The following is a 55,576-nucleotide window of genomic DNA, read 5'->3' as shown; positions in this document are numbered from 1 at the left end:
CGGAGAGCCGGCGGGGCTTGGCGGACGCGTGCCGCGTCAGACCCATGCGTTCCAGCCATACGGCCGCCTCGGCGCGGGCCTCCGCCTTGCTCGCCCCGTGGCAGCGCGGCCCGAAGGCCACGTTGTCCAGCGCGGACAGGTGCGGGAAGAGCAGATAGTCCTGGAACACGACCCCGACGGGCCGTTTCTCGGGCGGCGTACGGTCCAACTCGACGCCGTCCAGGAGCAGATGGCCGTCGCTGAGCGGGGCGAGTCCGGCGAGGGCGCGCAGCGCCGTCGTCTTTCCCGCGCCGTTGGGGCCGAGCAGCGCGACCACGTCACCGGGTGCCGCCGTGAGAGCCACATCGAGCCGGAAGGCGCCGCGCTCGACCACGAGCCGGGCGTCCAGTCCTCCGTCCACGGAGGGGCCGCCACTGGCCGTACCGGAACCCATGTCGGCGCTCACATCCGGAGCCCCGCCCGGAGACCCGCCCCGAGTCCCGTCGGGGTTCATGAGGCGGTCATCCAGCGGTCGCGCAACCCCGCCAGCACCGCGACCGACACGGCGAGCAGGACCAGGCTGAGGGCGATGGCGGTCTCCGGGTCGTTCTGGAGGGCGAGGTAGACGGCGAGAGGCATGGTCTGGGTGCGGCCGGGGAAGTTGCCGGCGAAGGTGATGGTCGCGCCGAACTCGCCCAGCGCGCGGGCCCAGGCCAGGACGGCGCCCGCCGCGACACCGGGGGCGATCAGCGGCAGCGTGACCCGGCGGAACGCGGTGAAGCGGGATGCGCCGAGCGTGGTGGCCGCCTCCTCGTAGCGCGGGTCGGCGGCCCGCAGGGTGCCCTCCACGCTGATCACCAGGAACGGCATCGCCACGAACGCCTCGGCGACCACGACTCCCGTGGTGGTGAAGGGAAGCGTGACCCCGAACCAGGCGTCCAGCCACTTGCCGACGACCCCGTTGCGGCCCAGCGCCATCAGCAGCGCCACACCGCCGACCACCGGAGGCAGGACCAGGGGGAGGGTGACCAGGGCGCGGACCAGGCCCCGCCCCGGGAACTCGACCCTCGCCAGCAGCCACGCCAGCGGCACCCCGAGCACCAGGCTCACCGCGGTCGCCGCCGTCGCGCAGAGCAGCGACAGCTGGAGCGCCTGCCACACCTCGGGGCTGGTCAGCAGATCCGGCATGCTCCGCCAGGGCGCCCTGACCAGCAGGGCGATCAGCGGCAGGACCAGGAACGCCAGGCCGACGAGGGCGGGAAGGAGCAGCGGCAGCGGGGCGCCGCCCCGGACGCGACGGCTGCCACGACCACCCCGGTCGCCACGGCCGCTCGTGCGGACGCGGCGGCGCCGCGGCCCACCGGTCAGGGTGTCCGCGGCGTCGGCCCTGCCCGGGGAGAGGGGGGTCACGGGTTGAGGAACCCTGCCTCGGTCAGCACCTTCTGGCCCTCGGCGGACCGCACCAGCGCGATGAACGCCTCGGCGGCCGCGGTGTTGCTCGACTCCTTCAGAAGGGTGATCGGGTAGTCGTTGACGGCGTCGGCGGACTCGGGGAACTCCACGCCTTCCACCTTGTCACCGGCCGCCCGCACATCGGTCTTGTACACGACGGCGGCGTCGGCCTCCTTCAGGACGACCTTGTTGAGGGCGGACTTGACGTCCTCCTCGTAGGAGACCGGGGTGAGCTTCAGCCCGCTCGCCGTCAGGGCCTTCTCCGCGGCGGCGCCGCAGGGCACCGTCCTGTCGCACAGCACGACCTTCAGGTCCGGGTTCGTCAGGTCCTCGAGGGAGTCGACCTCGTCGGGGTTGCCCGGCAGGGTGGCGATCTCCAGCTGATTGCGGACGAAGGTCGCGGGCGTGCCGGAGCCGTCCCCCGCGTCCGTCACGATCTTCATCGTCTTCGGGCTGGCCGAGGCGAACACGTCCGCCGGAGCCCCGCCGGTGATGCTCGCGGCGAGCGCGTCGCTGCCGCCGAAGCTGAAGGTCACCTTCGTGCCCGGGTGGGCCTCCTCGAACCGCTTGCCCAGCGTCTCGAAGCTCTCCTTGAGGGAGGCCGCGGCGAACACGGTGATGTCACCGGAGATCCCGGCCGAGGCGGAGGCCGACGCCGGGGAGTCCGACTTCGGGGAGTCCGACTTCGGGGAGCCGGAGTCGTCGGAGGACGAGCAGGCGCTCAGGGCCAGCAGCGCGGCGGCTCCCAGGGCGGCCACCCGCACAGGCCGACGGGTGCGCACAGAAGGGCTCATCACGGGTCCACTCTCTCAAGGTCCTGGACGGACTCGACCACGGCTCTCGACGACCACGTCGGTCGGCGCGAGCGTTCCCGATCCGGTGGGCGGGCACACGCCGATCATACTTGCGCAGATGCGAGGTGAAAGCCCCCCGTGACACCGCATGAGCCGGATCTTCCGTCCAGTGGCCTGGTAGGTGCGTTTGCACGGGGCGACGGGCGGACGGGGGCGCGCCGTGGTCAGCCGGTGTGGACGCGGGGGCGGCGGCTGCGGTCCGGCTCCGCTTCGCGCAGGACCTCCCTCGTGACCGGGGCGACCTCGCCCTGGCCGAAGAGGAGGAAGCGGAGGAAGTTGGCGAAGGGGCTGCCCTCGGTCCACTCGAAGTAGATGTGCGGGGTGCGGCCCGTGAGGTCGCGGACGTGCAGGAGGAGGGCGGCGAGCGAGTTGGGGACGGAGGAGGACTCCAGGGTCAGGACCCGGTAGCGGTCGTGCAGCACCTCGCCGCGTACGGTCAGGCCCGCCTCGAACTCGGAGGGGTCGGTGACCGTCACCTCGACGAAGACGAAGTCCTCGTGCTCGGGCAGGTCGTTGTCCTGCCGGATCTGTTCGATCTTGTCGCGGTACTCGGCCTTGTCGCGCCGGTCGGGCTCGTTGGCGATGAAGCGGATCCGGCGGTGGGCCATGTCCCGGACGAATCTTTCCGCCGTGGTGTCGAGTTCGACGCCGGTCACACGGAGCTCGAAGGCGCGGGCGAGGCGGGAGAGCAGGGACACCAGGATGATCGCGGCGATGAAGCAGGCACCGATCTTCACGCCGTCGGGGCGCTCGATGACGTTCAGGACGGTGGTGTAGAGGAAGACCACCGAGATGAAGCCGAAGGCGATCGTCCAGTTGCGCTGGCCCGCTTCGCGGGCGGCGATGGTGACCGCGATCGCCGCCGAGGAGATGAGGACCAGGACGCCGGTCGCGTAGGCGCCGCCCTGGGCGTCCACGTCGGCGTCGAAGATCCAGGTGACGAGGAAGCCGACGAGGGTGAAGACGATGACCATGGGGCGTACGGCGCGGGCCCAGTGCGGGGCCATGCCGTAGCGGGGGAGGTAGCGCGGCATCAGGTTCAGCAGACCTGCCATGGCGGAGGCGCCCGCGAACCACAGGATGGCGATCGTGGAGACGTCGTAGACGGTGCCGAAGGTGTTGCCCAGGTAGTCGTGCGCCAGGTAGGCGAGGGCGCGGCCGTTGGCGTCGCCGCCCGCCTCGAACTCCTTCTCCGGGATGAGGAGGGTGGTGATGAAGCTGGTGGCGATCAGGAAGACGCTCATGATGATCGCCGCGGTGGTCAGCAGCTTCTTCGTGTCCCGGATGCGGCCCTCGGGGTGCTCCTCGGTGTCACCCGGGTCACCGGCCACGTGCGGCATCACCGCCACTCCGGTCTCGAAGCCGGAGAGGCCGAGCGCGAGCTTGGGGAAGACGATCAGGGCCACGCCGATCATGACGAAGACGTTGCCGTGTTCTGCGGTCAGCGCGCCGGCCCAGTCGGTGACGACGTGGCCCTCGGTGATGACGTGCCACAGACCCACGGCCACCACGACGGTGTTGAGTGCGAGGTAGGCGCCCACCAGCGCCACCGCGACGCCGATCGCTTCCAGGAAGCCCTTGAGGAACACCGCGCCGAGCAGGGCGATCAGGATCAGGGTGATCAGGAGCTGCTTGTCGTGCAGGGCGTCGGTGAGGTGGGGGTTCTCCACCAGGTGGGTGGAGGCGTCCGCCGCGGAGAGGGTGATGGTGATCAGGAAGTCGGTGGCGGCGAAGCCCAGCAGCGTGAGGACGAAGAGCTTGCCCTTCCAGAAGGTCAGCAGGCGTTCCAGCATGGCGATCGAGCCCTGGCCGTGCGGGCTCTCCTCGGCGACGCGGCGGTAGACGGGCAGGGCGCCCGCGAGCGTGACGACGACGAGCACGATGGTCGCGACGGGCGACAGGAGACCGGCGGCGAGGGCCGCGATGCCCGGCTGGTAGCCGAGGGTGGAGAAGTAGTCGACGCCGGTCAGGCACATCACCCGCCACCAGCGCTGCCCCTGGTGCGGGGGCTCCGGTTCGGCGTGCGGTCCCGTGAGGCCACGGCTTCTGCCCATGTCGGAGAGGCCTTGCAGCATCCAGGTCCGCAGTCGGCCCGGCGGCGGGTGCTCGGTGGTGGACATGGGTGCGCTCTCCTGCGTCCGGCTCAGCGGTGGTTTCGAGCCATCACTCGGACGGCCGCCTCAGCGTAAGCAGAGCGTGACGCCAGGGCCCGTGGTGTGAGTCATCTGAGGCGTCAATCTTCCGTTAAAACCTCCCGCGAGAACGTCGGCGATCCGTCATGACGAGGCTGTTCGCGGGGTGCGGACGAGACTGCGCCGCACGGGAGACGCTCCCCGGCGAGCCGTCGGCGGACACCCAGCGTCACGCCGTACGCGGCCTCGCGGCTCCTTCTCCCCACCCCTCCGCGCCCTTGGCGAGGCGCTCGACCGGGGCCGGGCCGTATGGATCCCGTCAAGGCCGGGGGCGCGGCCGTATGGGAGGCGTCAGTGGGTGACCGGGTGCGGCCGGAGAGGGGTTCTCCTCAAGAGGTCCGTTGTTCCCGATCCTCATCCAGGAGCTCGCGATGGCCGATATGGCCTTCGTCCTCACCACGGTCGCGGTGTTCGCGCTGGTGGCCCTCGTCGCCAAGGGGGTGACGAAGCTGTGACCGCCGAGAACGTCGTCGGCCTGGTCGTGGCCGTCGCCCTGCTGGGCTATCTCGTCCTCGCCCTGCTCTTCCCGGAGAGGTTCTGAGCCACACCATGGGTCCCGTACTCGCCGGCGTGCTCCAACTGCTGGCCCTCATAGCGGCGTTGGCGCTCGCCTACGTCCCCCTGGGCACCTACATGGCCCGGGTCTACTCCTCCGACCGGCACTGGCGGGTCGAGAAGTGGATCTACAGAAGCATCGGTGCCCACCCCGACACGGAGATGCGCTGGCCCGCCTACCTGCGGGGCGTCCTCGCCTTCTCGGTCGTCGGAGTCCTGTTCCTGTATCTGCTTCAGCGGCTCCAGGGCGTCCTGCCCGGCTCGCTGGGCTTCGCCTCCATCGACGCCGACCAGGCGTTCAACACGGCCGCGTCGTTCGTGACCAACACCAACTGGCAGTCGTACTACGGCGAACAGGCCATGGGGCATGTGGTGCAGGTCGGCGGGCTGGCCGTGCAGAACTTCGTCTCGGCGGCGGTGGGCATGGCCGTGGCGGTGGCGCTGGTACGGGGTTTCGCGCGCTCCCGCTCCGGTGAGCTGGGCAACTTCTGGTCGGACATGGTGCGCGGGGTCACCCGCGTCCTGCTGCCGCTCGCCCTCGTCGCGGCGATCGTGCTGGTGGCCTGCGGGGCGATCCAGAACTTCTCCGGCATCCACGAGGTGGGGCAGTTCATGGGTGGCTCGCAGCAGTGGAACGGCGGGGCTGTCGCGTCGACGGAGGCCATCAAGGAGATCGGCACCAACGGCGGTGGCATCTTCAACGCCAACTCCGCACACCCCTTCGAGAACCCGACCCCGTTCACCAACCTCTTCGAGATCTTCCTGCTGCTGGTGATCCCGTTCGCCCTCACCCGCACCTTCGGAGTGATGGTCGGCAGCGTGAGGCAGGGTCACGCGATCCTCGCCACCATGGCGTCGATCTGGGTCGGCTTCGTCGCGTTGATGATGTGGACCGAGTTCGCCCACCACGGCCCGGCGCTCCAGATCGCGGGCGGCGCGATGGAGGGCAAGGAGGTCCGCTTCGGAGTCGGCGCCTCGTCGATCTTCGCGGTGTCCACCACGCTCACCTCGACCGGCGCGGTGGACTCCTTCCACTCCTCCTTCACCGGTCTCGGCGGCGGGATCACGATGCTCGGCATGATGCTGGGCGAGATCGCGCCCGGCGGTGTCGGTTCCGGCCTCTACGGCATGCTGATCATGGCCGTCATCGCGGTGTTCATCGCCGGGCTGATGGTCGGCCGTACGCCCGAGTACCTGGGCAAGAAGATCGGCACCCGCGAGATCAAGCTGGCGGCCTGCTACCTCCTGGTCACGCCCGCGCTGGTGCTCGTGTTCACGGCCGCCGCGATGGCGCTGCCCACGCCCGGCGCCTCCATGACGAACAGCGGCGCGCACGGCTTCTCCGAGGTCCTCTACGCCTATACGTCCGCCTCCAACAACAACGGCTCGGCCTTCGCGGGCCTGAACGCCGACACCCAGTGGTTCAACAGCACGCTCGGCATCGCGATGCTGCTGGGGCGGTTCGTGCCGATGGTGTTCGTGCTGGCGCTCGCGGGTTCGCTCGCCGAGCAGCGGCCGGTGCCGGTCACGGCGGGCACCCTGCGCACCGAGAAGCCCCTGTTTTCCGGGCTGTTGGTGGGCGCGATCCTGATCATCACCGGGCTGACCTACTTCCCCGCCCTGGCACTGGGCCCGTTGGCCGAGGGGCTGGCGTCATGACCACCGACACCACGAAGCACGAGGACACGATGTCCACGACGACTCCGACCCGGGCACCGCACAGCGACGTGTCCACCGGGCACAAGCCCGCCGATGGCCGCGTGGGAGCGGGCCTGTTCGATCCGGCGCTTCTGCTCACCTCGCTGCCGGACGCCTTCCGGAAGCTCGACCCCCGGGTGATGGTCAAGTCGCCCGTGATGTTCGTGGTGCTGGTCGGGTCGGCGCTGACGACCGTCTTCTCCTGCACGGACCCGACCGACTGGTTCGGCTGGACCATCAGCGCCTGGCTCTGGCTGACGGTGATCTTCGCCAACCTGGCGGAGGCGGTGGCCGAGGGCCGGGGCAGGGCGCAGGCCGACACCTTGCGCCGGGCCAGGACCGGCGCCGTGGCGCGACGGCTCCTCGGGGACGCGGAGGAACGTGTCCCCGGTACCGAGCTGCGGATCGGTGACCTCGTCGTCTGCGAGGCCGGCGACATCGTCCCCGGTGACGGTGACGTCGTCGAGGGGGTGGCCTCCGTGGACGAGTCGGCGATCACCGGTGAATCGGCGCCGGTCATCCGGGAGTCGGGGGGCGACCGTTCGGCGGTCACCGGCGGTACGAAGGTGCTGTCCGACCGGATCGTCGTCAAGATCACGACGAAGCCCGGCGAGACCTTCATCGACCGCATGATCAGCCTCGTCGAGGGAGCGGCCCGGCAGAAGACGCCGAACGAGATCGCGCTCGACATCCTGCTCGCGTCCCTGACCGTCGTGTTCCTGCTCGCGGTGGCCACGCTCCCGCCCTTCGCGGACTACGCGGGCACCCACCTCACGATGGTCGTGCTGGTGGCGCTGCTGGTCTGCCTCATCCCGACCACGATCGGGGCGCTGCTGTCGGCCATCGGCATCGCGGGCATGGACCGTCTGGTCCAGCGCAATGTCCTCGCCATGTCGGGGCGTGCCGTCGAGGCCGCCGGTGACGTCTCGACCCTGCTGCTCGACAAGACCGGGACGATCACCTTCGGCAACCGGCAGGCGGCGGAGTTCGTGCCGGTGAGCGGGACGACGGAGGCCGAGCTGGCGGACGCCGCCCAACTGTCGTCGCTGGCCGACGAGACGCCCGAGGGCCGTTCCGTCGTCGTACTGGCGAAGGAGAGGTACGGGCTGCGCGAGCGCCACCAGGGTGAGTTCGTGGGCGCAGAGTGGATCGCGTTCACCGCCCGGACCCGGATGTCGGGTGTGGACGTGGACGGGCGCGGCATCCGCAAGGGCGCGGCCGGTTCCGTCCTCGCCTGGGTGCGGGAGCGGGGCGGAACGATCGACGAGGACGCGGGCGCGACGGCCGACCGGATCTCCGAAGCCGGCGGCACCCCGCTGCTCGTCGCCGTCGAGGACGACCGGGGCGCCCGGGTCCTCGGGGTGATCCACCTCAAGGACGTCGTCAAGGACGGGATGCGCGAGCGGTTCGAGGAACTGCGCCGGATGGGGATCAGGACCATCATGATCACCGGTGACAACCCTTTGACCGCACGGGCCATCGCCGAGGAGGCGGGTGTCGACGACTTCCTCGCCGAGGCCACCCCCGAGGACAAGATGGCCCTCATCAAGCGGGAACAGGCCGGCGGCAAGCTCGTCGCGATGACCGGTGACGGCACCAACGACGCCCCCGCCCTCGCCCAGGCGGACGTCGGCGTGGCCATGAACACCGGCACCTCGGCCGCCAAGGAGGCCGGGAACATGGTCGACCTGGACTCCGACCCGACCAAGCTCATCGAGATCGTCGGGATCGGCAAGCAACTGCTCATCACGCGGGGCGCGTTGACGACGTTCTCCATCGCCAACGACGTGGCGAAGTACTTCGCGATCATCCCGGCGCTGTTCGCGGCCGTGCATCCGGGCCTGGACAAGCTCAACATCATGGGCCTGTCCTCGCCGGACTCCGCGATCCTCTCCGCCGTCGTCTTCAACGCCCTGATCATCGTCGCCCTCGTACCGCTCTCGCTGAAGGGCGTGCGGTACCGGCCGGTCAGCGCCGACAGGATGCTCCGCCGCAACCTGACCGTCTACGGCCTCGGCGGCCTGATCGCCCCCTTCATCGGCATCAAGCTCATCGACCTGCTCGTCTCCCTCATCCCCGGGATCGGCTGAAGACCATGAACAACACGGTGACCAACACCGCCCGGTTGCTCGGAGCAGGCCTGCGCGCCCTCCTCGTCCTCACGCTGGTGACGGGCGTCCTCTACCCGCTGGCCGTCACCGGCTTCGCCCAGGCTCTGTTCGACGACGGGGCGAACGGCTCCGAGATCAGGGACGGCAGGGGCGACGTCGTCGGCTCGTCGCTGATCGGCCAGGCGTACGACCTGCCGCCGAAGGGGCAGGAGAGCCCGGAGCCCGACCTGAAGTGGTTCCAGGGCCGGCCCCAGAACGGTCTCGGCACCAACACCGTCAACACCCGGTACAGGCTGATCCTCTCCGGCGCCACCAACCGCTCCGCCGACAACGAGGACCTCGTCGACTGGGTGAAAGCCGCCAAGGCCTCGGTCGTCAAGGACAACTCGACCGCCGACCACAAGGTCGAGGAGTCCGAGGTCCCCGCCGACGCGGTGACGTCCTCCGGCTCGGGCCTGGACCCGGACATCTCCCCGGCCTATGCCGAACTCCAGGTCCACCGGGTCGCCGAACGGAACGGCCTCCCCGTCGCCCAGGTGGAGCGGCTCGTCGAGGACCACACGAAGAGCCGCACCCTCGGCTTCATCGGCGAGCCCCGCGTGAACGTCCTCGAACTCAACATCGCGCTCAAGGAACTCGTGACGAGGAGCTGACGGCATCACCCGCCCCCTTCGGAGGAGCCGGCGGCCCCGAGGGACTGTGTGTCCGGCAACTCGGGGCCGGCCGTCGTGCGGGCGCGGCTCAGCGGGCGGACGCCGCCGCGTAGCCCGGGAGCACCACGTTCTCGATGAGGGCGTTGCGCTCGTCGAACGGGATGAAGGCGCTCTTGAGGGCGTTGACGGTGACCGTGCGCAGGTCGGCGAGGGTCCAGTCGGCCTCGTCGACGAGCAGGGACATCTCGCGGGTCATGGTGGTGCCCGAGACGAGGCGGTTGTCGGTGTTCAGGGTGACGCGGAAGCCGAGGTCCCGCAGGGCCGTGATCGGGTGGTCCGCGATGGACGTCGCCGCGCCGGTCTGGAGGTTGGAGGTCGGGCACATCTCCAGCGCGATCCTGCGGTCGCGCACCCAGGCGGCGAGGCGGCCCAGCTTGCCGTCCACGATGTCCTCGGTGATGCGTACGCCGTGACCGATGCGCTGGGCACCGCAGACCTGGAGGGCCTGGTGGATGCTGGGCAGGCCGTGGGCCTCGCCGGCGTGGATGGTGAAGGGGACGCTCTCCCGGCGCAGGTGCTCGAAGGCGGCCAGGTGGTCGGCGGGCGGGAAGCCGTCCTCGGCGCCCGCGATGTCGAAGCCGACGACACCGGCGTCCCGGAAGGCCACGGCCAGGTCGGCGGCCTCACCGACGCGGTCGAACATGCGCATCCCGCACAGCAGCGTGCCGACGCGGACCGGGGTGCCCTGGGCCGCGGCCTTGGCCATACCGGCGGCCAGGCCCTCCTGCACGGTCTCCACGACCTCCGGCAGGGTCAGCCCCCCGTTGACGTTCAGCTCGGGGGCGTAGCGGACCTCGCCGTAGACGACACCGTCCGCGGCCAGGTCGAGCACGTACTCCTCGGCCGCGCGCAGCAGGCCCTCGCGGGTCTGGAGCACCGCGAGGGTGTGCTCGAACGTGGCTATGTACCGCACCAGGTCACCGGAGTTGGCCGCCTCGTAGAACCATGCGGCGAGGCCCTCCGGGTCGGTCTCCGGGAGGGTGTGGCCGACCTCCGCCGCGAGCTCCACGAGGGTGGCGGGGCGCAGGCCGCCGTCGAGGTGGTCGTGCAGGACGGCCTTGGGCAGGCGGCGGATCACTTCTGCATCTATGCGCGTAGCACTCATGGCGTTCGTTCCTCGGCAGGTGGTGCGGTGTGGTGGGTCGAGAGGGGACGGCGGTTCAGCCGGTGGCGGGCTGGAGGAGGTCCCAGCGGTTGCCGTACAGGTCCTCGAAGACGGCGACCGAGCCGTACGGCTCGTGGCGCGGCTCCTCCAGGAACCTGACGCCCGCGGCCCGCATGCGGGCGTGGTCGCGGGTGAAGTCGTCGGTGTGCAGGAAGAACCCCACGCGTCCGCCGGTCTGGTCGCCGACGCGGCCCCTCTGTGCCTCGTCCTTGGCGCGCGCCAGCAGCAGTCCGCCGCCCCGTCCCCCGCTCCCGGGCTCGACGACGACCCAGCGGCTGCCGCCGGACCTCGGCTCGTCCTCGACGAGCGTGAAGCCGAGCGCCTCGGTGTAGAAGCGGATCGCCTCGTCGTAGTCGTCGACCACGAGGGTGACCAGGGCTATGCGTCTCATCGGGGCCTCTCGGAGGGGTGCGCGGGTCGCGCGGGAAGGGTGCGGTGTCCGTCCGAGGGTCGCTCGGGGTTCCCGGGAGGTTATACGTAACACTCAGCGGACGCAACTGGCATTCCTCCCTTACACCCGCGAGACCCCCGGGACGGCCGGGACCCCCTGCACGGCAGGGGGTCCCGGGAGTCGAAAAGGGGGTCAGCCGGTGATCACTCGCCCGGCGACGCCTTGCGCAGGGTGGCGATGCAGGTGCTCAGGGCCTGCTGGAGTTCCTCCAGGCGCTCCAGCATGTCGTCCTCGTAGATGGCGTCGAGGTCGACGGCGTCGTCGAGGGTCAGCTCCTCGAAGACCTTCGTGGCCTTCTGGAGGCTGCTGTAGAACTTGGTCCGCCGCTCCTGGACCCGCAGCTCGGGGTCGGACTGGACGGTCTGGACGACGAGCTCCTTGACGGTGTCGTAGGCCTCCGTCGCCCACTCGCCGGTGTCCTCGTCGTCGTCGAGCTCGTCGATGAGGGACAGGTGTCGCTCGGCCTCGGCGCGCAGTTCGGCGGTGGCGTCGATCACCTGGCCGGCCGGGGTCTTGACCTGCCCGTTCTCGACGATCTGCCGGACGTACCCGATACGGCTGGCCGCCTGGGTCTCGTTGGCGACGGCCTTCTTCAACTCGTCGGTGCGGGCGATGTCGCGGGCCAGCTCGGTCTGGAGGGTGGGGTCCTCCTTCAGGCGGTCCAGCAGCGCCGCGCGGGCCGCCTGCGCGGTGGAGGGGTCGGCCAGGATCGCGGCGCGCAGCGCGGTGGGGTTCTCGGCGACCTCCAGCGCCTTGGTCGGGCGGATGCCCTCGGCCTCGGCCGCCGCCGAGATGGCGGTGCCCCGGTCGGAGGTCGCGCTGGACCGGGAGCTGTAGTACGACAGCCACACGTCCGAGTCCGGGAGGTCGATCTCCTCGCCGGGGGCCAGGGCCTCGAAGTGCGGGACCATGCCGTCGTCGGCCGCCTTGTCCCAGGCCTTGTAGTACCGCATGACCCGCTCCGGGGAGCATTCGGCCAGCCCGGCGAAGCGCTTCGCCGACACCTTCGCCGTCTCGCCCGGTGTCTCGCCGCCGGGCCGCACACTGCGCGCCACCTTCAGTGCGAAGGCCCAGCCGCCGGTGCGCGCGTAGACCCCGAACTCCCTTGCGTCCCGCGCGACCTGCTCGTCCACCGCGTCGCCCGGGGTGTCGTCCTCGTGGGCCTGCGCGGGGGTGTCGAGGCCGGACGGCTCCGGGGCGGCCCCGTCGGTCGTCGGCTGCTCGGGAGCCGGCTCACCGGACGACTGTGCCGGCACCTCGGCCGCGGGCACGACCTCGGTCACGGCCTCGGGGGCCTGCGCCTCGGCCGCTCCGGGCTCGACCCAGAACCCCTCGTCCCGCGTCGGCGCTCCGCTGGTCGCGGGCGTCCCGTCGGCGGGCGGTACGGCCGATGCGGAGTGGGCGGTGGCTACGCTCACGGGTGACTCTCCCGGGTGGTGGCGAACGGCAGGGACAGAACCGGCAGCCTATATGAACCCGTTGGTGCCGCTTTGCGGGGACGCCTCGCCTCGGTGGATCGCGTCCAGCCGGGCCAGTTCCTCCCCCGTGAGCCGGAGGGCGCCGGCGGCGACGTTCTCGGCCAGGTGGTCCGGATTCCCCGTGCCGGGGATGGCGAGGACGTGCTGTCCCTGGTGGAGGGTCCAGGCGAGCCGGATCTGGGCGGGGGTGGCGTCGTGGGCGCGGGCGACGGCGTGCAGGGCGTCGTGGTGCGCGGCGCTCGCGCCCTCGGGTCCGGCTTCGCCGGCGATCGCGTAGAACGGCACGAACGCGAGGCCCTGCTCGCCACAGACCCGGAGCATCTCGTCGGCGGACGGGTCGGGGCCGTCGAGTCCGTACCGGTTCTGCACACAGACCACGGGGGCGATCGCGCGGGCCTCCTCCAGGTGCCGGGGTTCGACGGCGGAGACGCCGAGATGACGGACCAGCCCGGCCTCGCGCAGTTCGGCCAGGGCCCCGAAGTGCTCGGCGATGGAGTCCTGCCGCATCCGGCGGAGGTTGACGACGTCGAGGTGGTCGCGGCCCAACTGCCGCAGGTTCTCCTCGACCTGGCCGCGCAGCTGGTCGGGGCGGGCGGCCGTCCCCCACTCCCCCGAGTGCTCCCGGTGCGGTCCGACCTTGGTGACGATGACCAGGTCGTCCGGGTAGGGCCCGCCCAACGCGCTGTTGATCAGCTCGTTGGCGGACCGCAGGGAGGAGAAGTAGAAGGCCGCCGTGTCGATGTGGTTGACGCCCAGCTCGACCGCGCGCCGCAGCACGGCGATCGATTCGTCGCGGTTCCTCGGCGTCCCGAGGTGGAAGGCGGCGCTGCCCGTCAGCCGCATCGCGCCGAGGCCGACGCGGCGGACGGGCAGGTCGCCGAGCGTCCAACTGCCCGCGGCGGCCGCGTCGATCGTCCCGGAGGTCATCGACCGAGTCTCCCATGCCGCCGGGCGAAGGTGCCCCGTCCGCCCCCGTCAGCAGTACAGATTGCCGCCCGCCGACGTGCCGAGTATCTGGACGAACCGCTGGTACGCGCTGACCCGGCTCTGCACCTGCGCGGGGTTCTTGCCGTCGCACTCCAGGGAGCCGTTGATGCTGCGGACGGTGTGGCCGAATCCGGCGCCGTTGACCATGGCGTTGTGGCCGGTCATGGAGCCGGGCCCGGTCTGGGTGTTCCAGTACCACAGGGCGGTCTTCCAGGCGACGGCCGCGTCGTTCTGGACCAGCCAGGGGTTGCCCAGGAGGTTCAGGCCGAGCGCGTCGCCCGCCGCCTTGTAGTTGAAGTTCCAGCTCAGCTGGATGGGGCCGCGCCCGTAGTAGGCCGACTGACCGGCCGGGCAGCCGTACGGTCGGCCCCAGTCGCAGTAGGTGGGGTAGTTGGCGGTGTTCTGCTCGACGATGTGGACGAGGCCGCCGGTCTCGTGGTTGACGTTGGCGAGGAACGCCGCCGCCTCCTGCTTCCTGACGGTGTCGCTGCCGGTGGTGGCGAAGGCCGGGTAGGCGCTCATGGCCGCCCGCAGACCGCTGTACGTGTAGAACGAGTTCCGGTTCGGGAACATCTGGTTGAACTGCGCTTCGCTCACCACGAATCCGGAGGGGTTGGTGGGGCCGTTCTCGCAGGCGTACGGCTCCCAGTACCAGGTGCTGATGGTGGGGTCGTACCCCGGGTTGTCGTGCTCGGCGATGTACGCCCTGCCGTCGGTGTAACGCACGATGTCGCCGGTGACGTAGGACCGGCCGGCCACCCAGCTCGCGTAGCTCGAACAGGGAGCGGCGGACGCGCTCTGGGCGGGCAGCAGCAGGGGTGTGGAACCACCGATGAGCAGGGCGGTCAGCAGAGCGGATGTACGACGCCTCGACACGGGACCAACTCCTTCGTGGAGCACGGCCGCACCCGGGCGAGGGGCCCGAGGGCATGGCTGGGACGTACCTCGCGCGCACGCGCCGGCGGGGCCGGCCACGGCGTGGGGGCGGCCGTGGTGGGGGTGTGGGGCACACTCAACCGCGTTGGTCTGTACCAGTCAAGGGTGTAGACCAGTCGGCTCCCATGACGGGAGGTCAGGCCGCCCCCCGGGTCCACTCGGCCGTGCGGTCAGTCGTCGGGACAGCCAAGCCAGTAGCCGAAGCCGCGCCGGGTGTGGATCAGCGCGGGTTCCTCGCGGTCGGTCTTGCGTCGGAGCCGGGCCACGAGCTTCTCGATCGCGCCGTGCGCGCGGTACTCGCCCCAGACGTGCCGGCTGATCTGCTCCTTGGACAGCACATGCTCCGCGTTCGCCAGCAGATGGCGCAGCAGCCGGTACTCGGCGGGCGTGAGGCCGAGCGGTCTGGATCCGCGCCGCGCCTCGCAGGCGGCGTCGTCCAGGACCAGGTCGCCGTAGCAGGGCACCCCCTCCGTCCGCTCGGGACCGCCGCGTCCGTGCAGCAACGCCCGTGCACGGTGCAGGACTTCGGCAACCCTGAGGGGCTTGACGACGTAGTCCTCGTCGCCGGGGCGCAGGCCGGGCACCAGGTCGTACAGGGTGTCGCAGGCGGCCAGGAAGAGCAGCGGGGGCCGGCCCACAGGCGCGCCGTGCCGGGCCCGCCCGAGGCGCTCGGGGTCCGGCACGGCGGCGTCCCAGACGACGAGGTCGTACCCGCCCCGGGCGATCCGTGCCGTTCCCTCGGTGCCGGTGTCCGCCGCGGCGACGCGATATCCGGCCAACCGCATGGTGGTGGTGAGGAGTTCGGTGACGCCGGGGTCGTCGGCCACCAGCAGGACGTGCTGCGCGCCGTCTCGTCGCGCCATGGGTTTCCCGGTGAGCTGAGTGCGCATGACCAGACCGTTCGAGGAGGGCTCGCGTGGGGGATCGGGCCGTGCGCGGTCAGCCGACGGGCCGCGGGCCGACGGCCGTCTCGGCCTGCTCGACGAAGTCGTCGACCAACCGGTTGAAGAGCGCGGCGAGTTGCCGCAGGTCCTCGGTGGACCAGTCCTCCAGCGCGTCCCCGATCCCCCGGCGGCTCGCCTCCCTGACACGGCCGAAGGCCGCGAGCCCTGCCTCGGTGATCTGGACCCGCTGCGCCCGGCGGTCCTCCGGGTCGGGCACCCGGATCACATGGCCGTCGCTCTCCAACTGCCGTAGCTGCCGGGTGACATGGGAGGCCTCCACGGACAGCCGGACGGCGAGCACGCCCGGGCGCAGCGGCTCGCTCTCGGCGATGTGCCGCAGGATCGCGACGGAGGAGCGGTCCAGCGAGACTCCGCTGTCGGACATCAGTCGTTCGTGCCGGCGGGTCCGCCCGGCCAGGTACGCGAGCCGGGTGAGCAGCCGCTCGATCTCGGTCACGTCCCCCAGGGACGCCGCTTCGACGGGGCGTGGTGTGGACATGCGACCACCGTAACAGATGTTTGCCTAAGTCAAGCAATGCCACGGAGGCCGCACGTCGCGCTCCGGCTCAGCCGAGCTTCAACTGGTCCGTCCCGTGCCCGATGTGCGCCACGACCAGCCCGGCGCCGGACACCTCCGCGTACTCGGCGGTGTGGTGGCGGAGGACGGAGCCCGCCTCGGGCCCCCTGCGGACCTCCACCGTCCAGCGCAGCTCGTGGAAGAAGAACCAGTCGTCGAAGTGCCGCTTGACGACCTCGATGTCCCGGACCTCGTAGTGGGCGTAGAACTCCTGGAGGTGGGACCTCAGTTCGTCCTTGGTGTGCAGTTCGACCAGGGTGCCGGCCCCCGCCGCGTAGTGCCGCACACCGGTCTGGATCTCGGGGTGGGCGCGCTCGACGATGGCGTCCACATCACCCTCGCGATAGGCGTCGAGCAACTCGGCGTGCACCCGGGCCACGGCGAACCGGCCGGCCAGCGCGCCGTCCGCCGGGTCGCCCGGCAGGGACTCCTGCTGCGTACGGCCCCAGAAGAGTTCACCGGTGATGCCCTGCGATCCCATCGTCGGGAACAGCACGACGATGGGGCGTTCGCTCTCGGCGCCGGTGCTCTTGTCGCGCCCGCGGCCCGAACCGCTGACGAAGGTGTACCAGGAGGCGTTGATCTCGGTGACGGGCCGGATCCCGATCACGGCCGCGTACCGGTGCATGGTGCGGTAGCTGTTCTCGATGGCCTCGTAGGAGTCGACGATCCGCTGGGTCGGGATCTCCTTGCCCTCTTCGACGGCGGGGACGACCGTGTACGCGTAGGGGCCGCTCGGCGCCAGTGTGGCCAGGATGTCCTCGACCACGTCCACGTACTCGGCCTCGACGTGCCGCCACGCGACCTTCGAGGTCTGCACCTGGAGATCCGACGTGACGAGGAGTTCCTCGACCTTGGCCCGGTCTTTCATGGTCTTCTCCTTACGGGCCGAGCGGCCCGGTGGGGGGTGGAGCGAACCGTCGCTCACGGGGCCCGGCGGGGCGCGGGCCCGACGATCACATGCAAGCGCAGCGGCCTGACCGGTTGCGACCGGCAACCTGACAACGGGCCGACGTGGCGCAGGTCACACACCGTGCGAGGGGAGCGAGGGCAGGTGATCTTCCGGCCCCGAAGAGGTGATCTTTGGGGTCCGGGCCGGGGAGAATCACCCCATGACCACGTCACCGCACCCTCTCGTCGTCCAGGCGCGCGGACTCGCCGCCGAGGTCCTCACGCCCCAGGCGGAGCGTGTCGACCAGGAGGGGGTGCCCGCGAGCAGCATCCAGGCGATCAAGCGGTCCGGGCTGCTCGGGGTGAGCGCGCCGGTGGCGTACGGCGGTTCGGGGGCGCCCCACTCGGTGGCGCGGGAGACCGCCGAGATCCTGGCGGGGGCCTGCTGCTCCACCTGGTTCGTGCAGACCCAGCACCACACCCCCGTGCTGACCCTGGCGAAGAGCGAACTCCCGGCCCGGGAGAACCTGTTGGGGAAGCTGGCCACCGGCGAGCTGCTGTCCGGCGTGGCGTACGCGCATCTGCGGCGCTACCCGCAGGTCCCGGTCCGGGCCGTGCCCAGACGGGGCGGCTGGCGGTTCCACGGCACGGTCCCCTGGTACACGGGGTGGGGCCTGAACGACGTGATGCTGCTGGCCGGGGTCACGGACGCCGACGAGGTGGTGTTCGCGTTCACGGAGGCCCGTCAGCAGTCCGGGCTGCGGGCCTCGGCGCCCATGCGGCTCGCCGCGCTCACGGCCGCCCGTACGGTCTCGCTCGAGCTCGACGGGCTGTGGGTCCCGGACGACGCCGTGGCCCTGCACGCGCCGTACGAGTCCTGGGCCGCGAGCGACCGCCCCAAGCCGACGAACGCCTCACCCGCGGTGTTCGGGGTCGCCGAGTCGGCCCTCGGCCTGCTGGAGCAGGACGACCCCACGACCAAGGCGCTCCGCCTGCGGCTGGACAAGGTGCGGCGGCAGGCGTACGCCCTCGCCGACCATCCGGCGCCGCACGAGCACATGGAGGAGCGGCTGGCCCTGAAGACGAAGGCGTTCGACCTGATGCGCACGGCGACGACCGCCGCGGTCGTCGCCGGCGGCGGACGCGCCATCGATCTGGACAGCCGTGCCCAACGCCTGGCCCGGGAGGCGATGTTCCTCCTGGTGCAGGGACAGACCCCGGAGGTCCGCCGGGCCCACCTCGCCTCGCTGTCGGCCGCCTACTGAACGGCCCCGGCCGGTCCGTGTCAGCTCGCGAACGGCACCAGTGCCGTGGGCGCGGCCGGCACGGCGAAGGGGTGACGCCACAGGCCCTGGGCGGCGAGCCGGGGCAGGACGCCCTCGCCGAACCAGTACGCCTCCTCCAGGTGCGGGTAGCCCGAGAGGACGAACTCGTCGATGCCGAGGGCGTGGTACTCCTTGATCAGCTCGGCGACCTCGTCGTGGCTGCCGACCAGGGCGGTGCCCGCCCCGCCGCGCACCAGGCCGATGCCGGCCCAGAGGTTGGGGTGGATCTCCAGGCCGTCGCGGTTGCCGCCGTGCAGGGCGAGCATCCGCCGCTGGCCCTCGGACTCGCTGCGGGCGAGGCCGGCCTGCACGGACCGTACGGTCTCGGGGTCGAAGCCGTCGAGCAGCCGGTCGGCCTCCGCCCACGCCTGCTCGGCGGTGTCGCGGGTGATGACGTGCAGCCGGATGCCGAAGCGGAGGGTGCGGCCTTCCTTCGCCGCCAGCGCCCTGACCCAGGCGATCTTCTCGGCGACCACGGCCGGCGGCTCTCCCCAGGTGAGGTAGACGTCGACGTACCGGGCGGCGATCTCCCCGGCGATCGGGGAGGAGCCGCCGAAGTACACCTCGGGCACCGGGTCGGGCAACCGCGCGAGCCTCGCGTCCTCGACCTGGAGGTGCTCGCCCTTCAGATCGACGGTCCGGCCCTCCCACAGTCCCCGTACGACCTCCAGGAACTCGCCGGTACGGCGATACCGGTCGTCCTTGTCGAGGAAGTCGCCGTAGGCCCGCTGCTCGTGGCTCTCGCCGCCGGTGACGACGTTGAGCAGGAGCCGTCCGCCGCTCTGCCGCTGGAAGGTGGCGGCCATCTGGGCGGCGAGCGTCGGCGAGACGAAGCCGGGGCGGAACGCGACCAGGAACTTCAGGCGTTCGGTGTGCCGGCTCACCATCGCGGTGGTGAGCCAGGCGTCCTCGCACCAGGCACCGGTGGGGGTCAGCGCGCCGACGAAGCCGAGGTCCTCGGCGGCGCGGGCGATCTGGCTGAGGTAGCCGACCGTCGGCGGCCGGTCCCGGCCGGACTCGGTGGCGGGAGTGCCGTGACCGCCGCCGACGACATGACGGCTGTCGCCGTTGGTGGGCAGGAACCAGTGGAAGGTGAGGGACACGGGGGTCTCCTGTCTGAGGGGTGCCAGGGCCGCGGTCCGCCGCAGGGCCCTAGAGGAGGCCGTGGCGGGGCGGCCGGGTGCCGTTGAGCGTGTACCGGCCGATGTGCTGGAGCTTCCAGCGGGTCGGATCGTGCAGGGTGTGGGTGCGGGCGTCCCGCCAGTGCCGGTGCAGATTGAGCGAGTGGAGTGCCGACCGGGTCCCGGACACCTCGAACAGGGCGCTCGCCACCTCCAGGGCGGCGTTGGCCGCCTGTACCTTGGCGGCGGCCACGGCGATGGACGCCTCGGCCGCCGAGTCGTCGGTCAGGGCGCCGCTCGCCGTGTCCACCACCCGCGCGGCCTCCCGCAGCAGCGCGTCCGACGCCCGTACCTGGAGAGCGAGTTCGCCGAACCGCTGGATGAGCAGCGGGTCCTCGGCGGCCGTCTCGACGCCGCTCTCGAACCACGGCCGGCTCTTCGTCCGCACGAACTCGGCCGCCTCCGCGAGGGCTCCCCCGGCGATCCCGGCGTCGATGGCCGCGTGCAGCAACTGGGCCGCCGCGCCGTGCAGTTGGGGACCCTCGAAGGTGAGGTGGTGCGGCAGCACCCGGTCGCCCGGCACCCGTACGCCCTCCAGGCGGACCGTGCCGCTGGCCGTCGTGCGCTGGCCGAGGCCGTCCCAGTCGTCGATCACCGTGACACCCGGGGCGTCCCGGGGCACGTAGGCGACATGGAGCGCGTCGTTCCCGGCGCGGGCCAGCACCGGGATCCAGTCGGCGAACAGGGCGCCCGTCGCGTAGTGCTTGATCCCGTCGAGGACATGGGAACCGTCCGGCAGCGGTTCCAGGCGGGTGCGGATGTCCTGGACGTGCCGGGTGCCCGCCTCGGACTGGGCGTTGCCGAAGCGGCGCCCGGCGAGGAGTTCACCGAAGAAGAACTCCCGCTGCCCCGGCGTCCCCCGGCGGCGCAGCACGTTGACGTAGGCGAAGTGGCTCTGCGGGATCTGGGCGAGGCTCGCGTCCGCGGACGCGAGGAGCCGGAAGATCTCCGCCAGGGTCTCGTGGCTCACGTCCGCTCCCCCGTGTGCGGCGGGCACGGTGACGGCCAGCAGCCCGGAGGCGGAGAGCCGGTCCAACTCGGCGCGCGGCAGGCGCCGTTCGGCGTCCCGTTCCGAGGCCCCGGCCCGGAACTCCTCGGCGAGCGCGGCGGCGACGGCGAGGGCCTCGGCGTCGTCGGCGATGACCTTCGCCGCCCGGGGACCGGCCGGGGCGTCGGTGCGGGCGTCGGCGGGAAGGTCGCCGCGGGCCTCGCCGCGGGTGTCGCCGCGGGTGTGGGTGGGGAGGTGGGTCATGGCTCAGCTCGCGGCGGCCAGGACGGGCGCCGGGCCGAGCGCGGCCAGGAACTGGTCGACGACCTGGCCGAGGGCCTCGGCGGTGGCCGGGGCGATGGTGACCTTGCCGTCGTCCCCCACGGTGATGTCCTTGTCGAGGGTGAACCAGCCGGGAACGATGTGCCGGGCGCCCATGGAGCTGAGGACCGGCCGCAGCGCGTAGTCGAGGGCGAGGACGTGGGCGGTGGTGCCGCCGGTGGCCAGGGGCAGCACCGTCTTGCCGGTGAGGGCGTACTGCGGGAGCAGGTCGAGCAGGGCCTTGAGGACTCCGGAGTAGGCGGCCTTGTAGACGGGGGTGCCGATGACGACGCCGTCGGCCCGCTCGAAGAGGGCGGTGGCCTCGACGATGGCGGGGTGCTTGAAGTCCGCGCCGAGGAGGGCCTCCGCGGGGATGGTGCGGATGTCGAGCGGCACGACCTCGTGCCCCTGGGCGATCAGACGGGCGTCCAGGTGGCGGACGAGCTTCGCGGTGCGGGAGGAGACGGAGGGGCTGCCGGAGACGGACAGAACGGTGGCCATGGGTCCTCTTTCTGGGGGAGCCCGGGGTGCCCACGCGAGCGGGCACCCCGGAAGGGAGCGGTCAGGAGTACCAGGTGGGTTCGGGCAGTTCGCCTTCGAGGACCCAGCGGCCGACCTCGCGGCGCTTGTAGGCGACGGGGTCATGCAGGGTGTGGGTGCGGATGTCGCGCCAGAAGCGGTCGAGGCCTTCGGAGGTGGCGGTGGAGCGGGCGCCGGTCACCTCGAACACGCGCGTCGCGACCTCCAGGGCCACCTCGGTGGCGCGGGCCTTGACGGCGGCCACCCTGACCTCGAAGTCGCCGCGGGCCCGCTCGGTGACGGCGTCGGGGTCGTCGTGCAGCCGCTGCCCCTCGGCGGCGACGGTGTCGGCGAGGGCCTCGACCGCCCAGAGCTTGGCGGTCAGATCACCGTAGACGTCGACGACGTACGGCTCGTCGACCGCCCGCTCGTGACCGCCGTGCAGCCATGCCCGGGACTTGGTACGGGTGTAGGTCGCGGCCGTCTCCAGCGCGCCGGCGGCGATGCCGAGGTAGAAGTTGACGAAGACGAGCTGGATGGTGGGGACGTTGAGGGTGTTGTACGTGCGGGGCCGGAACTCCTTGTCGACGTACCCGGCGGCGGAGGACCAGGGGGTGCGGACGCCGTCGAGGGTGACGCCGCCGCTCTCGGTGAGCCGCTGGCCGATGTTGTCCCAGTCGTCGTGGAAGGTGAGGCCCTCGCTGTCGGAGGGGACGATCGCGAAGACGTGGCTGTCGGTGCCCTCCAGGACGCCTTCGAGGACGGTGACGTCGGAGACCTTGCTGCCGGTGGAGAAGGACTTGCGGCCGGTGAAGACGAGGTCGTCGCCCTCCTCGGTGACCACGACGTCCTGGTCGCGCGGGTTGACGGCCCCGCCGAAGAACCAGCGGTTCCGGGCGGCCTCGGCCTCGACGTGCTCCCACTGTTCGCGGGTGCCGACCAGCCGGGCGGCCCAGTTCCAGAGGTAGTGGTAGCCGAGGAGCTGGCCGATGGACCCGTCGGCCTTGGCGACCTCGCGGACGACGCGGTAGGCGGTGGTCCAGTCCTGGCCTCCGCCGCCGTGTTCGGTGGGGCCGAGCAGGGTCACGAGGCCGGAGTCCTTGAGGAGGCGGACCTCGTCGTACGGGGTGGCGCCGGCGCGCTCGCGCTCGGCGGCGTCGGTGGCGAGGACGGCGGCGACCTCACCGGCGCGGGCGATCCACTCCCGTGCGGTCTGCGGGGCGGGTCCGGTCTTCCAGTCGGTGGGGGTGGCGGTGCTCATGTCGATGGCCTCCTCAGACCTGGGCGGGGACGGACTCGGGGAGCTGGGCCTCCAGTTCACGCACCAGCGGCAGCACCCGCCGGCCGAAGTACTCGACCTCCTCGTGGTAGTGCAGGAAGCCGAGAAGGAAGAGGTCGACGCCGAGCCGCTTGTAGGCGACGATCCGCTCGGCGATGTGCTCGGGGGTGCCGATGAGGCCGGTGCGGAAGCCGTCGTTGTACTGGACGAGGTCCTCGAAGGAGGAGTCCTGCCACATGCCCTTGCCGTCGGCGGAAGACTGCCCGGCCTGTTTGACGGCGGCGCCGAATCCCTCGACGGCCTCCCGGTCGGCCCTCGCGACGATCTCCCGCAGGGTGTCGTGGGCCTCGGCCTCGGTGTCACGGGCGATGAGGAAGGCGTTGAGGCCGAACCTCGGTACGGCGCGGCCGGCCTCGGCGGCGGACTTGCGGACGTCCTCGATCTGCTCGACGACTCCGTCGAAGTCCCTGCCGTTGGAGAAGTACCAGTCGGAGACCCTGCCGGCCATGGCGCGGGCGGCGGTGGAGTTGCCGCCCTGGAAGATCTCCGGGTGGGGGCGTTCGGCGGTGTTGAGGGGTTTGGGCTTGAGGGTGAAGTCGCGCAACCGGTAGAAGTCACCCGCGAGTTCGGTGTGGTCCTCGGTCCAGATCTGGCGGAGGGCGCGAATGAACTCCTCGGAGCGGCGGTAGCGCTCGTCGTGCTCCAGCCAGGGCTCGCCGAGGGCGGTGAACTCGCCCTTGAACCAGCCCGAGACGACGTTGACGGCGAAGCGGCCGTTCGACAGGTGATCGGCGGTGGCGCCGAACTTGGCGAGCACACCGGGGTGCCACAGTCCGGGGTGGACGGCGGCGATCACCTTCAGCCGCTCGGTCGCGAGGAGCAGGGCGAGGCTGAAGGAGGTGGACTCGTGCTGGTACTCGGCGCCGTAGCTGGCCATGTAGCGGACCTGGCTGAGGGCGTACTCGAAACCGTTGTTCTCGGCGAGCACGGCGAGGTCGCGGTTGTACTCGTACCCCCAGTCGGTGCGTTGTTCGATCGTGCTGGTGACGAGTCCCCCGCTGACGTTGGGGACCCAATAGGCGAATTTCAGGGGCGCGGCAGGCATGCGGAACTCCTGTTGCGAAATGTTTTCGGGCACGCCGAATTCAGCGGGCACACAGGGGTGCGGGCAGGGCTGAATTCAGGCGGAAAGCCGGGAAAAGCGGAAAGGCGCGGCGGATCCCGGAGGGGTGATCAGGCCGCGGCGCGACAGGAGGCGCTGGAGACGCGCGCGAGGTCGACATGGCGTCGCCGCGTGAGGTCCAGTCGCTTGTTCATGCCGTCGATCGTGGCAGCCGTCGTCGACGGCCGTCAAGGAGAACCCGACCGGTCTCGTATCCCGGACCATTGAATTTCACGAAGGTGTGACAGGGAAACCCTTGAACGGGCCGGAAATCGGCGCGCATTCTGCTGCCGTGCGAACGGAACAGCTGGAATACATCACGGCGGTGACCAGGCTCGGTTCGTTGCGCCGGGCCGCCGACGAACTACGGCTCTCGCAGCCCGCGTTGAGCGAGACCGTACGGAATCTGGAGCGTGAGCTGGGGGTCGATCTGCTGGAGCGCAAGCGGTCGGGCGCGACGATGAGCGCCGCGGGCCGGGAGCTGCTGCCGCACATCGTCGGGGTGCTGGACGCGGTGGACCGGTTGCGGGCGGCGGCGGGCGAGCAGCACCGCATCAGCCGTACGGTCCGCCTGGGCACGGTCAACGCGGCGACCGTGCCGCTGGTGATCCCGGTGATCCGTGACTTCCGCGCCGACCACCCGCTCACCCGGGTGGAGGTGGTCGGCGCGCAGCAGAGCGAGATCCAACGGGCGCTGCTGGAGGGGTCGTTCGATCTGGGGCTGGTCAACCATCTCGACGGTGACGACGTGCCGGCCGCGTTCGAGGGCACCGAACTGCTGCGGGGACGGCCCGTGGTGGTGGTCCGCCCGGACAGCCCGCTGGCCGCCCGGGCGGCGGTGTCGGTGGACGACCTGCTCGCCGTACCGCTGATCGGTATGCGCTCCGGGTATGTCATGCACCGTTATGTGCACCGGCTCCTCGCCGGCCGCGACCCGGCCTTCGCGTACTCCACCGACGGCGCCGAGATGGGCAAGCTGATGGTCGCGGAGGGGCTCGGGGCGACCGTCCTGCCGGACTTCAGCGTGGTCGGCGACCCGCTGGAGCGGCGTGGCGTCCTCGTGCACCGGCCGATCACCGACGACACCACCCGGGTCCTGCTGATGCTCCAGCGGCGCAGGGCCGACTCCGTGCCGCGGGCCGCCCGCGATCTGCACGAGGCGTTCGTCCGCCGGGCGAGGCAGTTGGTCGCCCGGGCCGGATCATGACCGGCCCGCCCTCCCCGGCCACCAGGCGCGCTCCCCGATGTCGCGTACCAGCGCCGGCACCAGCAGCGAGCGCACCACGAGGGTGTCCAGGAGGACGCCGAAGGCCACGATGAAGGCGATCTGGGCGAGGAAGGCCAGCGGGATCACGCCGAGCGCGGCGAAGGTCGCGGCGAGGACCACGCCCGCGGAGGTGATGACCCCGCCCGTGCTGACCAGCCCGCGCAGCACGCCCTGGCGCGTGCCGTGCCGCAGCGTCTCCTCACGGACCCGGGACATCAGGAAGATGTTGTAGTCGACGCCGAGCGCCACCAGGAAGACGAACCCGTAGAGCGGGACGGACGGGTCGGTCCCGGTGAAGCCGAACACGTGCCGGAAGACGAGCGCGGAGACGCCCAGCGTGGCGAGGAAGTTCAGGGCCACCGTGGCGACCAGCAGGACCGGCAGCAGCAGCGAGCGCAGCAGGCCGACCAGGATGAGGAGGATGACGGCGAGGACGACCGGGACGATGAGCGTGCGGTCGCGTTCGGCGGTGCGCAGGGTGTCGTACTGCTGTGCGGTGTAGCCGCCGACGAGGGCGTCCGCGCCGGGCACGGCGTGCAGGGCGGTCCGCAGCCGGGCCACCGTGCGCTTCGCGGCGTCTCCGTCGGCGGCGGCGTCGAGGGTGACGTCGACCCGGACGCGTCCGTCGACGACCAGGGGCTCGCCGCCGGGGCGGCCGGATGCGGCGACGGCCGTCGCCGAGGCCACGCCGTCGGTGTCGCGGGCAGCGACGAGCACGCGTTCGAGTCGGCCCGCGTCGGCGACGACCACGGCGGGGTTGCCGGAGCCCGCGGGAAAGTGCTCGCCGAGGGCCTGCTGGGCGGCGACGGACGGGGCGTCGCCCACGAAGGTCTCGTCGAGGGGGACGCCCTTGGAGGTGAGGGCCGGCGCGAAGGCGGCGCCGGCCAGCAGGACGACCAGGGTCACCGCCCACACCCGGCGCGGCGCGCGGTCGACGAGACCCGCGACGCGCCGCCACACGCCCTCGCCGCCGCGGGCGGAGGCGGTGCGGGCGCCCGGGCGGGCGGGCCAGTAGGCGGCGCGGCCGAGGGCGACGAGGACGGCGGGCAGGAAGGTGAGTGTGGCGAGGACGGCGCAGCCGATGCCGATGGCGCCGACCGGCCCGAGCGCCCGGTTGTTGGTGAGGTCGCTGAGCAGCAGGGCGAGCAGGCCGAGCGCGACGGTCGCGGCGCTGGCCACGATCGCGCCCCAGGACTGCCGCAGCGCGGCCCGCATGGCGGTGACCCGGTCGGCGCGGTCGGTGAGTTCCTCGCGGAAGCGGGCGGTGAGGAGGAGGGCGTAGTCGGTGGCGGCGCCGATGACGAGGATGGACAGGATGCCCTGGACCTGTCCGTCGACGCGGACGACGCCCCGGTCGGCGAGGGCGTACACGACCGCGCAGGCGAGACCCAGGGCGAACACCGCGCCGAGGATGATCACCAGGGGGAGCAGCACGCTGCGGTAGACGAGCAGCAGGATCACCAGCACGGTGAGGAGCGCCACGCCGAGGAGCAGGCCGTCGATGCCGGCGAAGGCGTCGGCCAGGTCCGCCTGGCTCGCGGCGGGCCCCGCCAGCTGGACGGTGGTGCCGGGCAGGCGTTCGGCGCCGGCGCGGATCCGGTCGAGGGTCTCGGGCAGCGTGTCGCCCAGGTCGGTCCTGAGCGGGACCACGCCCTGCAGCGCGTGGCCGTCCTTCGACAGGAACGCGGGTGACACCGGGCCGGCGACCCCGGGGATGTCGGCGAGGGAGGCGAGGAGGCGGCCGGCCGGGGCGCGCCGCTCCGCGAGTCCGTCGCCGGTCCACACGACGATCGCCGCCAGCGTCTCGTCCTGCCGGAAGGCCCGCTGCGCGGTGATGACCTCGGTGGATTCGGCGCTGCGCGGCAGGAACGCGGCCTGGTCGTTGGTGGCGACCTCGCCGAGCCGGCCGGCGTACGGGCCGAGGACGCCGCCGACGACCAGCCAGACGGCGATCAGCAGGAGGGGGACGAGCCCACGGGCGCGTCGGGGGGTGGTGGACATGGTGCTCCAGAGTCCGGGCGGAGGTGCCTCGACGAGTGACCCAAACAGATGACTCAACGAAAAACAATCTCAATGATTGAGTTACTTCGGCCGATCCTAAGGGCACCGATGCGGGCCGGATTCAGCGGGGGCGGTCGGCGCCCGCGCCCAGCTCCTCGTTCATCGCGGCGAGGAAGCGCAGGACGACGGCCAGCTCCTCGGCGGTGAACCGGGACCGCGCGGCCTCGGTCGCCGTCGCGAGGGGCCGGAAGTAGGTGCGCGCGGCGCCTCGCGCGTCGGCCGCGTAGTACAGGTGGACCACCCGGCGGTCGGCGCTCTCGCGGACCCGGCGCACGTGCCCGGCGCGCTCCAGCCGGTCGACGCAGGCGGTGACCGCGCCGGAGGTCAGCCCGAGGTGTTCGCGCAGCCGCTTCGGCGTCATGGGCGCCTCCGCGTCCAGGATCGCCGCGAGGGCCTGCACGTCCGTCGCGTGCAGTCCGTGGTCGCCCGCGAAGGCGTGCACCAGCCGGTTGATCTCGCCGTTCATCCGGCGCAGCGCCACGGCGAAGGCGTGCAGGTCGGTCGGCGCCCCGGAGGCGCCGCCCCCGTCGTCGCCGCGCTGCCGAGCGGGATCGTTCACTGTGGCCACGCGGTCAGCGTAGTCGCCGTACCGATCACCCGAACGCGCGGCGATGCGTCCCTGGCGCATCCGGGAGCGCCCTGCCGGAGGAAGTGATGTCCGTGAGCACCTGATCCGTCTTCCCGCGAGCATCTGATCCGTCTCCCCCTCCCCGGAGTCCGTCCATGAACGTCTCGGTCGTCCTGTTCACCTCCGACCTACGGCTGCACGACCATCCGCCGCTGCGCGCGGCGCTCGACGGATCGCGGCAGGTGGTCCCGTTGTTCGTGCGCGACCGGGCCGTCGCGGCGGCCGGCTTCGCCGTGCCCAACCGGCTCGCGTTCCTCGCGGACTGTCTGCGCGACCTCGACGCGGGGCTGCGCGAGCGGGGCGGCCGGCTGGTGGTGCGCTCCGGCGACGTCGTCGCGGAGGTGTGCAAGGTGGCCGCCGAGGCGGACGCCGACGAGGTGCATCTGGCGGCCGACGCCGGCGGGTACGCCCAGCGGCGCGAGGAGCGGCTGCGGCGCGCCCTGGAGGCCGAGGGCGTACGGCTGCACGTGCACGAGACGGTGACGACGGCCGTGGATCCCGGCACGGTGACACCGGCCGCGTCGGACCACTTCTCGGTGTTCACGCCGTATTTCGGCCACTGGTCCCGGCAGCGGCTGCGGGACGCGCTGGCCGCGCCTCGGACGGTACGGGTGCCGGACGGGATCGGCTCGGAGGAGCCGCCCTCGCGGGAGGGGCTGTCCGGGCTGTCCCCGGCGTTGGCGGCCGGCGGTGAGACGGAGGGCCGCGCACGGCTCACCGCCTGGCTGCGGTCCGGCATCGCGGCGTACGAGGACCGGCACGACGACCTGGCGGGCGACGCGACCTCACGGCTCTCGCCCCATCTGCACTTCGGCACCCTCTCCCCCGTCGAGCTGGTCCACCGGGCGCGCCAGGTGGGCGGTCCGGGCGCGGAGGCGTTCGTGCGGCAGCTCGCGTGGCGGGACTTCAACCGCCAGCTGCTGGCCGTGCGGCCGGCGGCCGCGACCGTGGAGTACCGGGCCAGGCACGACCGTTGGCGCTCCGCCCCGGACGAGGTCGAGGCGTGGCGGGAGGGCCGCACCGGCTATCCGGTGGTCGACGCGGCCATGCGCCAGCTGCGCCACGAGGGCTGGATGCACAATCGCGGCCGGCTGCTGACCTCGAGCTTCCTGGCCAAGACCCTGTACGTCGACTGGCGCGTGGGCGCCCGGCACTTCCTGGATCTCCTCGTCGACGGCGACGTGGCCAACAACCAGCTCAACTGGCAGTGGGTGGCGGGCACCGGCACCGACACCCGGCCCAACCGGATCCTCAACCCCGTCACCCAGGGCAAGCGGTACGACCCGGAGGGCGCGTACGTACGGCGCTGGGTACCGGAGTTGGCGGACGTCGCGGGTCCGGCGGTGCACGAGCCGTGGAAGCTGCGCGGGTTCGACCGTGCCGCGCTGGACTATCCGGAGCCGATCGTGGAGTTGGCGGAGGGACGGGAGCGGTTCCTGCGGGCGCGCGAGTCCTGAGGTTCCGCATCGGCCCGGCCGGTGTGCGAGGAACGCGGGGCGGGCCGTTCCGCGCGTCCGTACGGTCCCGAGAGCAGCTCCACCGCGTCGGCCAGCGACGACGGCCGCACGGTGCCGGGCGCGGGGTGTCCGTGCCAGCCGGGGCCGCCGAGCAGGACGAGCGGCTGCCGGCGGGCGCCCTTGACGCCCCAGCGCACGGCGGCGAGATGGCGGGCGAGGGGCAGGCTCGCCGTGGAGCGGGCCTGGGCCCACAGCACGACGGCGGCCGGACCGAGCCGGTCGACCGCCGTGGTGAGCGCCTCGACGGGCACGGCCGCGCCGAACATCCTTGTGGGCAGGCCGAGTTCACCGAGGGCCGCGTTGAGAGCCTCCAGCGGAAGGGTGTGCTGCTCGCCGGGCACACAGGCGAGGACGACGGGGCCGGGCGCGGTGGTGTCGTGGCCGGGCGCGGGCGGCCGGGTGTGGCGGCGGAGGGTGGTCGAGACGTGCCAGGACAGCAGGTGCTCGACCTCGACGTAGCGGTCCCCGGACGAGGCCCACTTACGGCCCACCGCGTGCAGGGTCGGCGCCATCACCTCCTGCCAGGCGGTGGTGATCCCGTACCGCTCGACGGCCTCCGCCAGCCGGTCCTCCACCGCCGGGGCGTCGAGGCGTACGGCGGCGCGGGCGAGGCCCCGGCACTCCCTGCGGACGTCCTCCGGGGCGGGCGGGCCGGGTGCGCGTGACGGCCGGGGCCGTTCCCCGTCCGGTGTCCGGGGGGCATCGGGGCCACGCTCCGGGATCCGGCCTCCGGCCCCTTCCTTCGCCGCGCGGGCCGCCTCCGCCGGTGGCACTCCCGCTGCGGTGAGCCGGCACATCGTCTCGACCACCGTGACGTCCCGTGGGGTCCAGCGCCGGTGCCGGCCGTCGGCGCGGACGGCGGGCCCGATGCCGTAGCGGCGGTCCCAGGAGCGCAGGGTGGTCGGCGACACGCCCAGCCTGCGGGCCAGAGCACCGCTGGTGAGCCCGGGATCGGTGGGGTTCTCCTCCCCGTACGCGCCCATGCGGGCGACTATACGGCGCACCGGCGGGGCGAGCCGGAGCCCGGTCCGGCGAGATCGCCGCCGTGTGCATCCGGAGGCCCGGCTCCCCCGGAAGTGACACGGGACGGGGGCCGGACGACCGGGCCACTGCCGGTCGAGGGCGCGGACCCCCTCCAGGCCCGTCCCCGAGGGGCGGTCGGCGCTCCTCGGGGACGGATTCCGGCCCAGGCTCCACTCCGCTCCGACCACTACACATAAAGGCAAAATAAGCGCAGAATGAACGTACGCGGCACTCACCGCAAATCCCACCGGACGCGGTCAGGCCTGCGGAGTTCAAAGGAGTCGACTCATGGCCAACGTCTCACACAGGAGTGATATCTCCAGTCACCCCGACGCACCCGAAATGCAGGCCCGGTACGCCCGCATGCTCGGCGGTCGCGACGTGGCGCTCGTGGACGGACCGGTGTTCCTGCTCGGTCTGTATTGCGCCGTGTCCCCGTGGATACTCCACTACACGACGAGCCAGCCCTCGCTGGTGACCCACAACCTCATCGTGGGTATCGCGATCGGCCTGCTGGCCCTCGGCTTCACCGCCGCACCGGCGAGGATGTACGGCCTGAGCTGGGCCATGTGCGCACTGGGCGCGTGGATGATCATCGCGCCGTGGATCGTGGGCGACAGCCCGGACGCCGGTGTCGTGGTCAACAACATCATCATCGGCTGCCTGGCCCTGGTGCTGGGCGTGATGTGCGCCGGCGCCGCGGCCAAGGGCGGCACCCGTGGGGGCCTCACACCGTAGGTGTGACCAGGAACGCCCGCGAGGGGTAACGGCGGCCGGTCCCGCTCAGGCGGACCGGCCGTCGCCGCCGCGCGGCACCCCCCAGGGCTCCTGCGGCAGGACCCGCCCGGTCTCCAGCAGCGACTTGAGGTTGGAGAGCACCGCGGGCCAGCCGAAGGACACCTCGGCGAGCGCCCCCTCGTCCTCCAGGTCCTCATGGGTCACGGTGAGCCGGACGATGTCGGCGTGCGGCTCGATGTCGAAGGTGACCCGCGACCAGGTCTCCTCCCTGCCCTCGTTCTCCGGCGAGGCCCAGGTGGTGACCAGCCGGGTCGGGGGCTCGCTCACCACGACCGTGCCGACGACGTCCTCGACGCCGGTGCCGTCGGTGCGGACATGGGCCCAGCGCGAGCCCTCCCGCCAGTCCGACTCGTTGCGGTGGCCCCAGTAGTCGGCGGTCAGATCGGCGCTGGTCAGCGCCTCCCAGACCTTCTCGGGTGTGCTCGCGATGTAGGTGACGTACACGAATGTGGGCTTGTCGGTCATGGCTTCCTCGGCTCGTCGTCGCACGGCACCGAGCGCTCTCAGCCGGGGGCGCTCGAACTTGTCGATCCACCGCTCCTGCATCTCGTGGAGCGGGACCGGATTGAGGTAGTGCAGCTTCTCCCGCCCCCGCCGCACCGTGCCGACCAGGTTGGCGGCCTCCAGGACGGCCAGGTGCTGCGTCACCGACTGCCGGGCCATGTCGATCCGCGCGCACAACTCGCCCAGCGTCTGCCCGTTGTGCTCGTGCAGCCGGTCCAGCAGCTTTCTGCGGGTCTCGTCGGCCAGCGCCTTGAAGACCCTGTCCACTCCCGGGTCGCTCTCTGATCGCACACTCCACGTTATGCAGGTGATTACCTGCATGTCAACGCCGAGGGACCGGCCCACACTGGCGCCGTGAGTCGATCCTTCAGCGCGTATGTGACCTCGGGTGCGGATTTCCTCGGTGTCACCGGCCCCTACCCCGTCGACGTCCCGTGGTGGGCCGAGGTCGGACCCGTCGTGGAGCGGCTGGAGCGCGCACTCGGGGTGCCCGTCCACGTATTGCGACTGCTGGAGGCCGACGGGGGCGAGAGCGGACGCGACGGGCACGTGACGTACCACGTGGAGGCGTCGCGGCACCCCGGCCCCGGGAAGCTGGAGCGGCCCATCGCGCGGCGGGAGTCGTGGGACACCGACGACCCCCGCCGCTCCCCCTGGGCACGCGCCGACGGACTGCGGGAACTGCTCGACTGGGCCTCGGGGACCCTGGCCGCGCTGGGGCGGCCGGTGACGGGTCCGGTCGAGCAGCGGCGGACCTGGAACCTGGCGGGACTCTTCAGGCTGCCCACCGGGCGAGGACCGGTCTGGCTCAAGGCGACCCCGCGTTTCGCCACCGACGAGGCCGCCGTCATCGCCGCGTTCGCCCGGGTGGACCCGGGACTCGTCCCGACCGTTCTCGCCTCCGGTGAGCGGCGGATGCTGCTGGAGCACATCCCCGGCGAGGACTGCTGGGCGGCCGACGCCGCGACGGTCGAGTCGGGGGTACGCCGCACGGTCGCCGCGCAGGCCGCCCTGGCCGGCCGACGCCCACCCGGCCTGCGGGACCGGCGGGCCCCGGTCCTGGGCGGGCTGGTGCGTGACCTCCTCGACCGCGCCGACCTGGACCTCACCGCACGGGAGCGGGACAGGGCGCGGGAGTTGGCCGGCCGCTGGGACCTGCTCGCGCGGTGCGGCCTCCCCGACACCCTGGTGCACGCCGACTTCCATCCGGGCAACTGGCGCGGCGACGGCGGGCCGCCCGTGGTCGTGGACTTCGCCGACGCCCACTGGGGCGACCCCGTCCTGGACTGTCTGCGCCTGTACGACTTCCTCCCCGAGGCGGTCCGGTCCACGGCCGTCCGGGTCTGGGTCGACGCCTGGCGGACCCACGCCCCGGCGAGCGACCCCACCCGGGCACTCACCCTGGCCGAGCCACTGGCCCACCTCGCGTACGCCGTGCGCTACCAGGAGTTCCTCGACGGCATCGAGCCCTCGGAACGCCCGTACCACGAGGGCGACCCGGCATCGGTGATCCGCCGGGCCCTGCAGTGCGAGACCCACCCGAGCCCGGGCTCCGCGGAGGTGGCGGGCTGATGGACGGTGCCGAGGTACTGCTCATCGGAGGTCGGGCCGGGGTCGGCAAGTCGACGGTGGGCTGGGAGATCTCCGACCGGCTGCGGGTCGCCGAGGTCGCGCACGCCGTCATCGAGGGCGACTTCATGGGGCAGGTGCACCCGGCGCCCGCGGGCGATCCGCACCGTGCGGCGATCGCCGAGCGCAATCTCACCGCCGTGTGGGGCAATTACGCGGCCCTCGGGTACCGGCGGCTCGTCTACACCAACACCTTGAGCGTGCTCGCCGAGATCGAAGGCACCTTCCGGCGGGCCATGGGCGCCGACGTCCGGATCGTACGGGTGCTCCTGACGGCCTCGGACGAGACGACCGAGCGACGGCTGCGGGGCCGGGAGATCGGATCCGAGCTGGAGCGGGAGCTGACCGGCAGTGCGCGCAAGGCAGGGCTGCTGGACGAACGGGCGCCGTCGGACACCGTCCGCGTCGCGACCGACGGGCGCACCGTCATGGACATCGCCGCGGAGGTGCTCGCCGTCACGGGCTGGATACCGGACGCCTGACCGGTGGCGGGCACCGGACGTCGTGGGCACCGGGCGGGTGGCAGGCCCGTGAAGAAGATGAAACGGAAACGGACTGCACTCGCGTTCGAAGGGCACTCGCTCGGTTGCGGGGATCCCGACGACAAGGGGCGGAGTTCAGATGGAGATCGACGGCATCATCAGTGCCATCGTCATCGGCATTGTCATAGGCGTGCTCGGCCGGCTCGTCGTACCGGGCCGGCAGCGCATCGGCATCCTGCTGACGATCCTCGTGGGAATCGTCGCCGCGCTGATCGGCAGCGCCATCGCCGCGGGTATCGGCGTGGCCGACACCGGTGGCCCGGACTGGATCGAATGGCTCATACAGATCGCCCTCGCGGCCCTGGGCATCGTGGCACTGGACCGCGGCAGGGCCCGCCGCTGAGCGGCCCGGGAGCGGCGGCGGGCGCCCACGCGCGTCCGGAATCCCGTTGCGGGTGATCGCGCCCGGCGACTAGCGTCGCCGGGCGCCGCCGTCCTCCCGTCGACCGTCCCCGGAGCCCCGTTGCCGCCTCGCGTCACCCATCTCACCCACCTCTCCGACCCCGCCGTGACCCCGGCCAGTCGCCGGCTCGCCTGGCTGGCGTCCGGGGAGGACGGCGTCCCCCTCGGAACCGCCTTCCTGCGGCTGTTCACCAAGGAGGGGCAGACCCATCTCGCGGAACTGGACCTCTCCGTGCACCCGGCCGAGCGGCGGCGGGGCGTCGGCACCGCGCTGCTCGACGCGGCGATCGCCGCCGCGCGGGACGAGCGGCGCCGCGCCGTCATCGCCCAGGCCGAGCTGGACTCCCCCGGCGACGTGTTCCTCGCGGCACGCGGCTTCCGCCGGGTGCTGTCGCTGGTGCACGCCCGGCTCGACCTCGCCGCCGTCGACCCCGACCACGTCACCCGGATCCTCGAACAGCCGTGCCCGGGCTACCACTTGACCCACTGGACGGGCGTCGTACCCCCCGAACTCGCCCGCACCTACGCCGCCTCGCGCCGCGCCATGGACGACATGCCGATGGGCGACACCGACTACGGCACGGTCGTCTGGGACGTCGAGCGGGTCGTGGCGGCCGCCGAGGCGATCGCGAAGCGCGGCGACACACTGCACACCGTGGCCGCCGTGCACACGACGAGCGGCACGGTCGTCGGTTTCTCGGAGCTGGTGCTGCCGGGCGACGGCACGGGCGAAGGACAGCACTACGGCACGGCCGTGCTGCCCGAGCACCGGGGGCACGGCCTGGGGCTGCGGATGAAGGCGGCGGCGATCCGCCACGCCCACGGTGTGACCCCGGACCTGGCCCTGCTCACCGACACCGCCGAGGAGAACCTCCCCATGCGCCAGGTCAACGACATCCTCGGCTACCGGCCCACGCACACGGCGATCGAGTACCAGCTCGACCTGTGACCCCCGGTCAGGCCGCCGCCGCGCTCCCCACCGCGTACTCGTACGGCGTGGTCGTCGTGAGCGGCTCGAACCCCAGACGGGCCAGGATCGGGCGGCTGAGGGCCAGCGCGTCGACCTGGACGTAGCGGTAGCCGCGGTCCGCGGCGACACGGGCGCGGTGGGCGACCAGCGCCCGGTAGACGCCCCGGCCGCGCCAGCTCTCGACGGTGCCGCCGCCCCACAGTCCGGCGAAGCGGGTGCCGGGCAGCAGCTCCATCCGGGCTGCGCTCACCGGTACGTCCCCGGCGAGCGCCACGACGGCCACGACCGTCTCGGTGTCGCCGCTGAGCTGGGCCAGCAGTTGGTGGCGCATCCGGGAGCTGTCGGTGCCGAAGGCCTTCTCGTGGACGTCGGCCACCAGGTCCACGCCCGCGCGGTCGGTGACCGGCAGGATCCGGACACCCTCGGGCGGCTCGACGTCGAGCGTCAGGTCGGCGACCTCGGCGACCATCAACGTCTCCTCCGGGGCGGCCGTGAAACCGGCCGCGCGCAGCCGGTGGCCCAGGTCGACCGGGAGATCGTGGCCGTACAGCTTCCACTCGAAGTCGCGTCCGAGCCCGGAGAAGTACCGGATCTGCTCGGTGATCGCCGCGTCCGCGCCCGCCTCGTCCAGGTCGGACCAGACGACGCCGCTCCAGCCCTGCTCGGAACCGATCTGGCGCACCACCCCGCCCACGCGCTCGACCCGGGCTCCGGGCCCGTCGGGGCGGGCGCCCTCTCGCATGTCCCGGTCGAACAGTGCCAGCACAGCAGCGTGATCCATGGTGCCCACTCCATCATCAGTCGTTCACCCTGGCAACGGAATTCAACCGCTTTCTCACCGCGCGGAGCGCCACGGCCGCACCCCGGCGCCGCGCGCCGAGCGAGGCCGGTGCCGGGGTCCGGAGCCGGTCGGACGGATCGGGGGGCCGTCGGGGCGGATGCGGGAGCCGTGGCGGCGATTCCGCGCCACATGCGTCGGGGACGCCGTCGAGGACGCATGGGACCGGGGTGACGGGGCAGGCGGTCCGGGTTCAGTCGTCGTCGTACCGGAGACTTCCCACCGATGCCCGAAGACGTGGTGCAGCACACCCGCCCCACCCCCGCCGCCCCGCCCGACGGTGAGCGGCCCCGGGCGAGGCGGACCTCGCGGGACCCGTACTTCGACAACGCGAAGTACCTCACCATCGTCCTGGTGGCCTGCGGGCACGCGTGGGAGCCGCTGACGTACGGCAGCCGGACCGTGACGGCGGCGTATCTGACGGTCTACGCGTTCCACATGCCGGCCTTCGCTGTCATCTCCGGGTACTTCTCGCGGAGTTTCGACATGGCGCCCGGCCGGCTGAAGCGGCTGCTGACGGGGGTGGCGCTGCCGTACGTCGTGTTCGAGACGGCGTACACGCTCTTCTACCGGTGGGCGCAGGACGACTGGGGCTATCCGCTGAGCCTGCTGGACCCCTGGTACGTGATGTGGTTCCTCGTCGCGCTCTTCGTCTGGCGGCTGACCACGCCCCTGTGGCTGATGCTGCGTCACCCGCTGCCGGTCGCGCTGGGGCTGGCGATGCTGGCGGCGGTCTCTCCGGACCTCGGCGGCGACGTCTCCATCCAGCGGGTGCTGGGTTTCCTGCCGTTCTTCGTCCTGGGACTGACCCTGCGCGCCGAGCACTTCGACCGGCTGCGCACCCGCCGGGTACGGCTGTGGCTGCTCCCGGTGGCTCTCGGGGCCGTGGTGGTGGCCTACCGGGTGGCCCCGTGGTTCGACGCGGGCTGGTTCTACCACCGGGGCAGCGTCACCGGCCAGGGCGTGACCCGCTGGGCGGGCCTGCTGACCACGCCCGCCCTGTTCTGTCTGGCGGTGCTGCTGACGGCCTGTTTCCTGGCCTGGGTGCCGCGCCGGCAGCTGTGGTTCACGGCGTTGGGCGCGGGCACGATGTACGGCTATCTGCTGCACGGCTTCGTGATCAAGTGGGCGCGCTTCCGGGACTGGTACGCCGTCGAGTGGCTGCACACCCCGCTCGGGGAACTCACGGTCACCACCGTGGCGATCGGCGGCATCACCCTGCTGTGCACCTCCCCCGTACGAACCGCGCTGCGCTGTGTCGTCGAGCCACGCATGGAGTGGGCCTTCCGGAAGGCGCCCGATGTGACGACGGGCCCAAGGGTCCTTCTGATGGATCTCCGCGGCGTCGCGACGCCCGGCACGCACGCTCGGCTCCGCTCGAGCGGGAGGGACCCCCACGACGCCGCTCCTTCTTCCACGGAGATCCATCAGAAGGGCCCTAGCCGAGCTCCAGAGTCGTGACCCCGAAGACGCGCTCCGCCGCGTAGGGCCGGATCGGGCCGGTGTACATCCGGGCCGTCTCGAAGGAGGGCGTCAGCCCGTACTCCTCGACCAGCGCCACGGCCGCCGTGTTCGGCTCGGGTACGTCGACGGCCAGCTCACGGCCCGCAGCCTCGGCGGCCAGTCCCGCGAACAGCGCGCGGGCGTCGGCGGCGGTGTCGGCGAACAGCGGACCGATGCGCAGGGCGTCCCGGCCCGGCCGGACGACGCCGTAGCCGGTGAGGCGCCCGTCGACGATCCGCGCGAGGGCCCGGTGCCCGTCGGCCGTCAGCCAGTGCTTCAGGAAGCGGGGGCGGTCGGCCGGGTGGCAGGCCCTGTCGTACGCCGCGAGGAGCGCGGCGTCGTGGACGGGCCGGACGTCGGCGGGCACGGCGGTCTCCGGCAGCACGCCGGAGTACCGGAAGGTGCGGTGGGCGGGCGCGAAGCCGGACTGCCGGTAGTTGTGCTGCTGCGCCACCACGCCGTCGAGGCCCACGGTGCGCTCGCCCGCGTGGGCGAGCGCGGTCTTCCAGGTGGCGAGACCGTGGCCCCGGCCGCGCTGGTCCGGGCGGACCAGATAGAAGCCGAGGAAGGCGTAGTCGTCGCCGTAGGTGACGACGGAGACGGAGGAGACCGGTTCCCCGTCGAGCCGGCCGATGAAGAAGCCCTCGGGATCCTGCGCGAAGAAGCACGCCGGGTCCGACAGACCCGGGTTCCAGCCCTCGTCCCCCGCCCATCGGGCGACCACCGCCCAGTCGTCGGGCGTGGCCCGGGTGACGACGAGGTCCTGGTGGCCCCAAGAGGTCATCTGTGCGCTCCTTCGCTGAGGTCGCGAGTGCGCGGCCGCCGAGCGGCCGCGGGCACGGTGGTCGGCCGCGCCCCGCAGCATCCTCGCCGAATCCCGATCACGTCCGCGACGCCGGAAACAGCCGATCTCGCGGGGCGTCGGGCCGGTCCGACGGCCGGGTTCACGCGTTCGGGCTACCCGCGGTCCGTGGCTCCACTGCCCGGGAGCGCCGCAGGCTACGGCACTTCCGGGCGCCCCGCCCGCCGGGAGGCGTGGCCCCGGGGGGCCGCCTATGGTGATCCGGGGGTCGTCCCCGGTCGCCCTGGCCGGGCTTCCCTGGAGGCACGTATGCGGTCCACGCACAGGCGGCGCCCTCTCACCGGAGCCGCGGTCGCGGTGCTCGCCCTGCTGGGCGCCGGACTCCCCGCCCTGACGGCGGGCGCCGACGACGAGCAGGACGACGGCCGGGCCGACCTGAGCCGCTTCTACGACCAGAAGATCAAGTGGTCGAAGTGCGAGGGCATGGAGATGCCCCGGGATCTGCGCTGCGGCAAGGTCACCGTGCCGCTCGACTACTCCCGGCCCCGGGCCGGCACCCTCGACCTGGCGCTGGCGCGCTACCGGGCAACCGGCGACTCACGCGGCTCGCTGCTGCTGAACTTCGGCGGCCCCGGCGGACCGGGAGTGCCCGAACTCGCCTACGGCGGCGAGGACTTCATGGACCTCACCAAGGGCTACGACGTCGTCACCTTCGATCCGCGCGGAGTGGGCCGTTCCTCCCCGGTCAGCTGCGGCGAGGGCACCGACGAGGCCCTGGAGGCGACCGACGGCGGCGAGGACACCGACGACCCCAAGATCGCGCTCGACCGGCTGCGGCGGGCGGCCGCCGAGTGCCGGGAGAACTCCGGCCCGGTGCTGCCGCACATAGGCACCCTCGACGCCGCCCGCGACCTGGATGTGATGCGCGCCGCCCTCGGCGACAAGAAGCTCAACTACCTCGGCTTCTCCTACGGCACCCGGCTGGGCGCGGTGTACGCCGCGCAGTTCCCCGGGAAGGTGGGCCGGATGGCGCTCGACGGGGTGGACACCCTGACCGAGCCGCTGACCGAGCAGAACCTGGTGGCCGCCCAGGGTCAGCAGACCGCGCTGGAGAACTATCTCGACGCCTGCACCGAGGAGCTGACGTGCCCGTTCGGGCAGGACTCCCGTTCGGCCCGTGAGCAGGTCGTGGCGCTGGTCGACTCACTGGACGAGAACCCCGTGCCGTCGGACTTCGGGCAGGACTTCACCGGCCAGGACCTGGTGGGCGCCATCGGGCACGCCCTCTACAGCGAACAGCTGTGGCCGATGCTCACGCAGGCGCTCAACATGCTCGTCCACGACGGGGACACCCGAGGCGTCATGGCGCTCAGCGGCGGCGGCTTCGCCCCACCGGCCACGCCGTACCGCGCCCCGCACCGCACCCCGCAGCGCGCCGCGGCTCCGGCCCGCCCGCACGAACCCGTCGACCCCACCCCGTCCGGCAGCCCGACCCCGCACGAAGGGCTGGTCGACATCGAGGAGATCCCGCTGGACAACCTCCCCGCCGCGCTCATGGCGATCAACTGCGCCGACGACCCCGACCGGCCCACCGCCAAGAAGATCACCGACGATCTGGCGGACCTGCGCGCCGCCTACGAGGACGCCTCCCCCGTGTTCGGCCGGTACCGGCTCACCCAGGTGCTGATGTGCTACGGCCGCCCCGCTGGCACCGACTTCATCCGCGACGAGGTGCGGGACGTCGACACCCCGAAGATGCTGCTCGTGGGCACCCGGGGCGACCCGGCCACCCCGTACCGCTGGACCGTGGAGACGGCGAAGCGGCTCGGCTCCTCGGCGGTCGTCCTCGACAACAAGGGCAAGGGGCACACCGGGTACGGGTCGTCGAAGTGCGTGCACGACAAGGTCGACGACTTCCTGCTGTTCGGGACGCTGCCCGACGACGGAAGTTCATGCGGAGTCGACGATTGAGCATCGGGCGTGCAACACGGGCGCATCCGGTACAACCCCGGACGCATCTCGCTCGTCACACTGGGCAGACGTCACGTTTGCGCGTGCCGTACCCGTATGTGACTGAAACTGGGGGATTCCACCGATGCGTATCCGTTCCTTGCTCACCGTCTCCACCGTGGCCACCGCCGGTGCCGCGCTCCTGCTGACCGCCGCCCCCCAGGGGCTCGCGGCCCAGCCCGCCGCGAAGACCCCGGTCTGCAAGTCGAAGGTCCTCAAGCTGGGGGCCAAGCAGGCGAAGGACACGCGGATCGTGCACATCAGCGTCAAGAACACCGGCACCCGCGCCTGCACGATCGACCGCCTCCCCGTCGTCACCTTCGGCGACCTCGACGGGGCGGCCCAGCCGGTGCCGTCGGGCGAGAGCGGCCCGTACAAGGTCGGCGCGGGGAAGACGGTCCACGCCGCGGTCCGCACGATCGCCGACCTCAAGGACCCCGAGGCACGTCGCGTCGGCACCGTCACGGTGTCGGCCAACCCCAACCTCTACGGCCGCACGTTCACCCTGAAGCAGCTGGGCGCCACCAAGAAGGTCAAGGTCTGGGAGCCGGTGACGACCTGGTGGAAGCCGTCCAAGGCCGCCGCCGACAAGGCGCTGAAGAAGGAAGTCGGCTGACCCCCACGGCGGCCGCCGCCCCGCCGAGCCCGTCGGAGCGCACCCTCACCGGTGCGCGCCGGCGGGCTCTTCCGCCGCCTGCGGCCGTCCTGCGCACAGGCCCGCACCAGGAAGTCGACTACCCCAAATGCCCGATACGTGAATCAGTCCTATCGTGAAGGAATGGAGCATGCCCTCAGCCCCGCGACCCTCGTCGAACTGCGCCGTCCGCGGCCCTACCCCGCGGTGTCGGTACTGACGCCGACCCACCGCCGGGAGCCCGAGAACAGCCAGGATCCGGTCCGGCTGCGCAATGTCGTGGCCGAGGCGAAGAGACGGCTGGAGCACGATCCCGCCGTCAGCCGGGAGCGGCGCCACGACGTCGTCGAACAGCTGGACCGGGCGCTGGCCGAGGTGGATCTGACGCACGCCGAGGACGGCCTGGCCATCTTCGCCGCGCCCGGTGAGCACCAGGTCTGGTCGCTGGCCCGCCCGGTGCCGGAGCGCGTGGTCCTCTCGGACACCTTCCTCACCCGCAACCTGGTGGCCGCGCAGGCCGCCGAGCGGCCCTTCTGGGTGCTCGCGGTCTCCCCCGACCGGGTCACCCTGTGGAGCGGTGGCGGCGACCGCGTGACCGAGGCGCGCGTCGGCGGGTTCCCGATGACCAGGGACCGCGACAACTTCGACGCCGAGCGCCAGGAGCGGATCGGCGACCTGCCGTCCGCCTTCCGCGACGAGGACACCCGGCACTTCCTGCGCGACGCCGACGCCGCGCTCGCCCGGGTGCTGCGCACCCGGCAGCGCCCCCTGTACGTCACCGGCGAGACGGCGGCGCTGTCCCTGCTGGACGAGATCGGCACGGTCACCAGGGACGCCGCCCACGTCCCGCACGGCGGTCTCGCGCACGGCACCCCGGAGTCCGTGTGGCAGGCGGTCCGGCCCGTGGTCGCCGCCGAGGACCGCAGGAACGCCGACACCGTGGCCCGCCGGCTCGAAGCGGCGCGCGGCCACAAGACGTTCGCCGCGGGCGTCGACGAGGTCCGGCAGAACGCCCAGCAGGGCCGGATCCAGCTGCTGGCCGTCGAGGAGAACTTCCGGACGGCCGTCCGCGCGGACGGTGACGGCGGCGGGCATCTCGTGCCGGCCGAGAGCGGCGACCTCGACGTCCGCGAGGACATCGTGGACGAGATCGTCGAGCGGTGCCTGGACACCGGCGCCGAGGTCCGTTTCGTCCCCGACGGCATGCTCGGCGACGCGCGCGGCATCGCGGGCGTCCTGCGCTACTGAGCCCCGCTCCGGCCCCGCACCCGCGTCGCCGGGCCGGAGGTCAGACACCCCGCAGGAGGGACGTCAGACCCCGGTCGAGCGCGGGGCCCACCTCCTCGCTCCCGGCGGCGACGACGGCGTAGCTGCGCAGCAGGAAGCGCTGGAGTGCCGCCTTCTCGAACCGGAGCAGGGCCATGCCGTGCGGGGAGTGCAGCTCCACCACCGTGCGGCAGCGGCCGCTGGGCCGGATGTGCACGTCGCCGGCGCCCGCGGGGGCGCGTACGCCCTCCTCCAGCAGTCCCCGGGAGAAGGTCCAGGTCACCATCGAACCGCTCAGCGAGATGTCGGCAGGGAAGTCGAGGTGCACGGCCAGCGGATCGTCGGAGGAATAGCGCAGGCTCGCGGGCACCGGGACCTCCCGGTCCTCGTCGGTGACGAGGAGCGCGCGGGCGGGCTGTTCCAGCGTGACGGTCATCAACGGTCTCCGTTTCGGATGAAGCTCTTCCTGCCGAGAGGTTTCGCAGGGCGCGGCCTCCTGGATGTATCGCTGTGACCCATGTCACTCACCGACCCGAGGGAACGCTCGCACATATGCCCTTCGAACAGGGGAATGAAAGACAGGTGAATGCGGTCGACGGTCCGTCAAGTCACGTACGATTCCTACGACTTGAACCCTCGGGACGCGCATCGGCCCGCGGTGGGCGACCCCGACCGCGAGGACGGTGGCATATGCCGGAAGCACCACCGCATCGTGTCTTGCCAAATCCCTTACAGCGCGTCGGGGGCTGTGCCAGAGTCGTAATCGGCCCTTACGTCAGCGTTGGTCGTACCGTCCCCCATCGGAGTACGTGATGCCGTCCCCTCTCTCTGCGGATCGCTCCGCCGCCCAGCCGCCCCGACGCGGCCAGGTCGACGCGCTCATGTCGCAGACGCGACGGCTGCGGGGCGACATGGACGCCGTACGGCGCGACGCCCCCGCCGACGAGGCCGATCCCGAGATCCGCTGGCAGCGGGCGCTCTACGACCTGGCCCTTCATCAACTGAGCGACCTGGACGACCACTTGGCCCAGCTGCGGGACGGTCCGGCACCGCCGCCGCCCGCCCCCGCGAGCGCGGTCGGCATCCCGGTCGCGCCGCCACCGGCTCCTCGGCGCGAGTCACTGCTCAGCCGGGTCGGCAGCGCCGAGTGGAACCTCCTGACGGACGAGGCGAGCTGGTCCGGCGAGCTGTTCCAGATCCTCGGCCGCGACCCCGCCGCCCCGCCGCTCACCCTGGACGAACTGCCGTCGCTGGTCCTCGACGAGGACCGTCCGCACCTGACGGCGATGGTCACGGACTGCCTCATCGACGCGAAACGCATCGACGGGGAGTTCCGCGTCGTGCTGCCCGACGGCGGGGTGCGCACCGTGCACATGATGGGCGAGCCCGTGCTCGACGACGACGGCGGCACGGCCTCCATGTGGGCCGTCCTGCGGGACGTCAGCGAACTGCGGCGCAGTCAGCGGGCGGTGAGCGAGACGCGTGACTCGTTGCACCGTCAGCGGCACATCGCGCAGACCGAGCACCGGCTCGCGGTCGAGCTGCAGGAGGCCGTGCTGCCGCCGTGGCGCGGCCCCCTGCGGCTCCCGCAGCAGGGCCCCGCACGGCTGGACCTGGCCGCCCACTACCTGCCCTGCTCGACCAGCGCGCTGATCGGCGGCGACTGGTACGACGCCCTGGAACTGCCGGGCGGCGAGAGCCTGTTGAGCGTCGGCGACCTCACCGGGCACGGCGTCACCGTCACCTCGGGCATGGCGATGCTGATCGGCGCGCTGCGCGGCATGGCGATGTCGGGCACCGATCCGGGCCGGCTGATGGCCTGCCTCAACCAGTTACTGGACGCCACGGTGCAGCCGGCGCTCGGCAGTGCCGTCTGCTGCCGCTACCGGCCGGCGACCCGCACCCTCGTCTGGGCACAGGCCGGGCACCCCGCCCCGCTGCTGTTCCGCGGCGGGACGGGGCGCGTACTGCCCGCGCCGGACGGTGTACTGCTCGGAGCGACCTCGGGTGCCGTCTACGGGCAGGCCGAAGTGACCCTCGAACAGGGCGATCTGCTGCTCCTGCACACCGACGGGCTGGTCCCCCGGCGCGGAGGAGAGGCAGCCGTCCAGCGGCTGCTGGACCTGGCCCCGCGGTTCGGCGAGGCACGGACGGCCCAGGAATGCGTACGGGCAGTGGTGGAGGAGTTCGGCGAGAGGGAGCGCACGGACGACGCGTGCGTGCTCGTCGCCCGGGTCAGCTCCTGAGGCGGGTCAGCTCCTGAGGAGCGGGCCCCGCGCGGTCACGCCGGGGCGATGTCGCCCCTGTTCTTCGGCAGCGGGACCTTCGCCTGGGGCTTGGGCAGGGCGAGCTTGATCTCCTCCCGCAGATCCTGGATCTTCGGATAGCTGGAGTACTGACCGGTGAGCCGGTACATCTCACGCAGCCGGTCCCAGGTGCGGTGGGAGGAGTTGGAGCCCATCGACGCCAGTGCCAGGCGCGCGTACCCGCTGGCCTGCTCCGGGTCGTCGCCGATGAAGCAGGCCGAGGCCATCGACAGGTAGTCGAAGATCTGCGACCTCCCCTGGGCGTTCGTCCTGAGGTCCAGCGCCTTCTCCGCGTAGTGCCGGGCGTGCTGGGCCGCGGCCGGTTCATGCTCCGCGAGGGTGCGGTAGGCCAGGGCCTGCATGCCGTACAGATCCGCCTCGTTGAACATCTGCATCCAGCTCGGCGGCGGTACGTCCCCACGGTCGGAGACGAACAGGTCCTCGGCCTGGCCCAGGGTGCGGCGCATGGCCTGGCCCTTGCCCAGGGAGGCCTGCGCCCAGGCCTCGACCGTGTGGAGCATGGCCTTGGTGCGCGGCAGGACCTGGTCGCCGGATCCGGACTGGGCGAGTTTCATCAGGTCGAGCGCCTCGTCGGGCTTGCCGAGGTGCACCAGTTGTCGGGCCGCCCGGGAGAGGGCCTCGCCGGCGCGGGGCCGGTCACCACCCTCCCGGGCGGCGTGGGCGGCGATGATGAAGTACTTCTGGGCGGTGGGTTCGAGGCCGATGTCGTGCGACATCCAGCCGGCGAGGACGGCGAGGTTGGCGGCGACGCCCCACAGGCGCCGCTGGAGATGTTCGGGGTGGCGGTAGGAGAGCATGCCTCCCACCTCGTTGAGCTGTCCCACGACAGCCTTGCGTTGCAGCCCGCCGCCACGGGCCGCGTCCCAGGCCCGGAACACCTCGACCGAGCGCTCCAGTTCCTCGATCTCCTGCGACCCGATGGGGGCGGCCTCGTAACGGTCGAACCCAGCGGGGTCGGCGGGCAGGGGGTTGTCGAGGTCGGGGGCGTCGGCCGCGAGGGCCGGATCGGTGTGCAGCCAGTCGTGCATGGCGCTGCTGAGTGCGGGTCCCGCGGTGAGCGCGACGCCCGCACCCACCAAGCCGCGTCGGTTGAGCATGAGGTCCATTCCCGTGAATTCGGTGAGGACCGCGGCGGTCCGTTCGGGCGCCCACGGCACACCGTCGGGATGTTCCACATTCCCGCCGCCCTGCCGTTTCCCCGTACGCCCGTGCCGGACCAGACCGAGGTCCTCGATGGTCACGACACGGCCGAGACGCTCGGTGAACAGCGCCGCCAGCACCCGTGGCACGGGATCGCGCGGGATCTCTCCCATGTCGATCCACCGCCGTACCCGTGAGGTGTCGGTCGCCAGCTGGGGGTGGCCCATGGCCGCCGCCTGCCGGTTGACCAGCCTCGCGAGCTCTCCCTTGGACCAGCCGGCCAGGCCGAACAGGTCTGCGAGTCGGGTATTGGGTTGTCCGCTCACGTCAAGCCCCCAGGTTCTCGGCTGAGTTGAATGTAGCCCGCTGTCAGTTGCTCGGGGACTATTCGCCAGGCTTCGCCAGGGTGCGCTAGATGGTGTGCCAGGGCCCATCCGGTGTCAGGTAGGAAAGCGCCACCCCGACCCGGTCGCCCCGACGGGCACTCCCCAGGGTGTCCCCGGTACGGCCGGGGCGGGCAGCGCGTGACCTCGCCGGCACACGAAGGGATCTGTCTTCCCCCATGTACGCAGCATCGTCCTCCGTGTCCGCTCCTCCCCGGTCGCTGCACCCCCGCCAGCCGGGCAGCGGCGGCCCCTACCTCGACCCCACGCGTACGGCGGCCCCGATGCTCGGAGGCGGCCGGACGCGGCGCGTGCCGGGGCTCGGCACCCAACCGCTCAGCGGGAGACTCGACTTGTCCGGCCCCCAGGGCGCGCAGCTGCGCACGGCGATCGCGTCGGTGCACCGCATCTGTCCGGAGTTCACCCCGGTCCAGGTGCTGCGCCGCAGTGGCCGCTCGGTGCTGCTCGTCGGTACGACAGGGCGCAGCACGGCCGTCGCCAAGTGTTTACTGGATCATTCCTCCATCTGGGAGGAGCGGGCCCGGCACGAAATAGCCGCATACCGCTCGTTCGTCCGGCACCGCCCCCCCGTGCGGGCGCCGAGGCTGATCGCGGCGGACCCGGACAACTGCACCCTGGTCATCGAGCGGATGCCGGGGCGGGTGGCGGCCCTCCAGCGGCATCCGGTGGAGGCGCCACCGCGCGCCGACATCCGAACGGCGCTCGCCGCGATCTGCCGGCTGAACGCGTGGCGGCCGCCGGCGGGGACGTTCGACGCCCCGCTGGACTACGCGGAGCGGATCTCCCGTTTCCATGAGCTGGGTCTGCTCACCGACCGGGACATGGGCGATCTGCAGAAGCTGCTGCACGGCATCGCCCACGCGTCCGGCCGTCAGGGCATGGGCCAGTTCTGTCACGGCGACGCCCTCCTGTCGAACATCCTGCTCTCACCGGCCGGTCCAGTGCTGGTGGACTGGGAGCACGCGGGCTGGTATCTGCCGGGGTACGACCTGGCGACGCTGTGGGCGGTGCTCGGGGACGCACCGGTGGCACGGCGGCAGATCAGCCAGCTGGCGCAGTCGGCGGGCCTGGCCTCCCGGGACGCGTTCCTGGTGAACCTGATGCTCGTGCTGACCCGCGAGATCCGTACCTACGAGACGGCCGTGCAGCGTTCGATGCACGAGACGACCCCGGCGGCACCAGGTCAGGCCCACCCGGGTGCTGCGCCGTCCGGCGAGGAACAGCGGCTGCTGCTCAGGCGGCTGCACGACGACTGCCAGCTGGCCCGCAAGGCCGTACGGGCGGCGGTCGGCACTCGCTGAGGGGATACGAAGGTCCGCGGTGTGCCTGCGCAAGGGCGCACGCCGCGGACCTTCGTCATGACCCGGGGCCTGCCGTGCGTCCGGCAATCACCGGGGAAGCGGCCTCCTGGGGGCATGATTGACGGATCGTCGGCCGACCGATAGCACTGACGCACTCCCCCACGCTCGGCTTCGCCCGCGGGAGGAGCCCTTGGTCCGCCGCCCCGCCAACGCCCCACCGTTAGAGGAGGCCGCCTTGCGAGGATCCCCCACCGACCGCAGGCCCACCCCGCGTCCCAGACGTGTCCGCAGAGCGGCGCTCGCCGTGGCACCGGGCGTCCTGCTGCTGCCCCTGCTGGGTGCCGCCCCGCCGGGGAGCGGGCCGTCGGCCCCCACCGGTCTGCAGGGCGCGTTCACCGCCGCGGCCGAGAGGTACGGCGTACCGCGCAGTGTCCTGCTCGGTGTCTCCTACCTCCAGTCCCGTTGGGACGCGCACGGCGGCGCGCCCAGTGTGACCGGCGGGTACGGGCCCATGCACCTCACCGACGCCCGCACCGCCCTGGCCGGGGCCCCGCACCACAGCGAGGGCGCGGAGGACGCGCGCGGCGACGAGTCCCGGCCGCTCCCGGTGCCCGAGGCGCGGCTGCCGGAGCCGTCGGAACTCCCGGCCCGGCTGCGGACGTTGACGAAGGCGGCCGAGCTGACCGGGCTGCCCGCACGGACGCTGCGCACGGACGTCGGGGCGAACGTGGCGGGCGGCGCGGCGCTGCTCGCCGCCGCCCAGCGGCAGCTCGGCGCGGAACCGAGCGCCGATCCGGCCGCCTGGTACGGGGCGGTGGCGCGTTTCTCGGGCGCCGACGACCGGGCCACGGCGGCGGCGTACGCGAACGAGGTGTTCGCGGTCATCCGGGCCGGCGCCGAGCGCGTCACGGACGCCGGCCAGCGGGTGACCCTGGCCGCCGACCCGGACCTCGCCCCCGACACGGGCCAGCTGTCCCGGACGGGACTGCGCAAGTCCGCCACCGGTGCCCAGTGCCCGACCACCGTGTCCTGCGAGTGGATCCCGGCGCCGTACCAGGAGTTCGGCGACAACGACTACGGCAACCACGACCTGGCCGACCGGCCGAACGCGCAGCCCATCCGGTACATCGTCGTCCATGACACCGAGGGCTACTGGGACACCACCCTCGAACTGGTCCAGGACCCGACGTACGTGTCGTGGCACTACTCGCTGCGTTCCACGGACGGGCACATCGCGCAGCACATCAAGCACAAGGACGTGGGCTGGCACGCCGGCAACTGGTATGTCAACACGGGGTCGATCGGTCTGGAGCACGAGGGGTTCCTCGCCTCCCCGGACGCCTGGTACACGGAGGCCATGTACCGTACGTCGGCGCGGCTGGTGCGGTACCTGGCCGACAAGTACGACGTCCCGCTGGACCGGCAGCACATCCTGGGCCATGACACCGTGCCCGGTCCGACGACGGCGACGATCCCGGGGATGCACACCGACCCGGGTCCGTACTGGGACTGGCGGCACTACTTCGAGCTGCTGGGCAAGCCGCTCGGCGCGACGGCCGGCGGCGCCAGCACCATGGTCACCGTCCTCCCGGACTACGCCGACAACCGGCCCGTGTTCACCGGGTGCGGGTCCGGCGGCGCGACCTGCGCGGTGCACGGTTCCAGCGCCGTCCGTCTCTACAGCCGGCCCGATGTGACCTCGCCCCTGATCAAGGACATCGGGCTGCGGCCGGACGGCAGCGTCTCGACGACCAATGTGAACGACCTCGGTTCGCGGGTCTCCACCGGGCAGCAGTACGCGGTCGCGGAGCGGCAGGGCGACTGGACGGCGATCTGGTTCCTGGGGCAGAAGGCCTGGTTCCAGAACCCGCAGAGCAAGCCGACGGCGGTCGGCGCGGCCGGGCTGGTGGTGACGCCCCGGGACGGTCTGGCGGACATCCCGGTGTACGGGCGGGCCTATCCGGAGGCGGCGGCGTACCCGGCGGGCGTGCCGGCGCAGGCGGTGTCGCCGTGGCCGTACAAGCTCCTGAAGGGGCAGAAGTACGTCACCGGGGGCCTGGTGCCCGGCGAGTACTACTACGCCGTCACCTTCGACACGAGCGGGCACCGGTTCGTGGTCGGCAAGGACCTCTACTACGAGATCCAGTTCGGTCACCGGGTGGCGTTCGTGCGAGCGGCTGATGTGCGGGTGCTGCCGGCCGGGTGAGTGCGCGGAGACGGGGAAGGGCCGGGTGCGCGCACCCGGCCCTTCCCCGTGTTCGTCCTCGTCGTCGATCAGGCCTGCTGGAACAGCTCCGCCGGGAGGGGCTTGAGCAGTGCGTACAGGTCGTCGGTGATGGGGCGGTCCCAGGCGGCGATGGTCACCAGGACGTTGTCGCTGCGGTCGAACTGGACGCAGGAGATCCGGGACTCGGAGAGCTTGAGGCGGCGGACGATGAGCAGGTTGTCGCCCTGCATCACCGGGATGTCCTCGGAGCCGACGACGGTGATCTCCTCCTCGTTCTCCAGCGCGATCAGCAGCTGGGCCACCTCGAAGGGGATCTCGTCGTCGGCGACCTCGCGCGCCGGGGAGCCCTCCGGGAGGTTGCCGATGATCATCGCGGGGCCTCGGCCGCCGAAGAGGTCGTAGCGCAGGAAGACGCCCTGACAGCTCCCGTCGGGGGCGGGCAGCAGACCGGCACCGAGATTGCCCGGCCAATCGCCCGGATCCATGGCCAGTACGTCGAAATCGGGCCCGGCGGGCGTGGCGCTGCGGCGGCGGAGGAAGGACATGCCGCAATGGTACGGCGTGTCGTCCGACGGTGGAGCCGAGGGAGCGCCGCGATCGGCCGTCTCCGCCGTCAGGCCGCGGTCCTCCGGCGGCGGTCGTGGTGGCGGGCCACTCGGGCGCGGTTGCCGCAGGAGGGTTTGCACCATTCCTGGCGGGGGTGTTCCTTGAGGAAGTAGCGCACGCAGCGTGGTGCGTGGCAGGCGCGCAGCCGCTGTCGCTCGGGGCTCGCCAGGAAGGCCAGCGCGGCGCGGGCGAGGGCGGCGGTGAGCGGGTCCTCGCCGGTGGCGGGCCGGTGGTGCACGACGGGGTCGGCACCGGGGGCCCAGGTGAGGAGCGGGACGGTCGGGGTGAGGGCGGCGGCCTCGTTGAGGAGCGCCAGGGCCTCCGGGAGGGGCAGCAGTCGGGTGGCGTCGGCGGGGCTGGGTTCGCCGGGGCTGACGGCGCGGGCGAAGAGGGCGCGGACGGCGCCGCGGAGGTCGCGTACGGAGGTGAGCGTGGCCTCGTCGAGGGCCGTGCCGGCGGTGGCCGGCACCGAGTCCGCGTGGGCCCGGACCCAGGTGGCGAGTCCCATGACGTCGGTCAGGTCGTCGGCGACGCCTCCGCTGCCGTCGTGGCGGAGGGTCAGGGCGAGATCCAGGGCGAGCTGTGCGTCCCCGCTGATCGAGTGCTCCATGCCGCTAATGATAAGGGAGCCGCCATCCATTAGATCCCGTCGCGGGCGCCGTGCCGGAGGGGCCCGTGACCCGGCGGGCCCCGGACGGGGAGGCCGCGCCGGTGGTGGGCGGCCCCGCCGCCCACCGCTCGGCACGCAGGGCGGCTCAGGTCAGGTCGAACTCGCCCTCACGGGCCCCCGACACGAAGGCACCCCATTCGGCGGGGGTGAAGATCAGCGAGGGGCTCTCGGGGCTGCCGCTGTTGCGCATGGCGATGAAGCCCTCGACAAAGGCGATCTGGACATCTCCCCGCCCCTGGCTGCTCGAGCGCCAGTCCGCGTTGCTCAGGTCCAGTTGCGCCGGCTTGTGCCAGCCGTCGAGGGATCGCTGCTGCATGGTGGTCTCGGCCACGTCCGTGCTCCTCCCGGTTCGTCGTCCGCCCGCCAGACTAGCGATCGACCCCCACCGCGCACAGGCCGAGTGAGGGGGCGGTTCAGGTGGCGGGCGGCTCTGCGCCCACGAGCCACATCGAGAAGAACTGCGAACCGCCGCCGTAGGCGTGGCCCAGCACCCGCCGAGCGCCCTCGACCTGGTGTTCCCCGGCGAGGCCCCGCACCTGGAGCGCGGCCTCGGCGAACCGGATCATGCCGGAGGCGCCGATGGGGTTGGTGGAGAGGACCCCGCCGGACATGTCGACCGGAAGGTCACCGTCCAGTTCGGTGACACCGGACTCGGTGAGTTTCCAGCCCTCCCCCTCGGCGGCGAAGCCGAGGTTCTCCAGCCACATCGGCTCGTACCAGGAGAACGGCACGTACATCTCCACGGCGTCGATCTCCCGGCGCGGATCCGCGATGCCCGCCTGCCGGTACACGTCGGCGGCGCAGTCGCGTCCCGCGCGCGGCGACACGCTGTCCTTGCCCGCGAAGAGGGTCGGTTCGCTGCGCATGGCGCCGCCGTGCATCCACGCGGCCGGCCGGGGCGCGCGTGCGGCGCCCGCCCGGTCGGTGAGGACCATGGCCACCGCCCCGTCGGAGGACGGGCAGGTCTCCGAGTAGCGGATCGGGTCCCACAGCATGGGCGAGGCCTGGACCTTCTCCAGGGTGATGTCGTGCTCGTGGAGATGGGCGTACGGGTTCTTCAGCGCGTTGCGGCGGTTCTTGTACGCGACCAGGGAACCGACGGTGTCGGGAGCACCGCTGCGCCGCATGTACGCGCGCACGTGCGGGGCGAAGAAGCCGCCCGCGCCCGCCAGCAGCGGCTGCTGGAACGGGATCGGCAGGGACAGCCCCCACATGGCGTTGGATTCGGACTGTTTCTCGAAGGCGAGGGTGAGCACCGTGCCGTGGACACGGGCGGCGACGAGGCTCGCGGCGACCAGGGCCGTGGAGCCGCCGACGGAGCCGGCGGTGTGCACCCGCATCATGGGCTTGCCCACCGCGCCGAGCGCGTCCGCGAGGTACAGCTCCGGCATCATGACGCCCTCGAAGAAGTCGGGCGCCTTGCCGATGACCACGGCCTCGATGTCGGCCCAGTCCAACTCAGCGTCGTCGAGGGCCCGTCGGGCGGCCTCCCGGACGAGCCCGGCGATCGACACGTCCCGGCGCGCCGCCACGTGCTTGGTCTGGCCGACGCCTACGACGGCCACGGGCTCCTTGCTCATCGGGGATCCCCTTCGAGTACGGCGACCAGGTTCTGTTGCAGACAGGGGCCGGAGGTGGCGTGCGCCAACGCCCGGTCGGACTCGCCCCGGTGGATGCGGGCCGCGGCCTCACCGATGCGGATCAGCCCGGCGGCCATGATCGGGTTGGCGGCCTGCGCCCCGCCCGAGGGATTGACACGCACGGTCTCGTCGAGCCCCAGCACCTTCCGCAGGATCACCTCCTGGGAGCTGAAGGGGGCGTGCAACTCGGCGCTGTCGACGGGTCGTTCGAAGACACCGGCGCGCTCCGCGGCGATCCGGGTGGACGGCGAGTCGGTCAGATCGCGCACCCCGATGCCGTGCGCCTCCACACGGTGGTCGATGCCCCGGATCCAGGCGGGCCGCTCGCACAGTTCCTGGGCACGCTCCCCCGCCGCGAGGACCACGGCGGCGGCGCCGTCCCCGATGGGCGGGCAGTCCCCGGTGCGCAGCGGACGGACGAGGTAGTCGCCCTGCGGCACCGAACCCCGCAGCTGCGCATGGGGGTTGCCGGCGGCGTCCGCGCGGCTGCGGGCCCCGATCGCCGCCAGCGCCGGCTCGTCCGTGGCACCCGTGTCGATGAGGGCCTGGGCCTGGAGGGCGGCGAGGGCGACGGAGTCGGGCCAGAGCGGGGCCAGGTAGTACGGGTCCAACTGCCGGGTGAGGACGTCGCGTACGGAGCCCGGCGAGGACTTGCCGTAGGAGTAGACGAGCGCGGTGTCGACGTCACCCGTGCTGAGTTTCACCCAGGCCTCGTACAGCGCCCACGCCCCGTCCATCTCGACGTGCGACTCGGAGATCGGCGGCCAGGCGCCCACGCCGTCGAGGGCGAGGGTGAAGGAGAAGGCGCGGCCGGCGAGGTAGTCGCTGGAGCCGGAGCAGGTGAAGCCGATGTCGGCGGTCCTGAGCCCGGTGCGTGCCATGACCTCGTGCAGCACCGGCATGAGCATCTCCACCTCGGAGAGCTCCTCGCTGGTGCGCCGGTGGTCGGTCTGGGCGAAGGCGACGACGGCGATGTCTCGGGCGCCCGGGGCTTCTTCGCGCGTCACAGCAGCTCCTTGAACATGTCGTAGTCCGCGTCGGTCTCGCCGGTGGGCCGGTAGTGGTCGGGGTAGCGGGCGCCCTCGGTCCACACCGGCTCCACGCGCAGCCCCATGCGCACCTGGTCGTAGGGGATGCCGGCGATCCGGCCGTGCAGGGCGAGTCCGGCGCCGTCGAGGGCGATGTGGGCGTAGACGTAGGGGACTTCGATGTCGAGGTTCTTCGCCTTGATGTTGACGATGCAGAAGGTGGTGACCGTGCCGGCCGGGCCGACCTCGACCCGTTCCTCGGTGGCCACCCCGCAGGTCGGGCAGGCGCCCCGGGGCGGGACGTAGACCTTGCGGCAGGACGGGCAGCGTTCGCCGACGATGCGCCGGTCGCCGAGGGCCTCGATGTAGCCGGTCTGGGCGCGGCCGGGCGAGTAGGTGTAGTCGAGGCGGGCGGCGGCGACGATGCCGGTGACCGCGTCGTCGAAGACACCGCTGTGGCCCGCCGGTTCCTCCGGTTCGCCGTCGTACGGTTCGAAGCAGGCGATGTCCGTGATGGCGCCGGACCGCTCCTCCGCCCACCGCACACGGACCCGCATGCCGGTGCGCACGGCGTCGGGGCCGGGCGCGTCGAGGGCGTGCAGCAGGGCCGTGTCGGCGCCGTCGAGCCGCACCAGCACCCAGGCGAAGGGGGTGACGAGCGGCTGCCCCCGGCGTGGCTCGTGGTTCCAGGCCCAGGTGGTCACGGTCCCGGTGGACGCCACCTCGACGAGATCGCGGATCTCCTCGGCGGTGACGGGGTCGTACTCGACGGGCGGGACAAGAACCCTGCCGTCTCCGGTGCGTACCCCGAGGACGACCCGTTCTCGCAATCCTGTGAGGAAGGCGCTCTGTACGGGGCCGACGGAGCGGGTGAAGGGAAACTCGACGGTGAGGGGCGCTTTGAGGATTGCGGACATAGAAGCTTGCATCCTTCGAAAGAGGGGCACGGGAGCGCCCCTTCAGGGGCGCGGGGCGTTGTCGATATGCGGCTCCGCCGCGTGGGCGCGAGAAGCCCCACCCAGCCGCAGCCGAATCACAACCTCCCCGAGCAGTACACCTACGCGCGCTTGTACACAGGGGCCCGCTTCTCGGCGAAGGCACGGGCACCCTCCTTCGCGTCGGCCGTGTCGAAGACCGGCCACCCCCGCTTCAACTCGGCGGCCAGCCCCTCCGTTTCGGTCATCTCGGCCGTCTCGTACACGGACGCCTTCACCGCCTCCACCGCCAGCGGCCCGCACGCGTTGATCTGTTCGGCGATCTCCAGGGCCTTGGTCAGGGCGGTGCCGTCGGGCACGACATGCCCGACGAGGCCGATCCCGGCGGCCTCACGCGCGCTGTAGGGCCGCCCGGTGAGCAGCATCTCCAGGGCGTGTGTGCGGGGGATCTGCCGCTGGAGGCGGACGGTGGAGCCGCCGATCGGGAAGAGTCCGCGCCTGACCTCGAAGAGGCCGAAGGTGGCCGATTCGCCGGCGACGCGGATGTCCGTGCCCTGGAGGATCTCGGTGCCGCCCGCGACGCAGTGCCCCTCGACCGCGGCGACGACCGGTTTGCGGGGCCGGTGGTGGCGGAGCATCGCCTTCCAGTGCAGATCGGGGTCGGCCTTGAGTCGGTCGCGGTACTCCTGTCCCTCCATCCCCTTGCCCGCGAGGGCCTTCAGGTCCATCCCGGCGCAGAAGGCGCCGCCGGCCCCGGTGAGGACGATCGAGCGGACCTCCTCGTCCTCGTCGGCCTGGATCCAGCCGTCGTACAGCCCGACCAGCATCGGCAGCGAGAGCGCGTTCTTGGCCTCGGGCCTGTTGAGCGTGAGCACCAGTGTGGCGCCTTCGCGTCGCACGGTGAGGTGTTCGGTGCCGCTCATCCGGTGTCCTTTCGTCCACAGGAAACGAGAACAGGTTGCAGTAGGCGCGTCGGCACTTCAAGGGTTTTCTGACAGACAGTCAGATTTCTGTGCGGGGACTCTTCACAGTTGTGCCGCCCTTTGCTCTGATGACCGGCAACCGAGGGGCAGCGGGGTCAGGAGGAGTGCGGTGGAGTACAACCTTGCCGACCTGTTCGAGTCGGTCGTCGACGTGGTCCCCGAC

The 55,576-nt window shown here is 72.1% G+C and carries 53 protein-coding genes (2 of these 53 only partly in view); 20 read left to right on the top strand and 33 right to left on the bottom strand.

Annotated features, from left to right (window positions below; translation table 11 throughout):
• The 4 genes from HW837_RS23020 to HW837_RS23005 form a co-directional block, all read right to left on the bottom strand.
• A protein-coding gene (locus HW837_RS23020) for an ABC transporter ATP-binding protein (RefSeq protein WP_093789022.1) crosses the window boundary here: on the bottom strand, window positions 1–433 show its beginning. 644 nt of this gene lie to the left of the window's left edge; 433 of the gene's 1,077 nt are visible here — the first part of the coding sequence; the start codon lies at window positions 431–433; its stop codon lies off the left edge, out of view.
• A 56-nt stretch (window positions 434–489) separates the two neighbouring features.
• Window positions 490–1,389, bottom strand: a complete 900-nt coding sequence (gene modB, locus HW837_RS23015; RefSeq protein WP_045555634.1) for a molybdate ABC transporter permease subunit — start codon at window positions 1,387–1,389, stop codon at window positions 490–492.
• Window positions 1,386–2,225, bottom strand: a complete 840-nt coding sequence (modA, locus tag HW837_RS23010) for a molybdate ABC transporter substrate-binding protein (RefSeq protein ID WP_193380201.1) — start codon at window positions 2,223–2,225, stop codon at window positions 1,386–1,388. Before modA ends, modB begins: the two co-directional genes overlap by 4 nt.
• A gap of 224 nt (window positions 2,226–2,449) precedes the next feature.
• Complete coding sequence (locus HW837_RS23005; RefSeq protein ID WP_193380200.1) at window positions 2,450–4,405, bottom strand: APC family permease; 1,956 nt, start codon at window positions 4,403–4,405, stop codon at window positions 2,450–2,452.
• A 523-nt stretch (window positions 4,406–4,928) separates the two neighbouring features.
• Between HW837_RS23005 and kdpF the strand changes: the two genes are divergently transcribed.
• Genes kdpF through HW837_RS22985 form a run of 4 tightly spaced genes read left to right on the top strand, consistent with a single transcriptional unit; the run spans window position 4,929 to window position 9,494 of the window.
• The gene (gene kdpF / locus HW837_RS23000) at window positions 4,929–5,018 is read left to right on the top strand and encodes a K(+)-transporting ATPase subunit F (RefSeq protein WP_037817630.1); all 90 of its coding nucleotides are present in this window, start codon (window positions 4,929–4,931) and stop codon (window positions 5,016–5,018) included.
• Between the two features lie 8 nt (window positions 5,019–5,026).
• Complete coding sequence (gene kdpA / locus HW837_RS22995) at window positions 5,027–6,691, top strand: potassium-transporting ATPase subunit KdpA (protein ID WP_193380199.1); 1,665 nt, start codon at window positions 5,027–5,029, stop codon at window positions 6,689–6,691.
• Entirely contained in the window at window positions 6,688–8,820 is a 2,133-nt protein-coding gene (gene kdpB / locus HW837_RS22990; RefSeq protein WP_193380198.1) for a potassium-transporting ATPase subunit KdpB, read from the top strand. Before kdpA ends, kdpB begins: the two co-directional genes overlap by 4 nt.
• Before the next feature lie 5 nt (window positions 8,821–8,825).
• Window positions 8,826–9,494: a potassium-transporting ATPase subunit C gene (locus tag HW837_RS22985; RefSeq protein WP_193380197.1), complete on the top strand. Its 669-nt coding sequence runs from the start codon at window positions 8,826–8,828 to the stop codon at window positions 9,492–9,494.
• An 88-nt stretch (window positions 9,495–9,582) separates the two neighbouring features.
• Here the strand turns inward: HW837_RS22985 and HW837_RS22980 are convergent, their stop codons facing one another.
• From HW837_RS22980 to HW837_RS22945, 8 genes are all read right to left on the bottom strand, one after another.
• Window positions 9,583–10,659 (bottom strand): adenosine deaminase, encoded by a 1,077-nt coding sequence (locus HW837_RS22980; RefSeq protein ID WP_045555639.1) that lies wholly within the window; start codon window positions 10,657–10,659, stop codon window positions 9,583–9,585.
• A gap of 55 nt (window positions 10,660–10,714) precedes the next feature.
• Window positions 10,715–11,110, bottom strand: coding sequence for a VOC family protein (locus HW837_RS22975; RefSeq protein ID WP_045555640.1), 396 nt, complete (start codon window positions 11,108–11,110; stop codon window positions 10,715–10,717).
• A gap of 203 nt (window positions 11,111–11,313) precedes the next feature.
• Entirely contained in the window at window positions 11,314–12,588 is a 1,275-nt protein-coding gene (locus HW837_RS22970) for a hypothetical protein (RefSeq protein ID WP_193380196.1), read from the bottom strand.
• 48 nt (window positions 12,589–12,636) lie between these two features.
• Complete coding sequence (locus HW837_RS22965; protein ID WP_093789013.1) at window positions 12,637–13,575, bottom strand: aldo/keto reductase; 939 nt, start codon at window positions 13,573–13,575, stop codon at window positions 12,637–12,639.
• A 48-nt stretch (window positions 13,576–13,623) separates the two neighbouring features.
• Window positions 13,624–14,511, bottom strand: coding sequence for a glycoside hydrolase family 19 protein (locus HW837_RS22960; RefSeq protein ID WP_045555643.1), 888 nt, complete (start codon window positions 14,509–14,511; stop codon window positions 13,624–13,626).
• 230 nt (window positions 14,512–14,741) lie between these two features.
• Window positions 14,742–15,461 carry a response regulator transcription factor gene (locus HW837_RS22955; RefSeq protein ID WP_193380195.1) on the bottom strand — a complete coding sequence of 240 codons (720 nt, stop codon included), beginning with the start codon at window positions 15,459–15,461 and terminating at the stop codon, window positions 14,742–14,744.
• 49 nt (window positions 15,462–15,510) lie between these two features.
• Entirely contained in the window at window positions 15,511–16,014 is a 504-nt protein-coding gene (locus tag HW837_RS22950) for a MarR family winged helix-turn-helix transcriptional regulator (RefSeq protein WP_045555645.1), read from the bottom strand.
• Window positions 16,015–16,081: 67 nt separating this feature from the next.
• A complete protein-coding gene (locus tag HW837_RS22945) occupies window positions 16,082–16,963 on the bottom strand; it encodes a nuclear transport factor 2-like protein (protein WP_086801258.1) in 882 nt (293 codons plus the stop codon).
• Between the two features lie 241 nt (window positions 16,964–17,204).
• Here HW837_RS22945 and HW837_RS22940 point away from each other — a divergent pair, with 241 nt between their 5' ends.
• Window positions 17,205–18,248: an acyl-CoA dehydrogenase family protein gene (locus HW837_RS22940; protein ID WP_045555647.1), complete on the top strand. Its 1,044-nt coding sequence runs from the start codon at window positions 17,205–17,207 to the stop codon at window positions 18,246–18,248.
• A gap of 20 nt (window positions 18,249–18,268) precedes the next feature.
• Here HW837_RS22940 and HW837_RS22935 read toward each other — a convergent pair whose 3' ends face one another.
• From HW837_RS22935 to HW837_RS50380, 6 genes are all read right to left on the bottom strand, one after another.
• On the bottom strand, window positions 18,269–19,411 hold the full coding sequence (locus HW837_RS22935) for an LLM class flavin-dependent oxidoreductase (RefSeq protein ID WP_193380194.1): 1,143 nt from the start codon (window positions 19,409–19,411) through the stop codon (window positions 18,269–18,271).
• Window positions 19,412–19,460: 49 nt separating this feature from the next.
• Entirely contained in the window at window positions 19,461–20,741 is a 1,281-nt protein-coding gene (locus HW837_RS22930; RefSeq protein WP_078853274.1) for an SfnB family sulfur acquisition oxidoreductase, read from the bottom strand.
• Between the two features lie 3 nt (window positions 20,742–20,744).
• Entirely contained in the window at window positions 20,745–21,299 is a 555-nt protein-coding gene (ssuE, locus tag HW837_RS22925; RefSeq protein ID WP_060887193.1) for an NADPH-dependent FMN reductase, read from the bottom strand.
• A gap of 61 nt (window positions 21,300–21,360) precedes the next feature.
• Window positions 21,361–22,578 carry an acyl-CoA dehydrogenase family protein gene (locus HW837_RS22920; RefSeq protein ID WP_045555650.1) on the bottom strand — a complete coding sequence of 406 codons (1,218 nt, stop codon included), beginning with the start codon at window positions 22,576–22,578 and terminating at the stop codon, window positions 21,361–21,363.
• Window positions 22,579–22,591: 13 nt separating this feature from the next.
• Entirely contained in the window at window positions 22,592–23,701 is a 1,110-nt protein-coding gene (sfnG, locus tag HW837_RS22915; protein ID WP_093789010.1) for a dimethylsulfone monooxygenase SfnG, read from the bottom strand.
• A 128-nt stretch (window positions 23,702–23,829) separates the two neighbouring features.
• Window positions 23,830–23,913 (bottom strand): putative leader peptide, encoded by an 84-nt coding sequence (locus HW837_RS50380; protein WP_365668238.1) that lies wholly within the window; start codon window positions 23,911–23,913, stop codon window positions 23,830–23,832.
• 137 nt (window positions 23,914–24,050) lie between these two features.
• On the opposite strand from HW837_RS50380, the gene HW837_RS22910 reads away from it, so the two are divergent.
• Complete coding sequence (locus HW837_RS22910; protein WP_045555652.1) at window positions 24,051–24,965, top strand: LysR family transcriptional regulator; 915 nt, start codon at window positions 24,051–24,053, stop codon at window positions 24,963–24,965.
• On the opposite strand, the gene HW837_RS22905 is transcribed toward HW837_RS22910, so the two are convergent.
• Both HW837_RS22905 and HW837_RS22900 read right to left on the bottom strand, forming a co-directional pair.
• Window positions 24,960–27,026, bottom strand: coding sequence for an MMPL family transporter (locus tag HW837_RS22905; protein ID WP_193382508.1), 2,067 nt, complete (start codon window positions 27,024–27,026; stop codon window positions 24,960–24,962). The two genes, HW837_RS22910 and HW837_RS22905, sit on opposite strands and share 6 nt — an antisense overlap.
• Before the next feature lie 121 nt (window positions 27,027–27,147).
• Window positions 27,148–27,645 (bottom strand): MarR family winged helix-turn-helix transcriptional regulator, encoded by a 498-nt coding sequence (locus tag HW837_RS22900; protein ID WP_045555868.1) that lies wholly within the window; start codon window positions 27,643–27,645, stop codon window positions 27,148–27,150.
• A 164-nt stretch (window positions 27,646–27,809) separates the two neighbouring features.
• Between HW837_RS22900 and HW837_RS22895 the strand changes: the two genes are divergently transcribed.
• Window positions 27,810–29,171 (top strand): cryptochrome/photolyase family protein, encoded by a 1,362-nt coding sequence (locus tag HW837_RS22895; protein WP_193382509.1) that lies wholly within the window; start codon window positions 27,810–27,812, stop codon window positions 29,169–29,171.
• Here the strand turns inward: HW837_RS22895 and HW837_RS22890 are convergent.
• The gene (locus HW837_RS22890) at window positions 29,105–30,214 is read right to left on the bottom strand and encodes a MerR family transcriptional regulator (protein WP_193382510.1); all 1,110 of its coding nucleotides are present in this window, start codon (window positions 30,212–30,214) and stop codon (window positions 29,105–29,107) included. The two genes, HW837_RS22895 and HW837_RS22890, sit on opposite strands and share 67 nt — an antisense overlap.
• Window positions 30,215–30,542: 328 nt before the next feature.
• On the opposite strand from HW837_RS22890, the gene HW837_RS22885 reads away from it, so the two are divergent.
• Window positions 30,543–30,992: an SPW repeat protein gene (locus HW837_RS22885; protein WP_045555656.1), complete on the top strand. Its 450-nt coding sequence runs from the start codon at window positions 30,543–30,545 to the stop codon at window positions 30,990–30,992.
• 45 nt (window positions 30,993–31,037) lie between these two features.
• Here the strand turns inward: HW837_RS22885 and HW837_RS22880 are convergent, their stop codons facing one another.
• Window positions 31,038–31,823: an ArsR/SmtB family transcription factor gene (locus HW837_RS22880; protein WP_045555657.1), complete on the bottom strand. Its 786-nt coding sequence runs from the start codon at window positions 31,821–31,823 to the stop codon at window positions 31,038–31,040.
• Between the two features lie 87 nt (window positions 31,824–31,910).
• Here HW837_RS22880 and HW837_RS22875 point away from each other — a divergent pair, with 87 nt between their 5' ends.
• The 4 genes from HW837_RS22875 to HW837_RS22860 all read left to right on the top strand — a co-directional run bounded on the left by HW837_RS22875 (window position 31,911) and on the right by HW837_RS22860 (window position 35,078).
• Window positions 31,911–33,128: an aminoglycoside phosphotransferase family protein gene (locus HW837_RS22875; protein ID WP_234442418.1), complete on the top strand. Its 1,218-nt coding sequence runs from the start codon at window positions 31,911–31,913 to the stop codon at window positions 33,126–33,128.
• A complete protein-coding gene (locus HW837_RS22870) occupies window positions 33,128–33,667 on the top strand; it encodes a nucleoside/nucleotide kinase family protein (protein WP_045555658.1) in 540 nt (179 codons plus the stop codon). Before HW837_RS22875 ends, HW837_RS22870 begins: the two co-directional genes overlap by 1 nt.
• 139 nt (window positions 33,668–33,806) lie before the next feature.
• A complete protein-coding gene (locus HW837_RS22865; RefSeq protein WP_045555659.1) occupies window positions 33,807–34,070 on the top strand; it encodes a GlsB/YeaQ/YmgE family stress response membrane protein in 264 nt (87 codons plus the stop codon).
• A gap of 120 nt (window positions 34,071–34,190) precedes the next feature.
• The gene (locus HW837_RS22860) at window positions 34,191–35,078 is read left to right on the top strand and encodes a GNAT family N-acetyltransferase (RefSeq protein WP_193380192.1); all 888 of its coding nucleotides are present in this window, start codon (window positions 34,191–34,193) and stop codon (window positions 35,076–35,078) included.
• Window positions 35,079–35,085: 7 nt separating this feature from the next.
• Here HW837_RS22860 and HW837_RS22855 read toward each other — a convergent pair whose 3' ends face one another.
• Entirely contained in the window at window positions 35,086–35,880 is a 795-nt protein-coding gene (locus HW837_RS22855; RefSeq protein WP_045555661.1) for a GNAT family N-acetyltransferase, read from the bottom strand.
• Between the two features lie 282 nt (window positions 35,881–36,162).
• Between HW837_RS22855 and HW837_RS22850 the strand changes: the two genes are divergently transcribed.
• Complete coding sequence (locus HW837_RS22850; RefSeq protein ID WP_237270305.1) at window positions 36,163–37,398, top strand: acyltransferase family protein; 1,236 nt, start codon at window positions 36,163–36,165, stop codon at window positions 37,396–37,398.
• On the opposite strand, the gene HW837_RS22845 is transcribed toward HW837_RS22850, so the two are convergent.
• Window positions 37,376–38,224, bottom strand: a complete 849-nt coding sequence (locus HW837_RS22845) for a GNAT family N-acetyltransferase (protein ID WP_045555662.1) — start codon at window positions 38,222–38,224, stop codon at window positions 37,376–37,378. The two genes, HW837_RS22850 and HW837_RS22845, sit on opposite strands and share 23 nt — an antisense overlap.
• Before the next feature lie 327 nt (window positions 38,225–38,551).
• Between HW837_RS22845 and HW837_RS22840 the strand changes: the two genes are divergently transcribed.
• From HW837_RS22840 to HW837_RS22830, 3 genes are all read left to right on the top strand, one after another.
• Entirely contained in the window at window positions 38,552–40,213 is a 1,662-nt protein-coding gene (locus tag HW837_RS22840) for an alpha/beta hydrolase (RefSeq protein ID WP_045555663.1), read from the top strand.
• Between the two features lie 124 nt (window positions 40,214–40,337).
• On the top strand, window positions 40,338–40,868 hold the full coding sequence (locus HW837_RS22835; RefSeq protein ID WP_045555664.1) for a DUF4232 domain-containing protein: 531 nt from the start codon (window positions 40,338–40,340) through the stop codon (window positions 40,866–40,868).
• A gap of 162 nt (window positions 40,869–41,030) precedes the next feature.
• Window positions 41,031–42,134 carry a baeRF3 domain-containing protein gene (locus tag HW837_RS22830; protein ID WP_093789004.1) on the top strand — a complete coding sequence of 368 codons (1,104 nt, stop codon included), beginning with the start codon at window positions 41,031–41,033 and terminating at the stop codon, window positions 42,132–42,134.
• Between the two features lie 40 nt (window positions 42,135–42,174).
• On the opposite strand, the gene HW837_RS22825 is transcribed toward HW837_RS22830, so the two are convergent.
• Window positions 42,175–42,588, bottom strand: a complete 414-nt coding sequence (locus HW837_RS22825; protein WP_045555666.1) for an SsgA family sporulation/cell division regulator — start codon at window positions 42,586–42,588, stop codon at window positions 42,175–42,177.
• Between the two features lie 376 nt (window positions 42,589–42,964).
• Between HW837_RS22825 and HW837_RS22820 the strand changes: the two genes are divergently transcribed.
• On the top strand, window positions 42,965–44,398 hold the full coding sequence (locus HW837_RS22820; protein WP_193380191.1) for a PP2C family protein-serine/threonine phosphatase: 1,434 nt from the start codon (window positions 42,965–42,967) through the stop codon (window positions 44,396–44,398).
• Window positions 44,399–44,433: 35 nt separating this feature from the next.
• On the opposite strand, the gene HW837_RS22815 is transcribed toward HW837_RS22820, so the two are convergent.
• The gene (locus tag HW837_RS22815) at window positions 44,434–45,945 is read right to left on the bottom strand and encodes a DNA-binding protein NsdB (protein WP_193380190.1); all 1,512 of its coding nucleotides are present in this window, start codon (window positions 45,943–45,945) and stop codon (window positions 44,434–44,436) included.
• A 236-nt stretch (window positions 45,946–46,181) separates the two neighbouring features.
• On the opposite strand from HW837_RS22815, the gene HW837_RS22810 reads away from it, so the two are divergent.
• Window positions 46,182–47,324 carry an aminoglycoside phosphotransferase family protein gene (locus HW837_RS22810; protein ID WP_193380189.1) on the top strand — a complete coding sequence of 381 codons (1,143 nt, stop codon included), beginning with the start codon at window positions 46,182–46,184 and terminating at the stop codon, window positions 47,322–47,324.
• Between the two features lie 235 nt (window positions 47,325–47,559).
• A complete protein-coding gene (locus HW837_RS22805; RefSeq protein WP_193380188.1) occupies window positions 47,560–49,530 on the top strand; it encodes an N-acetylmuramoyl-L-alanine amidase in 1,971 nt (656 codons plus the stop codon).
• A 68-nt stretch (window positions 49,531–49,598) separates the two neighbouring features.
• On the opposite strand, the gene HW837_RS22800 is transcribed toward HW837_RS22805, so the two are convergent.
• From HW837_RS22800 to HW837_RS22770, 7 genes are all read right to left on the bottom strand, one after another.
• Window positions 49,599–50,096, bottom strand: a complete 498-nt coding sequence (locus tag HW837_RS22800; protein ID WP_045555671.1) for a hypothetical protein — start codon at window positions 50,094–50,096, stop codon at window positions 49,599–49,601.
• 68 nt (window positions 50,097–50,164) lie between these two features.
• On the bottom strand, window positions 50,165–50,767 hold the full coding sequence (locus HW837_RS22795) for a CGNR zinc finger domain-containing protein (protein WP_093789002.1): 603 nt from the start codon (window positions 50,765–50,767) through the stop codon (window positions 50,165–50,167).
• 145 nt (window positions 50,768–50,912) lie between these two features.
• The gene (locus tag HW837_RS22790) at window positions 50,913–51,158 is read right to left on the bottom strand and encodes a DUF397 domain-containing protein (RefSeq protein ID WP_045555673.1); all 246 of its coding nucleotides are present in this window, start codon (window positions 51,156–51,158) and stop codon (window positions 50,913–50,915) included.
• 82 nt (window positions 51,159–51,240) lie between these two features.
• Entirely contained in the window at window positions 51,241–52,407 is a 1,167-nt protein-coding gene (locus tag HW837_RS22785; RefSeq protein WP_045555674.1) for a thiolase domain-containing protein, read from the bottom strand.
• Complete coding sequence (locus HW837_RS22780) at window positions 52,404–53,474, bottom strand: thiolase domain-containing protein (protein WP_193380187.1); 1,071 nt, start codon at window positions 53,472–53,474, stop codon at window positions 52,404–52,406. Before HW837_RS22780 ends, HW837_RS22785 begins: the two co-directional genes overlap by 4 nt.
• Window positions 53,471–54,412 (bottom strand): Zn-ribbon domain-containing OB-fold protein, encoded by a 942-nt coding sequence (locus tag HW837_RS22775; protein WP_045555676.1) that lies wholly within the window; start codon window positions 54,410–54,412, stop codon window positions 53,471–53,473. The genes HW837_RS22780 and HW837_RS22775 overlap by 4 nt, the downstream gene beginning before the upstream one ends.
• 140 nt (window positions 54,413–54,552) lie before the next feature.
• Window positions 54,553–55,353: a crotonase/enoyl-CoA hydratase family protein gene (locus HW837_RS22770; RefSeq protein WP_045555677.1), complete on the bottom strand. Its 801-nt coding sequence runs from the start codon at window positions 55,351–55,353 to the stop codon at window positions 54,553–54,555.
• A 169-nt stretch (window positions 55,354–55,522) separates the two neighbouring features.
• Between HW837_RS22770 and HW837_RS22765 the strand changes: the two genes are divergently transcribed.
• Window positions 55,523–55,576: the beginning of an acyl-CoA synthetase gene (locus HW837_RS22765; protein ID WP_045555678.1), read on the top strand. 1,566 nt of this gene lie beyond the right edge of the window; 54 of the gene's 1,620 nt are visible here — the first part of the coding sequence; its start codon is at window positions 55,523–55,525; the stop codon falls past the right edge of the window.

The organism is Streptomyces caniscabiei (genome assembly GCF_014930365.1).
Taxonomy (GTDB): Bacteria; Actinomycetota; Actinomycetes; order Streptomycetales; family Streptomycetaceae; genus Streptomyces; species Streptomyces caniscabiei.
This window is presented reverse-complemented; position numbering and strand designations above follow the sequence as displayed.

Coding starts and splice junctions, on each gene's coding strand:
- modA (WP_193380201.1), bottom strand. CDS start 2,225: ATGAGCCCTTCTGTGCGCACCCGTCGGCCTGTGCGGGTGGCCGCCCTG.
- HW837_RS23005 (WP_193380200.1), bottom strand. CDS start 4,405: ATGTCCACCACCGAGCACCCGCCGCCGGGCCGACTGCGGACCTGGATG.
- kdpA (WP_193380199.1), top strand. CDS start 5,027: ATGGGTCCCGTACTCGCCGGCGTGCTCCAACTGCTGGCCCTCATAGCG.
- kdpB (WP_193380198.1), top strand. CDS start 6,688: ATGACCACCGACACCACGAAGCACGAGGACACGATGTCCACGACGACT.
- HW837_RS22985 (WP_193380197.1), top strand. CDS start 8,826: ATGAACAACACGGTGACCAACACCGCCCGGTTGCTCGGAGCAGGCCTG.
- HW837_RS22980 (WP_045555639.1), bottom strand. CDS start 10,659: ATGAGTGCTACGCGCATAGATGCAGAAGTGATCCGCCGCCTGCCCAAG.
- HW837_RS22975 (WP_045555640.1), bottom strand. CDS start 11,110: ATGAGACGCATAGCCCTGGTCACCCTCGTGGTCGACGACTACGACGAG.
- HW837_RS22965 (WP_093789013.1), bottom strand. CDS start 13,575: ATGACCTCCGGGACGATCGACGCGGCCGCCGCGGGCAGTTGGACGCTC.
- HW837_RS22955 (WP_193380195.1), bottom strand. CDS start 15,461: ATGCGCACTCAGCTCACCGGGAAACCCATGGCGCGACGAGACGGCGCG.
- HW837_RS22950 (WP_045555645.1), bottom strand. CDS start 16,014: ATGTCCACACCACGCCCCGTCGAAGCGGCGTCCCTGGGGGACGTGACC.
- HW837_RS22945 (WP_086801258.1), bottom strand. CDS start 16,963: ATGAAAGACCGGGCCAAGGTCGAGGAACTCCTCGTCACGTCGGATCTC.
- HW837_RS22940 (WP_045555647.1), top strand. CDS start 17,205: ATGACCACGTCACCGCACCCTCTCGTCGTCCAGGCGCGCGGACTCGCC.
- HW837_RS22930 (WP_078853274.1), bottom strand. CDS start 20,741: ATGACCCACCTCCCCACCCACACCCGCGGCGACACCCGCGGCGAGGCC.
- ssuE (WP_060887193.1), bottom strand. CDS start 21,299: ATGGCCACCGTTCTGTCCGTCTCCGGCAGCCCCTCCGTCTCCTCCCGC.
- HW837_RS22920 (WP_045555650.1), bottom strand. CDS start 22,578: ATGAGCACCGCCACCCCCACCGACTGGAAGACCGGACCCGCCCCGCAG.
- sfnG (WP_093789010.1), bottom strand. CDS start 23,701: ATGCCTGCCGCGCCCCTGAAATTCGCCTATTGGGTCCCCAACGTCAGC.
- HW837_RS50380 (WP_365668238.1), bottom strand. CDS start 23,913: ATGAACAAGCGACTGGACCTCACGCGGCGACGCCATGTCGACCTCGCG.
- HW837_RS22905 (WP_193382508.1), bottom strand. CDS start 27,026: ATGTCCACCACCCCCCGACGCGCCCGTGGGCTCGTCCCCCTCCTGCTG.
- HW837_RS22895 (WP_193382509.1), top strand. CDS start 27,810: ATGAACGTCTCGGTCGTCCTGTTCACCTCCGACCTACGGCTGCACGAC.
- HW837_RS22890 (WP_193382510.1), bottom strand. CDS start 30,214: ATGGGCGCGTACGGGGAGGAGAACCCCACCGATCCCGGGCTCACCAGC.
- HW837_RS22885 (WP_045555656.1), top strand. CDS start 30,543: ATGGCCAACGTCTCACACAGGAGTGATATCTCCAGTCACCCCGACGCA.
- HW837_RS22870 (WP_045555658.1), top strand. CDS start 33,128: ATGGACGGTGCCGAGGTACTGCTCATCGGAGGTCGGGCCGGGGTCGGC.
- HW837_RS22865 (WP_045555659.1), top strand. CDS start 33,807: ATGGAGATCGACGGCATCATCAGTGCCATCGTCATCGGCATTGTCATA.
- HW837_RS22855 (WP_045555661.1), bottom strand. CDS start 35,880: ATGGATCACGCTGCTGTGCTGGCACTGTTCGACCGGGACATGCGAGAG.
- HW837_RS22850 (WP_237270305.1), top strand. CDS start 36,163: ATGCCCGAAGACGTGGTGCAGCACACCCGCCCCACCCCCGCCGCCCCG.
- HW837_RS22845 (WP_045555662.1), bottom strand. CDS start 38,224: ATGACCTCTTGGGGCCACCAGGACCTCGTCGTCACCCGGGCCACGCCC.
- HW837_RS22840 (WP_045555663.1), top strand. CDS start 38,552: ATGCGGTCCACGCACAGGCGGCGCCCTCTCACCGGAGCCGCGGTCGCG.
- HW837_RS22835 (WP_045555664.1), top strand. CDS start 40,338: ATGCGTATCCGTTCCTTGCTCACCGTCTCCACCGTGGCCACCGCCGGT.
- HW837_RS22830 (WP_093789004.1), top strand. CDS start 41,031: ATGGAGCATGCCCTCAGCCCCGCGACCCTCGTCGAACTGCGCCGTCCG.
- HW837_RS22825 (WP_045555666.1), bottom strand. CDS start 42,588: ATGACCGTCACGCTGGAACAGCCCGCCCGCGCGCTCCTCGTCACCGAC.
- HW837_RS22820 (WP_193380191.1), top strand. CDS start 42,965: ATGCCGTCCCCTCTCTCTGCGGATCGCTCCGCCGCCCAGCCGCCCCGA.
- HW837_RS22810 (WP_193380189.1), top strand. CDS start 46,182: ATGTACGCAGCATCGTCCTCCGTGTCCGCTCCTCCCCGGTCGCTGCAC.
- HW837_RS22800 (WP_045555671.1), bottom strand. CDS start 50,096: ATGTCCTTCCTCCGCCGCCGCAGCGCCACGCCCGCCGGGCCCGATTTC.
- HW837_RS22795 (WP_093789002.1), bottom strand. CDS start 50,767: ATGGAGCACTCGATCAGCGGGGACGCACAGCTCGCCCTGGATCTCGCC.
- HW837_RS22785 (WP_045555674.1), bottom strand. CDS start 52,407: ATGAGCAAGGAGCCCGTGGCCGTCGTAGGCGTCGGCCAGACCAAGCAC.
- HW837_RS22775 (WP_045555676.1), bottom strand. CDS start 54,412: ATGTCCGCAATCCTCAAAGCGCCCCTCACCGTCGAGTTTCCCTTCACC.
- HW837_RS22770 (WP_045555677.1), bottom strand. CDS start 55,353: ATGAGCGGCACCGAACACCTCACCGTGCGACGCGAAGGCGCCACACTG.